General features: G+C 40.3%; 51 protein-coding genes and 1 riboswitch (2 of these 52 running past the window's edge). Of the genes, 41 read left to right on the plus strand and 10 right to left on the minus strand.

Features of this window, described 5'->3' with window-relative positions; all coding sequences use genetic code 11:
- The 4 genes from fliB to UFO1_RS03750 form a co-directional block, all read left to right on the plus strand.
- A protein-coding gene (fliB, locus tag UFO1_RS03735; protein ID WP_038668085.1) for a flagellin lysine-N-methylase crosses the window boundary here: on the plus strand, positions 1-324 show its end. The gene continues 933 nt to the left of window position 1, outside the view; 324 of the gene's 1,257 nt are visible here — the last part of the coding sequence; its start codon lies off the left edge, out of view; its stop codon occupies positions 322-324.
- 235 nt (positions 325-559) lie between these two features.
- On the plus strand, positions 560-928 hold the full coding sequence (locus UFO1_RS03740; RefSeq protein ID WP_038668087.1) for a MerR family transcriptional regulator: 369 nt from the start codon (positions 560-562) through the stop codon (positions 926-928).
- Positions 929-1,073: 145 nt separating this feature from the next.
- Positions 1,074-1,919 carry an aldo/keto reductase gene (locus UFO1_RS03745; RefSeq protein ID WP_038668089.1) on the plus strand — a complete coding sequence of 282 codons (846 nt, stop codon included), beginning with the start codon at positions 1,074-1,076 and terminating at the stop codon, positions 1,917-1,919.
- 252 nt (positions 1,920-2,171) lie between these two features.
- Positions 2,172-3,203, plus strand: a complete 1,032-nt coding sequence (locus UFO1_RS03750; RefSeq protein WP_038668092.1) for a DUF362 domain-containing protein — start codon at positions 2,172-2,174, stop codon at positions 3,201-3,203.
- 193 nt (positions 3,204-3,396) lie between these two features.
- On the opposite strand, the gene UFO1_RS03755 is transcribed toward UFO1_RS03750, so the two are convergent.
- From UFO1_RS03755 to UFO1_RS03770, 4 genes are all read right to left on the minus strand, one after another.
- A complete protein-coding gene (locus UFO1_RS03755; protein ID WP_038668094.1) occupies positions 3,397-4,122 on the minus strand; it encodes a carboxymuconolactone decarboxylase family protein in 726 nt (241 codons plus the stop codon).
- 84 nt (positions 4,123-4,206) lie between these two features.
- Positions 4,207-4,713: a cupin domain-containing protein gene (locus UFO1_RS03760; RefSeq protein WP_084159775.1), complete on the minus strand. Its 507-nt coding sequence runs from the start codon at positions 4,711-4,713 to the stop codon at positions 4,207-4,209.
- A gap of 239 nt (positions 4,714-4,952) precedes the next feature.
- Positions 4,953-5,972: an alpha/beta hydrolase gene (locus UFO1_RS03765; RefSeq protein ID WP_201771050.1), complete on the minus strand. Its 1,020-nt coding sequence runs from the start codon at positions 5,970-5,972 to the stop codon at positions 4,953-4,955.
- A 311-nt stretch (positions 5,973-6,283) separates the two neighbouring features.
- Complete coding sequence (locus UFO1_RS03770; protein WP_038668096.1) at positions 6,284-7,186, minus strand: AraC family transcriptional regulator; 903 nt, start codon at positions 7,184-7,186, stop codon at positions 6,284-6,286.
- Between the two features lie 220 nt (positions 7,187-7,406).
- Between UFO1_RS03770 and UFO1_RS03775 the strand changes: the two genes are divergently transcribed.
- The 9 genes from UFO1_RS03775 (at position 7,407) to UFO1_RS03815 (ending at position 15,628) form a co-directional block, all read left to right on the plus strand.
- Entirely contained in the window at positions 7,407-8,570 is a 1,164-nt protein-coding gene (locus UFO1_RS03775; RefSeq protein WP_038668098.1) for an MFS transporter, read from the plus strand.
- Positions 8,571-8,796: 226 nt separating this feature from the next.
- Complete coding sequence (locus UFO1_RS03780; protein ID WP_038668101.1) at positions 8,797-9,642, plus strand: SDR family oxidoreductase; 846 nt, start codon at positions 8,797-8,799, stop codon at positions 9,640-9,642.
- A gap of 119 nt (positions 9,643-9,761) precedes the next feature.
- Entirely contained in the window at positions 9,762-10,841 is a 1,080-nt protein-coding gene (locus UFO1_RS03785; protein WP_038668104.1) for an alpha/beta fold hydrolase, read from the plus strand.
- A 221-nt stretch (positions 10,842-11,062) separates the two neighbouring features.
- A complete protein-coding gene (locus UFO1_RS03790; RefSeq protein WP_201771051.1) occupies positions 11,063-11,704 on the plus strand; it encodes a flavodoxin in 642 nt (213 codons plus the stop codon).
- Positions 11,701-12,345, plus strand: a complete 645-nt coding sequence (locus UFO1_RS03795; RefSeq protein WP_051788807.1) for a DUF4405 domain-containing protein — start codon at positions 11,701-11,703, stop codon at positions 12,343-12,345. The genes UFO1_RS03790 and UFO1_RS03795 overlap by 4 nt, the downstream gene beginning before the upstream one ends.
- A 32-nt stretch (positions 12,346-12,377) precedes the next feature.
- Positions 12,378-13,040: a flavodoxin gene (locus UFO1_RS03800; RefSeq protein WP_051788808.1), complete on the plus strand. Its 663-nt coding sequence runs from the start codon at positions 12,378-12,380 to the stop codon at positions 13,038-13,040.
- 102 nt (positions 13,041-13,142) lie between these two features.
- Positions 13,143-14,132 carry an aldo/keto reductase gene (locus tag UFO1_RS03805; protein ID WP_038668108.1) on the plus strand — a complete coding sequence of 330 codons (990 nt, stop codon included), beginning with the start codon at positions 13,143-13,145 and terminating at the stop codon, positions 14,130-14,132.
- Positions 14,133-14,210: 78 nt separating this feature from the next.
- Complete coding sequence (locus UFO1_RS03810; RefSeq protein ID WP_038668110.1) at positions 14,211-14,846, plus strand: flavodoxin family protein; 636 nt, start codon at positions 14,211-14,213, stop codon at positions 14,844-14,846.
- A 395-nt stretch (positions 14,847-15,241) separates the two neighbouring features.
- On the plus strand, positions 15,242-15,628 hold the full coding sequence (locus UFO1_RS03815) for a MerR family transcriptional regulator (protein ID WP_038668113.1): 387 nt from the start codon (positions 15,242-15,244) through the stop codon (positions 15,626-15,628).
- A 333-nt stretch (positions 15,629-15,961) separates the two neighbouring features.
- Here UFO1_RS03815 and UFO1_RS03820 read toward each other — a convergent pair whose 3' ends face one another.
- Entirely contained in the window at positions 15,962-17,335 is a 1,374-nt protein-coding gene (locus tag UFO1_RS03820) for a GDSL-type esterase/lipase family protein (RefSeq protein ID WP_051788809.1), read from the minus strand.
- Positions 17,336-17,765: 430 nt separating this feature from the next.
- On the opposite strand from UFO1_RS03820, the gene UFO1_RS03825 reads away from it, so the two are divergent.
- The 5 genes from UFO1_RS03825 to UFO1_RS03845 all read left to right on the plus strand — a co-directional run bounded on the left by UFO1_RS03825 (position 17,766) and on the right by UFO1_RS03845 (position 22,620).
- Complete coding sequence (locus tag UFO1_RS03825) at positions 17,766-18,911, plus strand: aldo/keto reductase (RefSeq protein WP_201771075.1); 1,146 nt, start codon at positions 17,766-17,768, stop codon at positions 18,909-18,911.
- Positions 18,912-19,082: 171 nt separating this feature from the next.
- Positions 19,083-19,937: a nickel pincer cofactor biosynthesis protein LarC gene (larC, locus tag UFO1_RS03830; protein ID WP_051788810.1), complete on the plus strand. Its 855-nt coding sequence runs from the start codon at positions 19,083-19,085 to the stop codon at positions 19,935-19,937.
- A gap of 5 nt (positions 19,938-19,942) precedes the next feature.
- Complete coding sequence (gene larE / locus UFO1_RS03835) at positions 19,943-20,749, plus strand: ATP-dependent sacrificial sulfur transferase LarE (RefSeq protein ID WP_038668118.1); 807 nt, start codon at positions 19,943-19,945, stop codon at positions 20,747-20,749.
- A gap of 33 nt (positions 20,750-20,782) precedes the next feature.
- Positions 20,783-21,532 carry a nickel pincer cofactor biosynthesis protein LarB gene (larB, locus tag UFO1_RS03840; RefSeq protein WP_371256655.1) on the plus strand — a complete coding sequence of 250 codons (750 nt, stop codon included), beginning with the start codon at positions 20,783-20,785 and terminating at the stop codon, positions 21,530-21,532.
- 71 nt (positions 21,533-21,603) lie between these two features.
- Entirely contained in the window at positions 21,604-22,620 is a 1,017-nt protein-coding gene (locus UFO1_RS03845; protein ID WP_038668123.1) for a HoxN/HupN/NixA family nickel/cobalt transporter, read from the plus strand.
- A 221-nt stretch (positions 22,621-22,841) separates the two neighbouring features.
- On the opposite strand, the gene UFO1_RS03850 is transcribed toward UFO1_RS03845, so the two are convergent.
- Complete coding sequence (locus UFO1_RS03850) at positions 22,842-24,260, minus strand: HAMP domain-containing sensor histidine kinase (RefSeq protein WP_038668125.1); 1,419 nt, start codon at positions 24,258-24,260, stop codon at positions 22,842-22,844.
- A complete protein-coding gene (locus UFO1_RS03855; RefSeq protein WP_038668128.1) occupies positions 24,244-24,936 on the minus strand; it encodes a response regulator transcription factor in 693 nt (230 codons plus the stop codon). The genes UFO1_RS03850 and UFO1_RS03855 overlap by 17 nt, the downstream gene beginning before the upstream one ends.
- 199 nt (positions 24,937-25,135) lie before the next feature.
- On the opposite strand from UFO1_RS03855, the gene UFO1_RS03860 reads away from it, so the two are divergent.
- The 4 genes from UFO1_RS03860 (at position 25,136) to UFO1_RS03875 (ending at position 28,922) form a co-directional block, all read left to right on the plus strand.
- Positions 25,136-25,942, plus strand: coding sequence for a membrane protein (locus UFO1_RS03860; protein WP_038668130.1), 807 nt, complete (start codon positions 25,136-25,138; stop codon positions 25,940-25,942).
- 81 nt (positions 25,943-26,023) lie between these two features.
- Positions 26,024-27,064 carry an amidohydrolase family protein gene (locus UFO1_RS03865; protein ID WP_084159777.1) on the plus strand — a complete coding sequence of 347 codons (1,041 nt, stop codon included), beginning with the start codon at positions 26,024-26,026 and terminating at the stop codon, positions 27,062-27,064.
- 195 nt (positions 27,065-27,259) lie between these two features.
- Positions 27,260-27,538: a DUF4405 domain-containing protein gene (locus tag UFO1_RS03870; RefSeq protein ID WP_038668132.1), complete on the plus strand. Its 279-nt coding sequence runs from the start codon at positions 27,260-27,262 to the stop codon at positions 27,536-27,538.
- 145 nt (positions 27,539-27,683) lie between these two features.
- Positions 27,684-28,922: an MFS transporter gene (locus UFO1_RS03875; RefSeq protein ID WP_071841983.1), complete on the plus strand. Its 1,239-nt coding sequence runs from the start codon at positions 27,684-27,686 to the stop codon at positions 28,920-28,922.
- 150 nt (positions 28,923-29,072) lie between these two features.
- Here UFO1_RS03875 and ulaG read toward each other — a convergent pair whose 3' ends face one another.
- Positions 29,073-30,137 (minus strand): L-ascorbate 6-phosphate lactonase, encoded by a 1,065-nt coding sequence (gene ulaG / locus UFO1_RS03880; RefSeq protein WP_038668135.1) that lies wholly within the window; start codon positions 30,135-30,137, stop codon positions 29,073-29,075.
- A 163-nt stretch (positions 30,138-30,300) separates the two neighbouring features.
- Complete coding sequence (locus tag UFO1_RS03885) at positions 30,301-31,329, minus strand: hypothetical protein (protein WP_038668137.1); 1,029 nt, start codon at positions 31,327-31,329, stop codon at positions 30,301-30,303.
- Between the two features lie 260 nt (positions 31,330-31,589).
- Between UFO1_RS03885 and UFO1_RS03890 the strand changes: the two genes are divergently transcribed.
- The 14 genes from UFO1_RS03890 (at position 31,590) to UFO1_RS03950 (ending at position 50,249) form a co-directional block, all read left to right on the plus strand.
- Positions 31,590-33,623 (plus strand): BglG family transcription antiterminator, encoded by a 2,034-nt coding sequence (locus tag UFO1_RS03890; protein ID WP_038668140.1) that lies wholly within the window; start codon positions 31,590-31,592, stop codon positions 33,621-33,623.
- Positions 33,624-33,666: 43 nt separating this feature from the next.
- Complete coding sequence (locus tag UFO1_RS03895; RefSeq protein WP_038668141.1) at positions 33,667-34,104, plus strand: PTS sugar transporter subunit IIA; 438 nt, start codon at positions 33,667-33,669, stop codon at positions 34,102-34,104.
- Positions 34,105-34,233: 129 nt separating this feature from the next.
- Positions 34,234-35,685, plus strand: a complete 1,452-nt coding sequence (locus UFO1_RS03900; RefSeq protein ID WP_051788811.1) for a PTS ascorbate transporter subunit IIC — start codon at positions 34,234-34,236, stop codon at positions 35,683-35,685.
- A complete protein-coding gene (locus UFO1_RS03905; protein WP_038668144.1) occupies positions 35,685-35,969 on the plus strand; it encodes a PTS sugar transporter subunit IIB in 285 nt (94 codons plus the stop codon). Before UFO1_RS03900 ends, UFO1_RS03905 begins: the two co-directional genes overlap by 1 nt.
- A gap of 99 nt (positions 35,970-36,068) precedes the next feature.
- A complete protein-coding gene (locus tag UFO1_RS03910) occupies positions 36,069-36,920 on the plus strand; it encodes an L-ribulose-5-phosphate 3-epimerase (RefSeq protein WP_038668146.1) in 852 nt (283 codons plus the stop codon).
- A gap of 32 nt (positions 36,921-36,952) precedes the next feature.
- Positions 36,953-37,651 (plus strand): L-ribulose-5-phosphate 4-epimerase, encoded by a 699-nt coding sequence (locus tag UFO1_RS03915; protein ID WP_038668149.1) that lies wholly within the window; start codon positions 36,953-36,955, stop codon positions 37,649-37,651.
- Between the two features lie 369 nt (positions 37,652-38,020).
- Positions 38,021-39,166, plus strand: coding sequence for a phosphatase PAP2 family protein (locus UFO1_RS25645; protein WP_038668151.1), 1,146 nt, complete (start codon positions 38,021-38,023; stop codon positions 39,164-39,166).
- Between the two features lie 625 nt (positions 39,167-39,791).
- The gene (kdpF, locus tag UFO1_RS26180; protein ID WP_071841984.1) at positions 39,792-39,878 is read left to right on the plus strand and encodes a K(+)-transporting ATPase subunit F; all 87 of its coding nucleotides are present in this window, start codon (positions 39,792-39,794) and stop codon (positions 39,876-39,878) included.
- Position 39,879: 1 nt separating this feature from the next.
- Positions 39,880-41,586: a potassium-transporting ATPase subunit KdpA gene (gene kdpA, locus UFO1_RS03925; RefSeq protein WP_038668153.1), complete on the plus strand. Its 1,707-nt coding sequence runs from the start codon at positions 39,880-39,882 to the stop codon at positions 41,584-41,586.
- Positions 41,587-41,602: 16 nt separating this feature from the next.
- Positions 41,603-43,633 (plus strand): potassium-transporting ATPase subunit KdpB, encoded by a 2,031-nt coding sequence (kdpB, locus tag UFO1_RS03930; protein ID WP_038668156.1) that lies wholly within the window; start codon positions 41,603-41,605, stop codon positions 43,631-43,633.
- 63 nt (positions 43,634-43,696) lie between these two features.
- Entirely contained in the window at positions 43,697-44,275 is a 579-nt protein-coding gene (kdpC, locus tag UFO1_RS03935; RefSeq protein ID WP_038668159.1) for a potassium-transporting ATPase subunit KdpC, read from the plus strand.
- A gap of 107 nt (positions 44,276-44,382) precedes the next feature.
- Entirely contained in the window at positions 44,383-47,070 is a 2,688-nt protein-coding gene (locus UFO1_RS03940) for a sensor histidine kinase KdpD (RefSeq protein ID WP_038668160.1), read from the plus strand.
- 385 nt (positions 47,071-47,455) lie between these two features.
- Entirely contained in the window at positions 47,456-48,145 is a 690-nt protein-coding gene (locus UFO1_RS03945) for a response regulator (protein ID WP_038668162.1), read from the plus strand.
- Positions 48,146-48,404: 259 nt separating this feature from the next.
- The gene (locus UFO1_RS03950) at positions 48,405-50,249 is read left to right on the plus strand and encodes an APC family permease (RefSeq protein WP_038668165.1); all 1,845 of its coding nucleotides are present in this window, start codon (positions 48,405-48,407) and stop codon (positions 50,247-50,249) included.
- 70 nt (positions 50,250-50,319) lie between these two features.
- Here UFO1_RS03950 and UFO1_RS03955 read toward each other — a convergent pair whose 3' ends face one another.
- Complete coding sequence (locus UFO1_RS03955) at positions 50,320-50,595, minus strand: hypothetical protein (protein ID WP_038668168.1); 276 nt, start codon at positions 50,593-50,595, stop codon at positions 50,320-50,322.
- A 335-nt stretch (positions 50,596-50,930) separates the two neighbouring features.
- Here UFO1_RS03955 and UFO1_RS03960 point away from each other — a divergent pair, with 335 nt between their 5' ends.
- The 5 genes from UFO1_RS03960 to UFO1_RS03980 form a co-directional block, all read left to right on the plus strand.
- On the plus strand, positions 50,931-52,580 hold the full coding sequence (locus UFO1_RS03960) for a spore germination protein (RefSeq protein ID WP_201771052.1): 1,650 nt from the start codon (positions 50,931-50,933) through the stop codon (positions 52,578-52,580).
- Between the two features lie 31 nt (positions 52,581-52,611).
- The gene (locus UFO1_RS03965; RefSeq protein ID WP_038668171.1) at positions 52,612-53,775 is read left to right on the plus strand and encodes a Ger(x)C family spore germination protein; all 1,164 of its coding nucleotides are present in this window, start codon (positions 52,612-52,614) and stop codon (positions 53,773-53,775) included.
- A gap of 14 nt (positions 53,776-53,789) precedes the next feature.
- Positions 53,790-54,905 (plus strand): GerAB/ArcD/ProY family transporter, encoded by a 1,116-nt coding sequence (locus UFO1_RS03970; protein ID WP_051788812.1) that lies wholly within the window; start codon positions 53,790-53,792, stop codon positions 54,903-54,905.
- A gap of 207 nt (positions 54,906-55,112) precedes the next feature.
- A riboswitch (cyclic di-GMP riboswitch) is annotated at positions 55,113-55,199 on the plus strand.
- Positions 55,200-55,323: 124 nt separating this feature from the next.
- Entirely contained in the window at positions 55,324-57,024 is a 1,701-nt protein-coding gene (locus UFO1_RS03975; protein ID WP_038668173.1) for a methyl-accepting chemotaxis protein, read from the plus strand.
- A gap of 38 nt (positions 57,025-57,062) precedes the next feature.
- Positions 57,063-57,671, plus strand: partial view of a chemotaxis protein gene (locus tag UFO1_RS03980; protein WP_038668176.1) — the 5' portion only. Its footprint extends 312 nt past the window's final position; the window shows 609 of its 921 coding nt (coding positions 1-609); the start codon lies at positions 57,063-57,065; its stop codon lies beyond the right edge, outside the window.

Below are 57,671 nucleotides of genomic sequence, written 5' to 3' on the forward strand. Positions count from 1 at the left end.
TATGTCCTAGAAAATTACCTAGTGAATTACGTATTTAAGAACCTGTTTCCCTTTAGGCCACAGAAGAGTATTTATTTTGACCAAAAGAGCATCTATACAGAATACATCCTATTGGTAATCCATTACTCCCTGATTAAAACTTTATTGATTGGCATCGCAGGCTATCATCAGGAGAATTTTAACAGCAAGCATGTGATAACGCTTATCCAAACATTTGCCAAGTCAATTGAACATAACCTGCCCTATCTTAAGCAAGCAGTGCAGTTTATTGAGGCGAGTAATATGAACAATACGAGCGGCATGACGATATTAATCAAGAATTAATGCATTATTCCTTAAAGATGTCAGGCATTGTAAGTCAAGACACTAGGGTGAATCGGTATTGTTGTTAATAATGCGATTAGAGAGTCATGTGTAAGTCCTAGAAAATGCACAGGCTATTTTTTATCCCGTGACGAGAATAGTAAATGGGATGGGATTTGTCATTCATACTTTTAGGAATTTACTGTTGACTTGGAGTTAACTCCAGATGATATGCTGTTTTTGGAGGTGAAATCGTATGACGATTACAGAAGTGAGTAAAAAGTTTGATGTTTCCCAGGATACACTCCGCTATTATGAACGCATCGGACTAATTCCGAGTGTAAACCGTAATAAAAGCGGGATTAGGAATTATACGGAAGAAGATTGCAGATGGGTTGAATTTGTCAAATGTATGCGAAGTGCAGGTCTTCCGATTGAAGTATTAATTGAGTATGTTGGGTTGTTTCAACAGGGAGATGAAACAACTGGGGCAAGAAAAGAACTCTTAATTGAGCAACGTAAACAGCTCTTAATAAAAATGGAAGAGATGCAGAAAACGGTGGAACGCCTGGATTATAAAATTGCAAGATATGGACAGGCAGCAGGCGGAATCGTTTTGTGGTAAAAAAGTATATGACTTGGAGTGAACTCTAAGGTTTACATTGGCAATACAAGATAGTTAGGAGGTTCTCAAATTCAGTTGTGCAAAAATAGTTTTGCTCAACCAGATACGAAGATCAGGAAAAAATTAGAATAAAGGAGAAATTAGTATGGAGTATGTAGAATTGAACAATGGTGTCAAAATGCCAATTTTGGGATATGGAGTATTCCAAATTGCAGATCAGGAAGAATGTGAAAGATGTGTATTGGATGCAATAGATGTAGGTTATCGCTTAATCGATACTGCTCAGGCCTATGGCAATGAAGAAGCGGTAGGAAAAGCTATTAAAAAATGTGGTGTTCCAAGAGAGGAATTATTCATTACTACAAAAGTGTGGATTTCCAATGCTGGATATGAAAAGGCAAAGAAATCTATCGAAGAATCATTGGAAAAACTTCAATTGGATTATTTAGATTTATTATTAATCCATCAGCCTTTTAATGATTATTATGGAATTTATTGTGCAATGGAAGAATTATATAAGGAGGGAAAAATCAAAGCAATCGGTGTAAGTAACTTTTATCCAGACAGATTAATCGACCTCATTAAGTTCAATGAAGTTGTTCCAGCAGTAAATCAGGTTGAAACACATGTGTTTAATCAACAAGTAAAGGCTCAAGAAGTAATGAAAAAATATGGTGTTCAGATTCAAGCTTGGGCACCTTTTGCCGAAGGGAAAAATAACTTATTTAGTAACGAAACATTAAAAACAGTTGGAGATAAATATAACAAATCAATTGCACAAGTTGCTTTAAGATATCTTATTCAAAGAGGAGTATCAGTCCTTCCTAAATCAGTTAGTAAGGAAAGAATGATACAAAATATCGATGTATTTGATTTTGAATTAACAAAAGAGGATATGGATTTGATTTCTGCTTTAGATAAAGCAGAAAGTTTGTTCTTCTCACATTATGATCCACAAACAGTTGAATATTTAACAGGCTTAGTAAGATAGAAGAGAAAAACAATCTAAATGAACGGATGGCTAATTTCTGTATTGATTTAGAGTTAACTCCAAGAAGTATAATTGCTTCATAAAAGCAAATAAAGATATAGCCTAACAATTTTATAATTATTAGAATTGTTAGGTTATAACTACTCTGAGATAAAGTTAATAGGTAAAGGCACAGAAAATAATGAAGAAATATGATACACGCACTGGTGGGAAAGCATAAAATAACTAGCCGGAAAAAGGGGAGAGGTTAAAATGAATGGTATGACGAGACGTAATTTTTTACAACTTGCTGGCGGAGTAGTGATCAGTTTGGCTTCTTATAGCATGACCGGTGTCAGTGCTGGTAAAGTTAAAGATGCTTGGCCGGATGCCGCGAAATCCAATGTATTTTTTACAAATGACATCAGTGTTAACGGGCTGCAGGAGATTTATTCTCGTATCAACAACGGAATAACCGGGAAAGTAGCTATAAAATTACATACGGGTGAGCCACATGGTCCAAACCTTCTGCCGATTGAGCTTATTAAAGGCTTACAACCTAAAATTCCGAACAGCTCGATTGTAGAATGTAATGTAATGTATCCCAGTCCGCGTCGTGAAACGGCTACCCATCGTGAAGTAATAAAAACAAACGGTTTTGATTTTTGTCCAGTAGATATTATGGATGAAGAAGGCGACGTTATGTTGCCAGTACCGGGAATGCAAGAATTTTTGGCGAACGGTCAAGGTTATACTCAAGGTAATCATCTTACCGAAGTAGCTGTTGGCAGTCATCTCTTAAATTATGACTCGCTGTTTGTTTATACCCATTTTAAAGGCCATGCCATGGGCGGTTTCGGCGGATCTTTAAAAAATATCGGTATTGGTATAGCTTCGGGTCATGCGGGAAAAGCGATGGTTCATGGCTTCGATTTTAATCAACCTAACATTAATTTTATGAATTACATCGGTCCGGGTTTTCTTGAAAGAATGGTTGAATCGGGCAAGGCTACTACAGAGCATTTTAAAGGTCATATCACTTATATTAATGTATTGAAAAATATATCGATTGATTGTGACTGCGATGCACATGGCGCTCCGCCCAAATGTCAAGATATCGGTATCCTTGGCTCAACTGATATTGTAGCAATTGACAAGGCCTCCCTTGATCTTGTGACCAATCTGCCAGCTGAACAAAATCACGATCTCCTTGAACGTATCGAATCTCGCAGTGGCCGCCATCAAGTTGAATATATGAAGACACTCGGCATGGGTAATACTGACTATAACCTCATCCAACTATAATGTGATTTCGAAGTATAAAAAATAAGTGTGTAAGTTCGCAAGAACTTACACACTTATTTTTGTATTAAGAAAACCGTTTTAGAACTCTTCACGTTCGCCCATTACAGACATATTGGAATAATGTATATGCACCAATCCCATTCCGGCTCGGTTTTCATAAATACTTGGCTTGTTTAATCTATGGTGAGCGAGGTTAGCGGGCTCTGCTGCTTATAACTTTGTTTAGCACTGCGGTCGCATTATCGGCTTCTTTCTTGCCAACGTTGGCTTCAAGTACGGAGATGAGGCTTCTCATTTGCATCTCGGTCAACCCTACGTTAAACCCGACGTTGAAATGTGACTGAAGCTGGCTGTTGACACCTTCCATACTGGACAGAGCCGAAATGGTTGCAAGCTCTCTACTTTGGAAATCCAGGATGTCGCGTCCGAAAATGTCTCCGAAAAGATGCCCCTTTAAAAACTGATCAATTTGAGGCGCGAAAAAAGTTAATTGTGACTTGTACGGCGCTCCTACCAGTTGAGTCTGGATTTCTGTTCCGCGTTCTATACTGCTTTTTCCGGCAGGCAACGGGTTTGCTTCCCGGCCAAGCTCATCTTTGATGCCTTTACCCTCGCGCTCCTCCATGACAGTCATAAAGGTGCTGATACCGTTAAGGCTGCGGGGGAATCCTGTGTAGGCATACATCTGTACCAAGACTTCTTTTATTTCATTTACGGTCAAACCAGCATCTAGTCCTTCGTTTAGGGCCGTTTTCAATTTTTCTAAATTGCCGTTGGCTGTGAAAGCGGCAATAGTGACAATGCCCTGCTGTTTGGCGCTCAAGTCTTGAATATTTGTCGTCTGCGCCTGTGAAATCGATGTGAAATTAAGTAACGAGAGGAAAATACCCGCCAAAATTACAGCAATTTTATTATTCATGATATTACCGCCTTTGTTTTACAATTTTTAATTTAAGCTTAAAATTCTTGGACAGTAGCATTGACTGTCAAAGGAAAATGTGTGCTAAAACGACTTTACCGGCAAATATTGATCATCGCTGACCTGTTCCAACCATTCAACGCTTTTGCCATCGAGCACTCCTGTGAGTGCGATATGCGTCATGGCAGTTGTTGGTGAAGCTCCATGCCAATGCTTGATCCCAGGTGGAAACCAGATCACATCGCCAGCGTGGACTTCTACAATTGGACCACCCCATTCTTGTATCCAACCAACGCCGGCTGTAACTATCAGACGTTGCCCTGTCGGATGGGTGTGCCAAGCGGTGTGGGCTCCTGCCTCGAACGTGACGTAAGCAGCTGAAAAGTGTGTCGAATCATTTGCAGGGAATAAGGGATCAACACGTGCGTTGCCGATAAAATGTTCAGATGGAGCTTTATAGGAAGGCTGCGAACCGGCTCGAATAATTGTTTGTGAATTTTGGTTTGCTTCGGCAGCTATTGCTTCACCTGAGAAAAGGGTTACTGAAACGAGCAGAGAGAGTGATAGAGCCATTACTGTTAGTCGTCGCATTTTGTCATCCCTTTCAAATTAATTATTTTACTGATGGTGTGAAGTTATATGAGTAAAGTGCTGTTTAGAACAAAGCAAAGACATGAAAAACAGCACAATGAACGGACTATAGAATTTGGCGGCGTCTAAAAAATTGACGCCGCCGTTCTACTGATGACCGACGAAATTTGTTAATAACCCATTATATTTCAATACTGAGCAAAAGAATTTAGAACGAGTATGGCGGCAAATCCGCTTAATTAAAGACTTTTACCGTAAAATTCCGTCAGCTTTGCGACTACTATCGGTACATATTGAGGCTTGTCGTACAAGTCCATATGCGTAGCCCCCGGAATGATGAACAATTCTCTCGGCTCTTTTGCTTTGTTGTACCCATCTTCACTGTAATAAAGCGTATCAGCCTCAGAACCAGCAACAAAAAGAACCGGACGCGGCGAAATCGTGTCGATCTGATCATATGGGAAGAAGTCCATCTGTCTAGCAAGGCTTGTGAATACATAACGAGCTGGAGCATTCGGATGCTGACCTCTCGGCGTACGGTAATATTCATAACCTTCCTTGTAAAGTACTGGTGTCTTATCTGTGAACTGAGCCGGTGAATCAGGTATTGCCGCAGCAAGACGAACTTCTTCACCGCGTGCTTGGCGCGTACGTTGTTTACCGACTTCCTCCAATCTCTTTACGCGTTCTTCATAAGACATCGAATTGTTTAATCCTTCCCTGCGGGCACGGCCTAAATCAAAGGTGCTAACGCCAGCAACGCTTTTGATCCTATAATCTCTCTGAGCAGCTTTGATTGCGTAAACACCACCCGTGCAAATGCCCAGTGCACCAATGCGATTTTCATCTACTTTGGAAAGCGTCGTGAGATAATCCACTGCACTGCTCACATCTTCAATACGCATGTCCGGAATTTCCATCAAACGAGGTGTACCTCCGCTTTCTCCCTGGTAAGAAGCGTCATAAGCCAAAGTAATAAATCCCTGTTCAGCAAGCTTTTGTGCATAATGCCCAGAAGTTTGTTCTTTTACGCCACCAAAGGGGTGAACTACGACTATGGCCGGATACTTTTTACTTTTATCAAAGTTGGCGGGGGTATATAGATTCCCGACCACGGTAATCGCATTGTTTGGGAAAGTTACTTTTTGGACGCTCACGCCCTGATTGGTATCAGCCATATTCTGTGCCATCGAAATATTCATAAGGTTAAACAATGAGAAAATAATCCCCGTCAAAATTAAAGTGATTTTTTTAGCCAATATTACTACCACCTTTCTGTTTTTGTTACAGCTTATTGCTTTCAGCAATCGTCATTTTTACCTTCTTAAGATTAGGACTATCACTTGGAGTAAACTCCAGATCAAATATTCAAGGTGCTTACTCAGTAATATCCAATATCCTCCTTTCTTTATAAAGTTATGGAGCAAGCTTCATAACTTTATTATGCAACAAATGAAAAAACGACCGTTATCCCATTCGTCCCAAATGGTTGCCTAATTCTCTCGCAATCACTTAGAGATATGAGGGGAGTGCAGCTTTAGCTGCACTCCCCTCAAAAAGTATTTATTCTTTATTCATATTGCGCTCTCAGGCGCTTTATATCTTCTCTAGGTGGAAACCCAAACATACGGGAATATTCACGGCTGAATTGCGATGGACTTTCATAGCCTACCCGAAATGCGACATCAGCGGCATCTGTTGACTCGGATAATAAGAGGCGCCGTGCTTTCTGCAATCTCAGTTGTTTTTGGAACTGAATAGGGCTCATAGCGGTTACTTCTTTAAAATGCCTATGAAGTGAAGAAACACTCATATTTGCTGTTTCCGCAAGCTCCTCAATCTGAAAAGATCGATCATAGTTATTCATGATTTGTTTGATAACGCTTCTAATTAGATAAGTATAGCTTCCTTCGATTGCAATTTGCTCCAGTGTAACCCCGTGTTGCCCTTGCAGAACCCTATAGAGAATTTCCTTCACAAATAGTGGAGCAAGTACTGGGATATCCTTAGGAGTGTCTAGCAAACGAGCTAACCTGATTACCGCATCCAACAAAGATAACTCCATCCGACTGACAAACATAGCTCGCTTAGCATTTTCTTTCGGGCCAACTCGAACTTGAAAATCACTTAAAACCTCTAAGACTTGACTTGATGTAAATTCAAGTTTGAGAGACAAATACGGAACGTCGGAAGAGGCTTCCATGACTTGGCCAGTAATCGGCAAGTCAATGGATGCAACAAGGTAATCAGCAGGAGTGTACCTAAAACGCTCCTGTGCCAGCCATATTTCCTTGGCACCCTGAACGATAATACATAAGGAGGGATTGAGAACTCCGTAACTTTGTCCGGTAACATTAGATTGACGATTGAAAAATAAAGACGGAATAGCAGTGGCGTGAACACCGTCCCGGCCGGAATAACGCTCAATGAGTTTGGCAAGCTCATCCTGCTGCTTATATATTTGTTCAGACATAAGATCCTCCTTGTTTCTTCATACTTGATAGTTCTATTATAATGCATATTTGTCTGTTACATAAGTGATTGTGAGAGGATTAGGCAATCATTTGGGACGAATACGATAACGGTCTCTTTCTTATTTGTTGCATAATCATAATAAGGATGCTGAAGCTTGTTCCTTAACTTTATTATGAGCGCAACATTATCAACATAGATAAAGGAGTAGATAGAACATCGTGAATAACACCTGGAAAATTTACATGCTGGCCAGTATCAGTTTTTTGGTTGGTACGTCACAATTCGTCATAGTGGGTATTCTAGATAAAGTCGCTGCTTCTGTTGGTGTATCGGTAGCGACTGCTGGGCAGCTTATTACCGCATTCGCCCTCGCCAACGCAATCGGCACGCCCATTGTTATCGTGGCGACGGCAAAGATGAACCAAAGCAGGCAACTACTGCTGGCCCTCGCCATTCTTTTACTTGGTATCGTTTCAACGCTAACTCTTCCGGGCTTTGGCTTTCTAATGGTGTCTCGTGTCGTACTCGGGATCGGAACGGGTGTCTTTATCGTTACTGCTTATTCTATAGCTGCGAAGTTAGCTTCTCCCGGACATCAGGGGGAAGCGATGTCTAACGTCTCAATGGGCTTTAGTGCATCACTTGTCTTCGGTGTTCCTATCGGACGCGTTATCACGGTAGCATATGGTTGGCAGGCGATATTTTGGATTATAGGGTTTTTCAGCCTGTTGGGAATCTTCGCCGTAGCACGAACCATTCCTGCCACAATAGGCGAAGGTAGTACTCCTCTCGGTAAGCAATTTTCCCTTTTAAAAAAGCCGAATATCATTGTTGCACTCGGAGTAACGTTCTTTGTCTTTATCAGTTATTCGGTAGTTAACACATATATCACTCTGTTCTTGGCTTTTGTCAAACCAATGAGTGAACAGGAAATGAGCAGCATTCTCTTTGCTTTAGGTATTGCAAGCTTGATAGGATCTAAGCTTGGTGGATTCTTAGCGGATCGAATTGGTATTACTTATACGCTCATTGGCAGCATAGTTGTCCAAGCCATTGCTCTCGCATTGCTGCCCATTACTTCTAGTTCGATAATCTTTACCATCGTATTGATTATGTTTTGGGCGACCTCAGCCTGGACTTTTGGACTAACCCAGAGTTTTAATATAGTCTCCCTTGCTCCAGAAGCTTCCGGTATCATGCTGAGCCTGAACAGTTCATTCGTGCAGCTTGGCTTTGCCGCTGGCGCTGGCATTGGGGGAATCGCCGTGGGAAGTTCATCGATAATGGCGATCAGTTGGATTGGTGCCGCCTCGGTCGCGTTCGCGGCCTGCATCGCGTCCGTCTTTTTTGGATTTACCCGCTTGTTATCAATTGCGCGGTAATTAATTTCTAGAAGATGGACCCGGCAGATACTCAGCTTCAAAACAGCAAAGCATACACGAAACCATATCTTAGTAGGAAGTGTTAGTCAGAATAAAAACTACAAGCTTTTTATGCCGATGATCGGGAGCCAGTAGAAATTGAAAATCAACAACAACTCTTTGCCTGCTGATGGGAAAGGGAGAAATAATGACTGCGAAATGAAATTAGGAAAGGGAGAAGAAGAATATGACACAGAAAAATGATCAGGTCTGGTTTATTACAGGAGCGAACAAGGGCTTGGGCGCAGCAATCGCCAAGGAAGCCTTAGACAAAGGATACAAGGTTGTTGCTGCAGCACGTAAAACAGAAGGGATGGAAAAATTTCTTGGTGACTCTCCGAACCTGCTGATCGTCAGGCTAGACATAACCAATGATGAGCAGGTGCAGTCAGCCGTTAACGCCGCTTTGGTTCGGTTTGGGCGCATTGATGTGCTGGTCAACAACGCTGGATACGGGCTGCTCGGGCATTTTGAGGAAATATCTGAAAAGTTGATCCGCCAACAGATAGAAACTAATGTTTTCGGGACGATGAAACTTACCCGCGCCGTGCTCCCGCTCATGCGCAAGCAGGGGTCGGGCTGGATCATTGTTGTCAGCTCAACTTCGGGAATCAGGGCGGTTGGAGGCGGCTCCGTGTACAGTGCCTCTAAATTCGCATTGGAAGGCTGGACTGAAGGCCTGAGCATGGACCTTAAACCTTTCGGCATCCGGTGCATGCTGGTTGAGCCGGGCCCATTCCGCACCGACTTTTTAAATGCAAAGGCCTCCTGCACCTTCTCTGATTTAGAGATTGACGATTACAAGCAGCAACGTGAAATTATGCACAGTAATTACATTTCGGCAGACCAAAATCAACCAGGTGATCCCGCAAAACTTGCCAAGGCGCTGATGACAGCGGTGAACGCATCCAATCCGCCTCTGCGTTTGATCGCGGGCAAGAATGCCGTAGCCTCTATTGACCAGTATCTCAAGGAACGTCGCTCAGAACTTAAAGTCTGGCGTGAAGTCTCAAGCTCCACTGATTTTGACTAAGAGGCCGGTGAATTGTATCGTTGTTTTCGCAGAGGACAGTTGTTTAGTTCAAGAGTTGGTCACATCAGACGGACTAATGATCTTAGAAATTCTTTAATGTAAAGGAGGATTCTACGAGTATGAAATATCAAAAACTATTTGCAGCACTCCTACTAGTAGCCAGCATTATAATGCCAGGGAATGCAATGGCTGCCGAAAGCAGCAGGCCCAAACCGCTGATTATCCAAGAGCAGGGAAGTTTCGCAGTCGGGGGAACAGTAAGCAGCAATCCTGGCACCTTTGATCTAATTAAACGGACTCCTGAGGGACAGACGCTCCACGGTGATCATGCTTCTGTTTTCTATCAGATCCCGGCGAAGGCTCGCAAACTTCCCCTCATGTTCCTGCATGGAGCCGGGCAGTCTGCGAGAACCTGGGAAAGCACGCCGGACGGACGCGAGGGCTTTCAAAATATTTTCCTGCGTCGAGGCTTTGGAGTCTACTTAATAGACCAGCCACGTCGCGGCGAAGCAGGACGCAGCACTCTGCCAACCACAATTACGCCTACGCCCGACGACCAGTTTTGGTACGGTATGTTCCGCGTCGGCAATTGGCCTGACTTCTTTCCAGGCGTACAGTTTCCACGCGACCCAGAATCCTTGAATCAATACTTTCGCCAAATGACGCCCAATACGGGCCCCTACGATGCCGGTTTGATCTCGGAGTCAGTTGCCGAGCTGTTTGACAAAGTTGGACCAGGAATTCTCGTCACTCACTCACAAGGTGGAGGTCCAGGTTGGATGATGGCTATCAAGAACCAAAATGTCCGCGCCGTCGTTGCCTATGAACCTGGCAGCGGATTCATCTTCCCGGAAGGTGAGGTGCCTTCTCCGATGCCTAGCTCCGCTGGCACGCTTGAGGCGTCTAGTGTACCTCTATCAGATTTCATGCAGCTCACGAAGATTCCGATTGTCATCTATTACGGCGACAATATTCCAAATCAGCCTTCGGAAAATCCGAGTCAGGATAATTGGCGCGTACGTCTGGCGATGGCAAGGCTTTGGGCGGATGCCGTGAACCGCCATGGCGGTGATGTCACTGTAGTGCATTTGCCCGAAATTGGAATTCGTGGTAATACACACTTTCCTTTCGCGGATCTGAACAATGTAGAAATCGCAGACCTTCTTTCTAAATTTCTTAAGGAGAAGGGCTTGGATTGAATAAAAAATAAGCTTTATAAGCAGACAAATCTGCCTTAAGAAATTATTATACGAGGGGCGTATTGATAATCGCTTTAGGTTTTTTTGTCGTTGCAATGGATACAGCTTTGAGATATCTCCAAATCGAGCTTGTTGTTATAATAAAAAATTTTTTAAAAAGCTATTGACTTGGAGTGAACTTAAAGTGATAGGATGAAAAATAAAATGAGTGGGGGATAGAAATGAGATTTAAGAAGACAATCATAGGAATTGCACTTTTAGCGGTTGCCGGTTTTGTATTTGCAGGAGTACAGTCCCTGGAGTCGTCAGGATTAGAAAAACTAGCGGCTGAGAAGCCGCCTACTGTAAAGGATGCGGATAAGAAGGAGCAAACAGCTATGGGAAAAGATAAGAAAATCTTGATTGCCTATTTTTCGCATACTCGCAATACGAAAGCATTTGCGGAAGGAATCCAGAAGGAAATAGGCGGTGATTTGTTTGAAATCGAGCCGCAGGATGCTTATCCGCAGGATCACGAGGCAGTAGTGCAGCAGGCAAAAGGGGAAGTCAATTCCGGTTATACACCGAAGCTGAAAAATAAAGCCCTAGATATCAGCTCTTACGATGTAATTTTTATTGGTACGCCGATTTGGTGGTATACCGTTGCGCCGCCGGTAAGAACATTCCTCACGGAATATGATTTGTCTGGCAAGACGATTATTCCATTCAGTACGCATAAAGGTAGCGGTCTTTCCGGCATTGATAAGACCATAAAAGAGCTTCAGCCGAAGGCAAAAGTTTTAGAAGGATTTGCTATCTGGGACGATCGTGCGAAAAATATGCAGCCGGATATTGCTAAATGGCTTCAGAGGCTAACGTTTTGATTAGAAATCTGCTTAATCTGGCAATGGCGGTACTCATCTTGATGGTTGTGGACTACCGCTTTATCGGAAATACCGTCCATGAAATACTAGGATTGTCGGCTGCCTTGCTTATTATCGTCCATAATGTGGTGAATCGCCGCTGGTATCTGACCCTTTTTAAGGGCAAAATGAATCTGCGCCGTTTACTGAATACGGTTGTTAATCTGCTGCTGTTTGCCACGATGATGCTGCTTATCGTAATGGCTGTATTGATTTCGCAGACGATATTCGCTGCGGTTTCGCTTAATGGCGATATCGTGGCGCATCAGCTGCATATGATGGCAGGATACTGGTTCTTTATTCTCGTCTCGATACATTTGGGGCTTCACTGGGAAATGCTTGTTGGAAAGATGTACCGCTGGCTGGAAATCAGCTGTACAAGCCGAGATATCATGGTGAGCCGTATTTTCTCGATTTTCATTATCGGTTATGGGAGCTATGTCTCTTTTTCGAGGCATATAGGCTCGAAATTGCTTGTTCAGCATACTTTCAGCAATTGGGCAACAGCACCATCCATGTCCAGTTTTGTGTTCGACTATTTGGCGATCATGGGTTGCTATATCGGCGTGACATATTATCTTATGAAACTATTAAAAGTATGAATGAAAATGATTTATACAAGAGAGGTATAAAGTTGATTTTAAATAAAAAGTCTGTGGGAATAATACTGGCGGTAGTAGTAGGTCTGTTGTTTACAGGGATACAGTTTCAGCATTTTGGGGAATCACCGTCTCCATCAATGTCTGCTGAAAAAAAAGCATCTGATGCGAAGAATGCTTTGAGTAAGGAAGAACGGGCACAGCCACCTTTAGCCCCAAAGGGGAAAAAGGTTCTGATTGCATACTATACACGTAGTGGCAATGCGCGTGATGTAGCTCAGGAAATCAAGCAGCAATTCGGTGGAGATTTATTTGAAATACAGACGCGCAATGCTTATCCGGAAGCTTATCCAGATGTAGTCCTTCAGGCAAAAAATGAAATCCAACAGGGTATCAAACCTGAACTGAAAAATAAAGTGCAGGATATCAGATCTTATGATGTAATTTTTATTGGCACGCCGGTTTGGTGGGGAACACTTGCACCGCCAGTAAGCTCATTCTTGTCAGCATATGATTTTTCGGGCAAAACAGTCATTCCTTTCTGTACCTATAAGACCACTGGGCTTGGCGGAATTGTCGGTGACGTAAAGACAATCCTGCCGAATGCAAATGTATTGAATGGTATTGCGGTAAAAGACGGGGAAGTAAGCCAATCTAAAGATGCAATCACTGTATGGCTCGAAGGGCTGAAACTCTGAAAAATCTCTTAACTTGGAGTGTCCTCTAGATGATAGGATAAAAGATAAGAAAATGTATTGAAGCTTATGTATTGGGAAAAACAATCAATAGGAGGTCTGAAAATGAAAAAACGTAAATTAGGAAACAGTAACCTGGAAGTTTCAGCTGTTGGGCTAGGATGCATGGGAATGAGTCATGGTTATGGTCCGGCATCAGACAAAAAAGAAATGATTTCGCTGATTCATGCAGCGATTCACCGGGGGGTTACTTTCTTTGATACTGCTGAAGTCTATGGCCCATATGTAAATGAGGAGCTGGTAGGTGAAGCACTTGCTCCATTCAAAGGGAAGTTGATCATTGCTACTAAATTTGGTATTAAAGAGGTAGATGGCAAGCAAATACTTGACAGCAAGCTGGAGCATATTAGGCTATCAGTTGAAGGCTCGCTCAAACGCCTAAAAGTTGATACCATCGATTTGCTTTATCAACATCGTGTTGATCCAAATGTACCGGCCGAAGAAGTAGCCGGAGTAGTACAAGACCTAATCAAAGAAGGCAAGGTCAGGTATTGGGGACTTTCTGAAGCAGGGGTGGAAACGATTCGTCGCGCACACGCAGTTCAGCCGCTCACGGCAATTCAAAGCGAATACTCGATGATGTGGAGGAAGCCTGAAGAAGAACTGCTGCCTGCGCTTGAAGAACTCGGCATCGGTTTCGTTCCGTTCAGTCCGCTGGGTAAGGGATTCCTGACTGGAAGAATTGACAAGAATTCGACCTTCGGCAGTACCGACTTCCGCAGCATCGTTCCCCGCTTCACTCCGGAAAACATTGATGCAAATCAAGTTTTGGTCAATCTGATCAAGAAGGTTGCTGCAGAAAAAAACGTAACGCCGGCTCAAATCGCACTCGCATGGGTGCTTGCACAAAAGCCATGGATTGTTCCGATTCCCGGCACTCGCAAATTGGAGCGCCTGGAAGAAAATCTTGGCGCAGCGGACGTTGAGCTGAAATCCGAGGAGCTGTATGATTTGAATGACGCACTCTCGAAGATCGAGATTTCGGGAGATCGCTATCCCTCAGGTTCAGCATATGCAAAAAGAACGGGCAATTAACAGGAAAAATCGTAATTGCTTCAAAAGTATTCAATGCTGATTACTGAGCTGGCAGAAAATAAATGGAGGCAGATAAGTATGAATGTTTTATTGGTAAATGGTAGCCCTCACGCCAATGGTTGTACCTATACGGCACTTGAAGAAGTGGCAAAGACGCTAAACACCGAGGGTATTGAAACACAGATATTCCAGGTTGGAACAAAACCTCTGGCCGGTTGTATTGCCTGCAAAACTTGCGCAAAAAACGGGCGCTGCGTTTTTTCGGATAGTGTCAACGACTTCCTTGATCTCGTCAAAGATGCCGATGGATTTATTTTTGGTTCCCCTGTGCATTATGCGGCCGCAAGCGGTGCGATTACTTCCTTCATGGATCGCGCATTTTATACGGACTTGCTTGCAGGTAGACAGTCTTTTTACTTAAAACCAGCTGCGGCCATTGTTTCTGCCAGGAGGGCAGGAACAACTGCTACCTTTGACCAGCTTAACAAGTATTTCACCATATCGGAGATGCCTGTGATCTCATCTCGTTATTGGAATATGGTTCACGGTGCCACTCCGGAAGATGTGAAAAAAGATCTGGAAGGACTGCAGACAATGCGCGTACTGGCAAGGAATATGGCATGGTTTCTGAGGTGCAAGGAGGTTGGCATGAAAGCTGGCGTGCAGTTCCCTGTGAAGGAAGAACGCATAAACACTAATTTTATTAGAGAATGATCCAGATTTTTCCATAAATAGGCTCGTATCGAAGATGTGGTAGCGGCTCTTTTAATTAAGTTAACACCTGAAGAAATTGCGTTGCTGGAAGAGTCGTATGTGCCGCATTCAGTGCTTGGTATGATGTAATCGTGGTGCGGATATTCTGATGTCTCCTATATCTTAGTGCAGAACAACATGAGCTGCACTTTTTATTTTAATGCAATCACTTCTACATGACTATGATACAAGAATGCACGATAACTTTGTAAACATTATCGTGCATTCTTTATATATATTGGTGGTGATGGATTGATTCATTATAGTACGGTAGCTGATAACTGATCTATTTAAAAACTCTTGACCTAGAGCTAATTCCAAGTGTTATAATATCAGATATTAGGAGGTGAAACAGCATGGCGATTGCAGAAGTAAGTAAAAAATTTGATATTTCACAGGATACACTCCGCTATTATGAACGCATCGGACTGATTCCCCGTGTGAACCGTAATAAAAGCGGAATCAGGGAATATACGGAAGAAGACTGTAGGTGGGTCGAATTTATCAAATGTATGCGAAGTGCAGGTCTTCCGATTGAAGTATTGATTGAGTATGTTGCGCTGTTTCAACAGGGTGATGAAACAGCTGAGGCAAGAAAAGAACTCCTAATCGAGCAGCGTAGGCAGCTCATAATAAGAATGGAAGATATGAAGAAAACGCTGGAACGCCTGGATGATAAGATTGCAAGATATGAACAGGCAGTAGTTGAAGCAGAAAAAACACTGAGAAGGCCAGAGGACTAGTTTTTTATTATTAAAGAGGTATTTAAGAAATTAAAGAAGAATGGAATTAAAACGGAAGAAAATCAATAATTGGACCTTGTAATCGCGTATATAACAGATGCGACACCCTAGCTCTTTTGGGGGGGGGCGTAATCTTTTCGTAAAATTAGATTTTTGCGTATAGTATTAAATTGTATGGACACATTTAAAAACTCCCAGAAACCTTCAAAATCAAGGTTTCTGGGAGTTTTATCATCTAGTGGGCACACCTATTACTTATCCAGTTACATGCGACTTAGTAAAACTATACACAAGATCAATGGACGCCTTGTCAATAGCTACAATAGCTGTTAATTATTCGATACTGCTCTGCCTGGCTAATTCTGTAATACGAGCCCAGTTCGCATTGACGGCAGCCGCAATTTTCTTCTTCCCATCGATGTCCAAATGCAGTCCGTCAACTGCCAATTTCGAAGGAAGGATTCCATTCGTGTATTTCATTTCACTCGCCACATCGATATGCACCTGAGTCCGGATGAAATTGTTAACTAACCGCATTTGCTCCTGCCAATCCGGGGTCGTAGGCTCATTAAAAACTTTTTTGATATTGTCCGGATTAATCGGCGGCAGCGTCATAAATACAGGCCGGATATTGTTAACGAGACATTTTTCTTTCAACACCTTCAAATCTGCTATAACATTTTCTGCGGTGACTCCTCCCCGTAGACTGTTTGTACCAGCCAAAATTATTAGGTACTGAGGATGAAAAGGCAAAACATCCCGCTCAAACCTTTCTACCATTGTTTCACTTGTATCACCGCTTTTGCCAAGGTTTATACTTGGGAAATCAAGATAATACTGATAGCTGTATTCCCAATCCGCCGGTGAATAGGAAATACTGCCGCCGCCGTGAGTGATACTGTCACCGAATGTAGCCACTGTAACATGTCTATTAGGGTTTATACTGAATTTCCCGGCGTCTGAATACACCCCCACCGGATTTCCATCTTGGTCCAGGCCCCTGACTCTCCAGTAAAAAGCGTTCTTAGAAATTCTAGGATTTTTATCATAATAGTCAAATCCGACAGCTAATGCGGAGTTGATCCTATGGATGGATGGAACAATTCCGTTGGGGTTTTCCGGCAAATCATCTAGTATTTCAACTTCATAATTTTCCGCTCCGGCGATTGGAATCCAAGCATAGACCGGATATAAGAGCGTAGCACCGGTACTCTGATTGAAAATGGAAGTAGGAATAGGTTTTTGAATAACGTTTTGCTGCCGATCAATATATACCTTTTCCGCATCAGAAAAAAGACCTATGGGGTTGCCATCCACATCCAGTCCGCGAACGCGCCAATAAAAGGAGTCTTCATTTAAATACACTGATAGGTCAGCATTAAACCCGTTAACATAGATCTTTTTTGTTGAAAAGAAACAAATTGGATATGTCGCAGATTTGTCGGGAGTTTTTGGGGGTTTAGTTAATAACTCAAGTTCATAGGCTACCGCTCCTTCGACCTTGGTCCAGGTCAACACAGGCTTTATAGAAGCCGGCCCTTCTTGGGAAAAATGAACGGTTGGAACGGGTTTATTTATCCGCGCATGTGCCAAGCATGCAGCCCACGCCGACACCACATTGGTAGTCCCGGAAAATCCTGCCCAAACTAGCATTGCAACACTTAATGAAACAATCAAAAAAGCACTTCTACATAATATCCTTCTCATCGATTGCCTCCCTTAATTACTATGAAGAGTTTTAATTAACGTACTGCATAAGTAAAAGTAGTATTTTCATTTATGTTACAACGTGGAGTGCACTCAAAGTCAATAGGTTTGATAAAAAAAATTAACCCAACAGCCCAACGGCTTAACGCGAAAAGGCCCTCCCAATTATGATGGGAGGGTTGTTTAACTATACGCAAAAAAAACTTGACTTTGAGTTCACTCCAAGTAGTAGACTGATTCCATGGAGTTAAACAGACGATTGCAGAAGTAAGTGAGCAATGCATATTTTACAGCATACACTTCACTATATCAAACGGGATGCTATTGATGCCGTTGTAGGCGTAATTGCGGCACTTTTACTCGAAACAGCATTATCTGTTTAGTTACAATTCCTTCATTAAATTTAGAATAAAAAGGTGGGTTTATTTTGCTGTATAGAAAGTTCGGAAAAACAAATGAGATGGTTTCTGCTTTAGGTTTTGGCTGTATGAGGCTGCCGATTATTGACAATGATCCAACTAAAATCGATGAAGAAAAAGCATTACAGTTGATACGGCATGCTATTGATTCTGGAGTCAACTATATTGATACGGCCTATCCTTATCATGGAACCGGTTTTACTCAGGGGGGAGCAAGTGAGCCTTTTGTTGCTAAAGCTCTGAAAGATGGCTATAGAAACAAAGTCAATATAGCAACAAAGCTTCCAACTTGGCTGATAAAAACGAGAGCAGATATGGATCGATATTTAAATGAACAACTGGAACGGCTTGAGACAGATGTAATTGACTTTTATTTACTCCATAATTTAAATAATAATGTTTGGCCGCAGTTAAAAGAGGCAGGAGTTAAAGAATTTTTGGATCAGGCCATTAAAGATGGGAAAATCAGATATGCCGGGTTTTCCTTCCATGAACAAGGCGGGTTATTTAAAGAAATAGTAGATTACTATGACTGGTCATTTTGTCAAATTCAATATAATATTTTAGACGAAAATTACCAAGCGGGAAAAGAAGGTCTGGAATACGCTGCTAAGAAAGGCTTAGGCGTTGCCATTATGGAACCGTTAAGGGGAGGTAACCTGGCAAGGTTGCCCAAAGATGCAAAAGCTGTTGTTGATCAAGCCGACATCACAAGAACTCCGGCAGAGTGGGCCTTGAGGTGGGTCTGGAATCACCCTGAGGTATCCGTTGTATTAAGTGGCATGAATGAGATGGAGCATGTTATTGAGAATATTAGAGTGGCTGGGGAAGCACAAGCCAATTCTTTAACGGCAAAAGAAGTAGCTATTGTTGAAGCAGTGAAGAAAATCTTTAAAGACAAAATAAAAGTCAATTGTACAGGATGTGCTTACTGCATGCCTTGCCCTATCGGCGTCAATATCCCGATATGCTTCTCTACATATAATGATCATTGGGTTTTTGACGGTGCACCTGAAGCAAAATTTATGTATGGAGCATGGTCGAAAATGGGGGCTCCTGCTTCTAAATGCGTGGAATGTGGTAAATGCGAAAGTCATTGTCCACAAGGGCTTGAAATTCGCAAGCAATTAAAGAACGTCGTAGAAGCGTTTGAATAGTTATTAAGAAAGCTGCAGACATATTAGAATGTTTCTAATATGTCTGCAGCAATGCGGAATTGGATAAGCAATATTTCTTTTGCAGGACATATGTGGAATATGGTGAAAAGATAGAGTGAGTCGTAAGAAATAGATACTGGTGAATAAAAATATGTAATGGAGAGCTATACAATGAAAGTGTTATATTATGATTGTTTTTGCGGCATCAGCGGCGATATGAATCTAGGTGCACTCTTGGATTTGGGGGTAGATGAAGCTTATTTAAGGCAGGAGTTGTCTAAGCTGAATCTAGATGCTGAATATGAGCTGCAGGTAAAAAAGGATAACAAAAAAGGAATAAGCGGAACTAGAGTGGATGTAGTATTAAAGGATGTAATGCATATTCATAAGCACGACCACCACGGCGAACATCATGACCACCATCATCATGAAGCACAGGCCGGTATGGAGTCTGACAATGGTCATACTCACCATGCTCATAGAAACTTAAAGGATATTGAAAATATAATAATAAGCAGCAGTTTAAGTGATAGAGTTAAAAAAATAAGCTTGGATATTTTTATGGAGGTAGCTAAGGCCGAAGCAAAGGTTCATGGAAAGCCTCTATATGAAGTGCACTTCCATGAGGTTGGGGCCGTTGACTCAATTGTTGATATTGTGGGAGCCGCTGTGTGTTTAGATTATTTAAAAGTTGATAAGATTATGGCTTCATCGGTTCAGGTAGGAGGAGGGTTTGTAAAATGTGCTCATGGTATCATTCCCATTCCGGCACCTGCAACAGTAGAAATCTTAAAGAATGTCCCCATAAAATCAGGTATAGTGCCTTTTGAAACAACTACGCCTACTGGGGCTGCGATATTGGCGGCAAATGTGGACGCTTTTACAGATCATATGGATTTTTCAGTAGACAAGATTGGCTATGGGATAGGTCATAGAGATCTTGAGATTCCTAATGTTTTAAGAATATATCTTGGTTACGAAGATATATGCGCTAAAGAAGCAAGTTTACAAAAGGATAGAGGTTAACGATCATGATTAATAATGAAAAGTATATAAATTTGATTCAGTGTTTAAAAGATATGGAGAAAGTTATTTTGGCTTTCTCTGGAGGAGTAGATAGTACTTTTTTACTTAAAGCAGCTAAGGAAGCCTTAGGAGATAACTTTAAAGCAGTGACGATACAATCTCCCTATATTCCTAAATGGGAAATCGAAGAGGCCAAACAATTAGTAGCAGAACTTGGTGTAGCATTTGAAATTTTAGAGGCACCTATTATTGATGAAATTAGAAACAATCCTGAAAATAGATGTTATCTTTGCAAGAAGGCGGTATTTAGTCAGATCAAAGCCATTGCGCAAAGAGAAGGTTATCCTTATGTTATTGATGGCACCAATTTTGATGATATCAGTGACTATAGACCGGGGTTAAAGGCGCTTAGGGAACTGGATATAAAAAGTCCTTTATTAGAGTGTCAGTTAACAAAACAAGAAATTAGAAATTTATCTAAGGAACTTGGGCTTAACACGTGGGATAAACCACCCTATGCCTGTTTGCTTACAAGAATACCCTATGGCAATGCACTGAAAGAAGAAGATTTTATAAAAATAGAAAAAGCGGAAAAGTATATGATGGACAGAGGATTCCGTGCGATTCGAGTGCGATGCCACGATGATCTGGCGAGAATTGAAGTGGATAAAAAGGATAAAGGTAAATTACTTAATGAGGATCTGCTTGATGAAATATCTGATAAGTTTAAGGAATTTGGCTTTAAGTATGTAACCTTAGATTTAGAAGGATATAGGGTCGGAAGTTTTAACGAGGCAATAGGAAATAAATAATAAGGTTTATACCTTTAGATATTCCGGGAGGAAATGATGAATAAGGCGGATATTAGAAAGCTGCTGCAAAGAGTAAAGGACAATGAGATAGAAGTCGAAACAGCAATGGAAGTCATTGAAGATTTACCCTATAAGGAAATGGGGTTTGCTAAGATTGATAATCATCGTGAAATACGGGTAGGATACCCGGAAGTCATCTATTGCGAAGGAAAAACAGTCGAACAAGTGAAAAGTATCATCGAGTTCATGCTGACTAAGGATAATAATATATTAGCAACTCGCGCTAACGAAAAGATGTACGAAGCAGTGAAAACTATCTGTGCAGAAGCCAAATATAATCCTCTGGGAAGGACAATTACCATTCGACAGAGAGAAGAACACCTTACCGACAGTTATATTGCCATTGTTTCAGCTGGAACTTCTGATTTGCCGGTGGTGGAGGAAGCAGCAGAAACAGCAAGCATTCTTGGCAACCGCGTAGAAAAGGTTGTGGATGTGGGAGTTGCAGGCATTCATAGACTTTTCGCCAAGATTGATGTTATCCGGGGGGCAAAAGTAGTTATCGTAGCTGCAGGCATGGAAGGCGCACTCGCCAGCGTTATAGGGGGAATGGTAGATAAGCCTGTTATTGCTGTCCCGACAAGTGTTGGCTATGGGGCAAGCTTTGGCGGTCTTGCTGCTCTATTATCCATGCTGAACAGTTGTGCAAGCGGTGTTAGTGTAGTTAATATCGATAATGGTTTCGGCGCAGCTTATAATGCCAGTATAATTAATAAATTATGAGATACTAATATAACTAGGAAAATAGGATAAGTTTACCTCTGACATTTAAATTAATATCTGGAGAGTGTTGTATGGATAGTAAGAAACATAAGTGGTCCAACTGGATAGGGTTTGGCATGAATGTAGCATTGCTGCATTTGATTGGTATCGCCTGTTTGGTATCTTCAGCATCCGGTCCGACTCTTTTGGGCTTAGGCTTTTTAGCATACACACTAGGACTACGGCATGCTTTTGATGCAGACCATATTGTAGCAATTGATAACACCATACGTAAGTTGGTACAGCAAAAAAAGAATGCTGCAGGTGTTGGCTTTTACTTCTCATTAGGACATTCCACCGTTGTATTCCTTATGACAGTGGCCACTGTTTTCGTAACACAGTGGGCAGAAACCAGTATGCCGGAGTTAAAAGAGATAGGCGGTATTATCGGGACCACCGTTTCAGGGGTGTTCTTGATTTTAATAGGAATATTGAATCTAATTGTTGCCATTGATATTTATAAAGTGTTTATCAATATGCGCCAAAAGTCTTATGATGAAAATAAAATGGAAGAATTGCTGCACAATAGAGGTCTTATAGCTCGTTTTTTGAACCCTCTGTTTAACTTGGTCAGCAAAAGCTCACATGTGTATCCAATCGGCTTTTTATTTGGTTTGGGCTTTGATACAGCAAGTGAAGTTGCTTTGCTGGCCATATCATCAGCAGGAGCAGCTAAAAGTGATGTTGATATTACCGGTATTATAGCTCTTCCTATTTTATTTGCTGCTGGAATGAGCTTACTCGACACCGCGGATGGAGTATTTATGACTACCGCCTATAAATGGGCGTTTAACACACCGCTTCGTAAGGTATATTACAATCTTACAGTCACTAGTTTGTCAGTGATTGCTGCGCTCCTTATCGGGACTATTGAGCTGGCGCAAGTCATAACTTCTAAAATGGGTTTAACATATGGAGTTTGGAAATGGGTACAGAATCTGGATGTTGGAGCGGTAGGCTATATCCTAGTGGTGTTATTTGTGCTTATTTGGATGACTTCCTATGGTATATGGAAGTTTAATAAAGTAGAAGAAAGTTTTATTAAATAATTCGCGATTGTTTCGGGGACTGGCTTGTATTTATGCAAAAGCCCTGTAGCGCGAAATCGAAGCATGTCCATATATCAACTACAACCCGTTTCTCCTGGTTAATTTGATAAATGAGACTTGATTCAGATGGGGTTTTAACCCCATCTGAATCTTAGTCGAATTATCCAGGGACTTAGCCGTTCTTTACTCCCGCCTGCAGAGGACGGGAGTATTAGAACGGGTTAGTCATCGGATAAATTGAGGGGGATGCGAACTGTTATTGTAGTTCCTTCTCCCAATTTACTATCTAAGTGAATTGTACTATTATGCTGCTCAGCAATCAAACTGGCAATGGAAAGCCCGAGTCCAGTGCCGCCGGTAACTTTGGAACGGGACTTATCAACTCGATAGAAACGGTTAAACACATGAGGTTGCTCCTCGTCCGGAATTCCGATTCCCGTGTCTTTAACAGTGACTTCAAAATCGTGTTCCATTTTTCTTGCGCCAATCATGATTTTCCCATCGCTCAGGGTATATTTTATACTATTCTCGATAAAAATTCTCAGCATTTGTTTGATGGATGCGGAGTCGGCACAAATAATGGCGGGATCGTTTTGCGTAAGAATGATCTTGTGGTTTGGCGCAATAATACAAGTTTCTTGAAAAATTTCCTCAATGAGGCGCTCCGTGTTAAGCGGGGCCTTTTTTAGTATTTGACGGTTCTGGTCAGCCCTAGCTAAAAACAGCAATTTTTCAATTAATCCATACATATTGTTTGCTTCAGATTTTATAGCTTCAATTCCTTCCTGTAAGGCGGAAGGATCTTGTTTTCCCCAACGATCCAGCATTTCAGCATAGCCGCTAATAACGGTTATGGGGGTTCTTAGTTCGTGGGATGCGTCTGATACAAATCGTCGTTGTTTTTCAAAACCCAGTTGAATTCGGTTTAGCATATGATTAAAGGTTTTAGCCAATTCATGAAGTTCATCGTTGCTATCGGTCAGCGTAATCCGCTTTTCTAAATTTTTAATTTCTATTTCTTTTGCAGTTTCCGTTATATTGCGAATCGGTCGTAATATCCGATTACTAATGAATATACCAGATATAATTGCAATGATAAGACCTAGCACATTGGTAATAAAAAGGTTTACAATTAAATTTTTTAGAAAATGGTTTTGCTCCAGCATTGGTTTCATAAAGTGTAACTTAAATAAATGCCCATCTAATGAAATTTGCTTTTTATCATAATAGAAATAAGAACGCTCAGTGTCGATTAGCTGCGACACTTCTTCTTTCATTGCCGCAAATTTACGATTGCCAGATTCATGATTATCCCACATAGGGGCATGCATATCCAACGCATGTGCATCGCTATCAATGATCAAGGAATTTTGATCATCGTATATTTTTAGTATTACCCCCGGCTGCAGGAGATTTTCCTCTAATAACCTACTGTCAACTGTATTTGCCTTTTCTAGGTATTGGGTTACGTTGATTACACTTTGCCGTAATTCAGCATGGGCTTGGGTAAAAAGTACATAAAGTAATCCTGTAAAGGTAAGACAGCTTGTAAATAGAAGGATGCATGACAAAATGACTGAGTAAAGCATTGTTAATTTAATCGAAATCGGCATCTGCAGAAGTTTAATCTTTGACCACATAGCCAACTCCTCTGACTGTATGAATATATTTTCGTTTGTAACGTTCATCCAACTTGCTTCGTAAATATCGAATATAGACATCTACTATTTTTGTATCCCCCATAAATTCATACCCCCAAACCTCCTGAAGGATACGCTCGCGATTTAGAACAATATTTCGATTGCGGATTAGGTATTCCAGGAGGTCGTATTCTTTCTTGGTTAGTTCTACCGACTGTTGATCAATGTGTACTTCGTAGCGTTCAGGATACAAAACCAGGTTTTGTACCCTGAATTCATTATTGTTCGCTGAATGCAGCGCCGGCTTATTTTTACGCAGTGCAGCCCGAATACGAGCAATAAGCTCTTGGGTTGCAAATGGTTTTGTTATATAGTCATCTGCACCGGTATCAAGCCCCATAACTTTGTCAATAAGATCGTCTTTGGCAGTCACCATAATGATAGGAACTTCCGATAACTCCCTTGCTCGCTTGCAAATTTCTATTCCGTCCATTTCCGGCAACATTATATCTAAGAGAACTAAGTCAAAGCTTTCCTGCATAATACGGTCCAATGCTATGCGTCCATTTGCCTCAATGGATGTTTTAAAACCCTCATGTTCTAATTCCATTTGAAGAAAACGGGCGATTTTCCGCTCATCCTCCACAATTAATATTTTCTTATAGTCAGCCTGCACGAATCCATTACCTCCTGGTCAATAAATATCTACCAATTATATAAAACCATTTTTTCACACTATTGAAAACTATTATTTATCATTTTTAACCAAATTCTAACTTTGGTCTAATCAGAAGTTAATCTTTAAGGCCTATGCTGTGATTAAGGCAATGTCCTGGGGAGGGAAATTATTGGTTTGGAAATGGAGGTAAATACATATGGATAAAAATTTATCATCGACCATGAAGGGGACATTAAGTAAGGTTCCGGAAATTACGGTTATATTTTGGATTACGAAAATTCTAACCACCGGGATGGGGGAAGTATTCTCTGACTATCTATTCTTTAATCAGTTAGATCATCAAACTGCTATGGTTCTGGCGTTAATTGGGCTGGCTGTTTCGTTGACAATTCAGTTCTCAGTAAAGAGATATGTGCCCTGGATCTATTGGTTAGCTGTCGTCGCGGTCAGTATATTTGGAACGATGTTTGCCGATTTTATACACGATGGTTTGGATCTACCCTTCATCGAATCAACTACCTTCTTTTTGGTGTTTCAAGCCGCCATATTTGTAATTTGGTACATGACGGAGAAAACATTGTCGATAACCAGTATCTACACCCGTCGTCGGGAAGCATTCTACTGGGCTACAGTACTAGGTACTTTCGCACTGGGTACCGCTGCCGGAGATATGACCGCATTTACGATGGACTTAGGAACATTCTCATCGGGGGTGTTATTTGCCATCTTAATTGCAATCCCAGCTTTGTCCTATAAGCTTTTTGGATTAAATGAGATTTTTGCCTTCTGGTTCGCCTATATCATGACGCGGCCGCTAGGCGCCTCATTTTCAGACTGGATGGCTCTGCCTCAGAGTCATAGCGGTCTCGGATGGGGCAGCGGGATGGTTAGTTTTGGCTTAACTGTTATTATCATTGTTCTTGTCGGCTACATGACAATTGCCAAGAAGGATGTTAAGGAAGAACATGTCGCGATTCGGTCAAATGAGCAAACACATTGTTAACAGTGGTGCAAAAAGAACGTTACGTCGTTTTGAGTGTGCAACTTCTTGATTATGTACGATTATTAAAAGGAGGCGTTTCTAGTGATTATTGATTGTAATATGCATTATCTCCCTGAGGATCTTTTTACAAATGAAAAAATACTAAATGGATTTCTTGATTGTGTTCCGAGGACTTTCGGTGAAAATGCCTATCTGGGAGTTGTCCCAGGCACAAGTATTCGCCAAATTATTCTCGAAAAGCCCAAGGGCTACGAAAACTTGAATTACGCTGAAGGCCAATATACTTTGGAAGCCAAATTGCAGGATATGGCTGATGGTGGGGTAGATAAGGCCCTTCTTAGAATACCGGTTTGGCAGGAATGGCTTCCTATCGAAATGTGTAGAATCATTAATGACGGACTAGCGGACATGGTTAAACGTAGCAATGGCAAATTTTTAGCCAATGCTGTCCTTCCGCCGTGGGCAAACAAGGAATGTATCTACGAATTGGAAAGATGTGTAAAAGAACTTGGCATGGTTGGTGTGCAACTTGCCTGCCATTATGGAAAACTATATCTAGATGATGAAATTTTTAAGCCATACTTTAAAATATTAAATGAACTTAAGTTGCCGGTTGTTGTACATCACACTCCGTTACCAGTGGAATATGAATCAATTACCAGCTATACCAACCTACGGCGGTTCTATGGAAGGTGTATCGACCAAGGGACAGCTGTAGGAAGAGAGCTGTTTAGCGGAATGTTCGATGAATTTCCTGATCTTAAATTAATTCACACTATGCTAGGCGGAGCATTCTATTCTTTTGTTAACATCCTCCTGCCAAACGTCTCCAAAACCGGTGAAGTGATGGAACGCTTTAAAACAGATTCGGATAAGCTTATAGGGCATCTGAAAAACAATCTGTATTTTGACATGTCGCATGCTGCACCGTGGGGTAAAGAACAATTAGAATGTGCAATAAGGGTATTTGGTGCTGACCATGTACTTTTCGGTTCTTCCTATCCGGTCAGAAGAGAGTGGCTGATCAAGGGGGTGGAGGTTATTAAATCTTTAGACATTGGTGAAAAAGAAAAAGCTTTGGTTCTTGGTGAAAATGCCCAAAGATTGTTTAATATTAAATAGACTTAATTTTAAATGTTAGTTACATTTTTAGCTGGGAGGCTTAGTATAAGCGAGTTTCCCAGCACTTTGCTATACTAAATTGCTCATAACGTTTTAACATTTAGGGTTTTTATTGAGTGCCCCTGATGGCATCAAAATAAGCCCGAATACAGATTTTTTCTTTTTCTATTAGTAATAAAAAGGTGGAGATGGATTATGAGAAAAATTACATCCATTATATTGACGATTGCATTCATTATTGTATCTGTATCAGGGGTACAGATGGCTGTTGTACCCAAACCCAAAAATGTTCAGCAGCAAATGATAGGTAACCGTGATGGAGATAAATCAATGGCTATGTGCGGAATGGCCTTTTATCCTAAAAAAGCTCATGAATGGGCTGGATATCTCTTTATTGGAGCGGGATTGGTGCATATCGGCCTCAATAGAAGACCAATGTTATCCTATCTCAGGTTTAGAAAAAGTAGCAATTAATGGGCAATTGTATTAAAAAAAGAGAGTTCCTGAAGTTAGTAAAATTTATACGTCAAGGACCATCGCAATGTAAGTCTTTTTTTGAAAACTATTTTTGCTTGTTATTAATTTTGGTTATTTGTTTTTTAAGGAGGAGTTAGTTTTTGTGGAGAACATTATGGAAGTAGAGAAACTTTGGACGAGGGAGTTTATATTCAGTTGCTTGTCAAATCTATTCGTTTTTATGAGTATGTACTTTCTTTTACCAATATTGCCACTGTTTATAACCGAGGTTTTTGCAGGGGATAAGGGACAGGTGGGATACGTGTTTGGTATTTTTGCATTTGCAGGGGTTATTATAAGACCCGTGGCGGGATATTTATTGGATGTGATGGGAAGAAAACCCATAGCTTGGATTTCAATAAGTTGTCTATTTTTAGCCATGTTGTCCTATAATTGGATGACAAGTTTATTGTTACTCCTTATTTTAAGAGGCATTCATGGAGTATGTTGGGGAGTCTCGACTACATCTCTTGCAACTTTGGTAACAGATTCTATTCCCTTAAAACAACGTGGAGAAGGGATTGGGTATTATGGTTTATCCATTTCCGTTGCCATGTTTATTGGTCCTATACTTGGATTAGATATATTGCGGTATTTTGGTTATTCTATCTCGTTTTATCTAGGTACTGGTTTGGTAGCGATTGCCCTATTCTGTTTATTTGCGCTTAAAAGGCAGGAAGTTTATCCAGTGTCAAACGAGAAACATAAGGGAATGTTAGAAAAAAAGGTACTTTCCTATGCATTACTCGTGTTTTTTTTATCTTTGCTATATAGCGGCATTCTCTCTTTCATAGTATTATTTGCTAAGGAAATCAGCATAGAAAACTCAGAGGTGTATTTCCTTGCCAACGCTTTAACCTTGGTTGTCAGTAGACCATATGCGGGAAGAGTTTTAGACAAAAAAGGGCCAATAAAGATTATGTGTATCGGATTTCTAACATTATTTGCTACCTTTATATGCTTGTTTTTTGCTGAAAGCTACTTTCTGTTCATAATGTCCGCTTTGTTATTAGGAATTGGTTTTGGTATTGTCCATTCAACAGCAATTACTTTGGCAATTAACAAAGTCGATGCATCTAGGCGCGGAGTAGTCAACGGAACAATATTAACAGCTTTTGATTTAGGGGTTGGGATTGGTTCTATGTTGCTAGGAGTTTTGTCAAATTATGCGGGGCTGAAAATTATGTATTTGGTAAGTGGGTTTATGGTTCTTATACCGTTTAGTATTTTTTACGTAACACATATGATAAAAAACAAGGAAACAGTGGTAGATGGCAAAATCAAAGTATCTGGTAAGGTGCCTAGCAAAGAAGAAATTAAAACAATGTTGAAGCAGGAATAAATGTAAATAACGTTGTCCTAGAGTGATAGGTCTACTAGTTTGAAATCGGTGAGTCGGGATGAGGGTTCCATGGGCGAAGGAAAAAAGCAGGCTATTTCTTGATTACAAGAAATAGCCTGCTTTTTTAACTGATATAAGAGAGTACTAGGTTTAGAGAAAAGAAGGGAAAGGTAAATCGATATCACCTTCAAAGCAATCATCAAAACCACGAGGATAATGATATTCACGTTTGTCTTTATCGGCTGGGAAAACAAATTTTCCGCCCACCTGCCAAATGAAGGGTTTAAACTTATATTGTAGTCTGTCCTTTTTCATTTCAAATAGGACATTAATCTCTGCAGGATCTGCTTGGAAGTTAGACCATATATCATGGTGGAAAGGAATGACTACTTTAGTATTCAAAGATTCTGCCATTCTGAGTATATCAGAGGCAGTCATTTTATCTGTAATACCACGAGGATTTTCACCAAAAGAGCCTAATGCCACATCAACTTTATGATCGTTGCCGTGCTTGGCGTAATAATTTGAGTAATGAGAATCACCACTATGGTAAAGGCTTCCACCTGTTGTTTTTACAAGATAATTCACAGCTCTTTCATCCATGTTACCAGGCATTTTACCTGTCAAAGTTTCTCCTTTAGGGACGGTAATCAATGCTGTACGGTCAAAGGACTCAAGGACTACAAGCTCAGTATCTTTAATTTTAACCACATCACCTGGCTTGACAACAATGCAACGTTCTGCAGGCACACCCCAGCCAATCCAAAGATCAACGCAAGTTTTTGGTCCAATAAAGGGGACGGATGAATCGCAATTTTTCATGACTGCTGCTGCTACATTTACATCAATGTGATCATTATGATCGTGCGTTGATACTACTGCATCAATTTTATTAATAGCAAAAGGATCTAGAACAAAAGGTGCAACTCTTAGGTTTGGCTGTAACTTTTTGCCACCCGTCATTCTTGCCATTTGATGATGAGAATCCATCAGTGGTTTAGACTTGGTTCTTTTACCACTTCCACACCAAAAATCAATACAAATATTCGCGGAACCCTCAGATTTAATCCAAATGCCTGTACAACCTAGCCACCACATGGCAAATGTACCTGGAGCAACTATTTCTGATTCGATTTCTTCATTAAGCCATGTTCCCCATTCGGGAAAAGTACTTAATACCCAAGAATCGCGTGTAATTTGATCAATTTTACTCATTTTTCACCCTTCTTTTTATGGTTTTTTTTGTTTAATTATCGAAATTTTCTTAAATTATTAGATGGTTTTATCCTGATTTTAAAAGCAGATAAATAATCTTATGCAATAATGTATTGATTCAGCAAGTAGATGCAAGAGTTGGTTGGCAGTATGTTAACTATTTTCACTCAGTTATTTCGTAAATTGCCACCTCGCCAATTTCTCTGTTGGCAGCGAGAATTACGTCTGAGGTCTTCTTATTCAATACAGCTATATTGCTAGGACCTCCTGTATTATCTATGGTGAAATGCTTAATTTTTCCGGAGTCATCGTCCATTTGAAAGCAGTTCAATTCCCTGTTTCCTTTTCGGCCGCCGATAATAAATGAGGGTTTATTCAATATCTTTCCTCCCCAGACAACATGCCCAAATTCATATGCATGTTCGTGGATTGGAATCAATTTGCCATCTATAGATTTATAGATAATACCACGGCTGCCGTGAAATGACTCTATAGTTGCCAGTTCCATATGCCCGTCATTATCAATATCAAATACAGCAATATCGCTAACCTCATGGTTCAATAGTTGTTCTGATTCCCATACTTCACTATCCTTTTCAGGGAGGTAAAGAGCGAAAACGCCTTCTGATCCAGATATGAGATAAACATCTCGGTTGTTCCATTTTCCCCTGCAAAAACCATGATTTTTTGTAATGCCTTCCAGTATTGGTTTTAACGCAAAAGGTTTACATATCTCAGGGGGTATTTCTGCAACATAAACTTTGCCAGGTTTCGACCAGTCTTCCTTAGAGTCTTTATCTTCACACAGAGTTGCACCAATGAGAAAAAGTTTATTATTTAAAACAAATACGTCGAATCTGTGGAGATAAGGAATCGTCATAATAGGACGAATTGTCCATTTTGAGTCACTATCGCATTTGGCATGAACAATTTTTGATTCTTTTGCCTGAAATGTGGGAGTGAAATCTTGTGTTGCAATAAACTCATTTTTTCTACCAGGTATAGGCACAATATTCATAGTCCCCCCCGGTCCGGGCCAGACGTCACTTTCTTTCCAAGTATTTTCATTGAACGCTATGCAAGGGCCATAACCCTCGGTTGCAACTAGGTAGTTTGTCTCCCCGTTGACTTCCATAATTGCAGTTGCATATGCCTTGTCCAGTTTCCTTGAAAATCGTTTAGTTATTATCATGGTAACTCTCTCCTTTTCTCATAATCTAGGTATGAAAATGGTATGGCACATCATTTAAAATTTATTATAGCAGAATTCAGAATTAGTAAATAAGAACAAGTTTTGTACAGCCAATCTCGCAAAAATGTACTTGTGCGACACAATTTTGCATAAATGATTTTTCATTTATTGTTCTTTTTTTTCAGCACAGAACAATTGTATAATCAATTTAGAAAGTTTGAATAATTTAAAAAAAGTAGTGAGGAGGTGCAGCAGGAGACATGATCATTCTTAAAAGTCGGAGTAGAGCGATATTGAATTATATTTTGTCGCGGGATGGATATGTGACATTAGATGAAGTAGCAGAACAAATTCATATTTCTAAACGTGCTGTTTATTATGACCTCCACGAGATTATTGACTGGCTGAAAAGCAAAAATATCTCATTACTAAAAGTTGAAAGGCAGAGGGGCATATTTTTGAGCGCAGAGCAAAAATCACTTGTCCTTCAGCATCTTGGAAAGTCATCAAATACCGCATTTTATACCTTTTCACAGGATGAGCGCCTAGCGGTATTGATTTGCAAAATGTTAACATTGACGGAAGTTTGGCATGCTGACAGGCTAGCTAGTCTATGCAACGTTAGCCGCAATACTGTTTTGAGTGATTTGAAAGCAGCTAAAACTGCATTAATGGAATATAAGTTGAAATTGACTTATGGAATTAAGCAAGGGTATGTGATTTCAGGTGACATCATTCGACTACGAGCAGTTTTTCTGTACTACCTTGCTCAGATAATGCCACTGGCAAAGCGTGGGATTTTGCCATATTTACAAGATGAAGTTGTGAAGAAAAGCTTGGTCTCTTTGACAGCAATAGAACATGAGCTAGATACTGAATATGTGGATGGCACATTAACGCAACTGGCAATTTTGATTGGGATGATGATGCATAATAATGATCGAGTCATCATTGGATTCGAGCGAGAAGAGATTGTAAACAGTAAAGAGTTTCTATTGATCAATCAGTTCTTTCCCGAGCTTCCAAATGAAGAACAAGTTTACCTTGCAATACATCTTTTAGGAGCTCGTGTCCAATTTCCTAAGGAAATTACTGGTGAAGAGAAACATAACTATGCAGATATGTCAAGGATTGCCATGCGAATGATTCATGAATTTGAGCGACTGGCATGTGTTGATTTTAGTGAAAAAGACAATTTACTGCAGAAAATAGTCATTCACTTGGATAGCTCTTTTTATCGTTATCGTTACGGTATTTTAGAAGGAACTCCAGTTGTTGCAGAAATCGAAAAGAAATATCCAGAACTATTTGTCATTACGCAAAAGGTATCAGAGTCGTTAGCAAAAGCCATCGGTTATCCGATTCCTAAAAGTGATATTTCTTATTTGACGCTGCATTTCGGTGCACACCTACGCACGTCAGGACGAAAAAAATGTCTCATCAAGATTCTGATTGTTTGTCAGAATGGTGTAGCTACTGCCCAGATCCTTAGTAGGGAAATAGAGGAATTACTTCCTTTTATTGAAGTGGTTGACATTATATCTGCCCGTGAATTAAATGGATACAGCCAGCCCTATGACCTGATCGTTTCCACCGTGCAATTGTCAGCAAATTATCAGGCTTTAACAGTCAATCCCATACTGACAGTGGAAGACAAGCAGACTATCTTGGCACATGTATTTAGAATGCGAAAGTCCGTGCGAAAGAAAGATGATGCAGAACGGATTTTTGACATAGTAAAGCAATACGTACCAGAAGATATGCATTATAACGTAAAGAGGGAACTTGGCAATTATTTTAACGAAAAACATTCCTTATTTCGTGAAGTTCTCGAACAAGGACAACAGGGGTTGGCTGACCTGATTACACCAGGACGAATTCAATTAATAGAATCTATGGATGATTGGCGTGAAGGAATTAGTCTGGCTGCTGCTCCACTATTAGAAGAAGAGTTAATTAATGATTGTTATGTAAATGCCATGATTGAATGTGTTGAAAATTATGGTCCATATATTTTCATTACGCCTGATGTGGCACTTGCTCACGCTAAGCCTGAAGGTAATGTGAATGGATTGTCTGCATCAATGCTGCTGGCTCATGATGGTATCCTTTTCCCTGACAATAAAGTAGCACGGGTCATCATTGTATTAGCATTGATTGATGATGAACAACATTTGGGCGCAATGAAAGATATTTTAGATTTCTTTGGAGATGAGCACAATACGGCCAGGCTGTCCAATGCTGTTAATGAAGTGGTGGCCTACAGCTTGATCGCTGGTATGCCAACCAATTAGTGGAAGTGGATTAGTAAACCCATAATGAAAGGAAGCTGGTTTTATGTTTAAAGAATTGATCGCAAAACAACGTGTTGTATTTGCGGATGGTTTTGACCACTGGGAGGACGCCATACGGGCAGCAGCTCAACCCTTGCTGCGGGATGGTGCAATTGAAGAATCCTACATCGATGATATGATTGCCAGTGTTAATAAATTCGGGCCCTATATCGTGATTGCTCCTGATGTAGCTATGCCTCATGCCCAAGGCGGAAACGGGGTAAAGGAAACTTCTATTTCTTTTATGAAGGTGAATCGTCCGGTAAGTTTCAGTGCAAGCAGCGAACATGATGCGCGGCTGTTATTTGTCTTAGCTTCCATTGATAGTAATTCACATCTGGACATGCTGCAAGCTTTGGTAGCTGCTATTTCTGATGATAATATTCTCGCTCAACTGCCGAATACTACATGCGTTGCCGATTTGCAAAAAATGTTTGCATGAAGATAAATTTCTTTTTGTTGTTACTTTAAAAAAAGGAGAGTGATAGTGCCTTAGATTGGAATTCGATTTTATGGGCCTGATTTAATTCAATAAAGAGTATCCTATACAATATGAAATGGAGGATGAGAAATGGGAGATTTATATACAACGATTAATACAGCAAGTACAATATTTGCAAATAATATCCTGTCAAAACCGGAATTTTTCATAGGTATATTAGTTTTTATTGGTTATATGTTACTAGGTAAGCCAATTTATGAAGCCTTCGGTGGGTTTATTAAGGCGGCTGTTGGTATGATGATCTGGAATGTGGGGGCTGGCGGCTTGGTTAGCACGTTTAGACCGATATTAGCCGGCCTAAACGATCGTTTCCAGCTTAATGCGGCAGTTATTGATCCATATTTTGGCCTAAATGCTGCTAGTGAAGCGATTAAGATGATTGGTATGTCTCTTTCTTGGACAATGATCTCACTAATGGTTGGGTTTGGCTGGAACATTCTATTAGTTTTATTGCGTAAGTACACTAAGCTTCGTACATTGTTCCTGACGGGTCATATTATGATTCAGCAGGCGACAACGTGTACTTGGATCGTATTCTGTGCCATTCCTGAACTCAGAAATTTCAGTGGTGCTCTCTGGATTGGTCTTTTAGTTGGTACCTATTGGTCAGTTTTCTCTAATCTTACAGTAGAGCCTACAGAGGAACTCACTGAGAATGCTGGCTTTGCTATCGGTCACCAACAAATGTTTTGGGTATGGTTAACGAGTAAGATTGCACATAAATTTGGGAGTCCAGATAGTAGTGTAGAAAACGTCAAAATGCCTAAGTGGCTGACTGTATTTAATGATAATGTAATTGCTACTGGTACATTGATGCTCATTTTCTTTGGCACGATCATGGCAATTCTTGGCGAACCCTATATGCGCAGTATCGATAAGGCTGGTTTTCCAGCAACGTTAGCATTTGCTACCTATATTTTAGCTAAGTCGCTGTCCTTTTCAGTATACTTGTTTATTCTGATCAGTGGCGTCCGAATGTTCGTATCTGAGTTGACAGAGTCTTTCCGCGGTATTTCTGAAAAGATTCTGCCAGGAGCGCTGCCGGCGGTTGACTGTGCTGCAACCTATGGTTTTTCTTCACCGAACACTGTTTTATTCGGATTCATATTTGGCTGTATTGGTCAATTCATAGCCATTGCCGGATTGTTTATCTTCAAGGCTCCAATTATGATTATCACAGGTTTCGTACCTGTATTCTTTGATAATGCGACTGTCGCTGTTTTTGCCAATAAGTTTGGTGGGGCTCGCGCAGCTGCCATATTACCTTTTTGCACAGGTATCACTCAGGTCATGGGGGGAGCCATTGCTGCTTGGTATTTTGAACTTTATAAATACGGCGGATGGCATGGTAATATCGACTGGGATACCTTGTGGCCAGCCATTGGATTTATTATGAAAAATTTATCGATTCCTGGATTGATCCTTGTGATTGTAATGATGCTTCTTATTCCACAGCTTCAATATAGACGCAGTACAAATAAGGAACAGTATTTTAGAGTAACTGATGAAGGAGGATTATAATGATTAAGGTTGTTGCAGCTTGTGGTAATGGGATGGGGTCTAGTCAAATTATTAAGATGAAAATTGCTAAGGTGTTTAAAAAAATGGGGATTGAGGCTACGATAGATCACATGAGTGTCGGCGAAGCTAAATCTGCGGCCGCAGGGTATGATGTGGTATTCTGCTCTGCTTCACTAGTAGATAATTTTAAGGTCAAAAATAATAGAACCAAAATCGTTGGTTTAGTGAATCTACTATCGGAAGCTGAAATTGAGGCAAAGATTATAGAAGAAAATATTAAATAGCAACAAGTAAGGATGCACCAGTCAATCCTTAGGTGCTGCACCTTTGATTGGTTGCTAGGATTTATAATATTTTTAATTTATGAAGTTGTGGTGAGAAAAGTGGAAAATTTATTAGGACTTTATGAAAAGGCTTTGCCGAAAGATATGGATTTGTCTACTAAATTGCAGACAGCTAAAAAACTAGGTTTTGATTTCATCGAAATTTCCATTGATGAGACAGATGAACGACTGTTTAGACTGTATTGGACTAAAGAAGAAAAACGCCAGTTGTTACAAGACATGGCAGAACTAGGAATGCCGATCATGTCTATGTGTTTCAGTGGTCATAGGCGATACCCTTTAGGCAGTCGTAATCAGGAAGTAAGAGAACGGGCATTAGAACTTATGGCCAAGGCCATTGAGTTTGCAGGTGATATAGGAATTCGTGTCATACAAGTTGCCGGATATGATGTGTATTATGAAGAGCATGGTGAGGACACACTCGCCAATTTTATTGAAGGGTTAAAGCAATCTGTGGCCATGGCTGCTAAGCATCAGGTTATACTAGCTATTGAAATTATGGATACGCCCTTTCTCAATTCTATACAAAAATATATGGTATATGAAAATTTAATTAAGTCACCTTGGTTAGCTGTATATCCTGATATCGGAAACCTTAGCGCATGGGGGAATGATGTAGGGTATGAGTTAGAGATTGGTCATTCCCGTATTGTTGCTGTTCATGTGAAAGAAACATTAAACGTCACTGATAGCTTTCCTGGTAAATTCCGTGATACCTCTTTTGGTACAGGGGATGTAGATTTTGTTCCGATATTTAAAAAATTAAAATCACTAGGATATAGCGGACCTTTCCTTATTGAAATGTGGGCAGATACTTTTGAAGATCCACTGATTGAAATAGTCAGATCCAGGGAGTTTGTTCTTGATAAGCTCAAAGAAGGCGGATTTTAATAGTACGGGATTAAATTAGTAAAAGGGAGGAGATTATGGATAAATTAATTCGGGAAGTATTAGAAGCGAATCTTGACCTTCCACGTTATGAAATGGTGACTTTTACCTGGGGAAATGTTAGTGCGATTGACCGCAGCCGCGGATTGATCGTGATAAAACCAAGTGGGGTACCTTATGATGTAATGGCAGAAGAACATATGGTTGTAATTGATCTAGAGAATAATGTTGTGCAGGGTGACTATAGACCATCTAGTGATACTAAGATTCATCTGGAAATCTACAAGGCATTTCCAGAGGTTGGTGGTGTTGTTCATACCCATTCTCGCTGGGCCACTATTTGGGCCCAGGCCAGACGGGGGATACCAGCCTTCGGTACGACTCATGCTGATTACTTTTTTGGTGAAATTCCCTGTACTAGAAATCTCACAGCAGAAGAAATTAACACTGCTTATGAACAGAATACAGGCAAAGTCATCATCGAAACCTTTCGTGAACGTTCCATTGACCCTGTTGCCGTACCTGGTGTATTGGTGAGCGGACATGGGCCTTTTGCCTGGGGGAAAAGTGGTGAAGATGCCGTGCATAATGCTGTTGTTATGGAAGAGGTAGCCATGATGGCCATGAACACATTGCAGTTGAACTCTAGTTGCCAACCTCTTGAACAAGTACTGCTTGATAAACATTATTTCAGAAAGCATGGGAGTAATGCTTATTACGGACAAGAAAAATAGAGTGAAATATTAAACACCTAAAAGAACAAGCAAGCCGAGACGTAATCTCGACTTGCTTGTTCTTTTAGGTGTCGGTTACTTGTTTTCCATTTATGTAATAATGATATAATAAGTGGTGGATTGTGATACTGTATTAAAATGATCGAGATATCAGATGACTCTCCTAAGATCTAGATGATCTGATGTATAATATAACGATGATAAGAGTATGGGTACTATCTCCGAGATGGAGATTGATCTATCGGATTTTACATCTAAATTTGGGAATACTGTAGTTGATTCATGCAGGAGCCTCTTATAATCCTCCTGTTGCTTTGGGTTAATGAGCCCAGGTTAATTAAGGCTAAAAATTTGATACGGGGGATGTTTATGGCTCAATATGCGCGAGTGGTCAAATGGATCGTGTTTACTTTTATGAGTTTACTTATTCTTACGAGTGTTTGTTTCAGTGCTACTAGGAAAGGCGTAGAAGAATTTCCCGATGTCTTTGTGCACGAGAATACTTCTATTGGGGCGGGGCAAGCCATAGGCAAGCTTATGGTGGCTGGAGGCGACGCAAGCGTAGGAGGAACGGTAACGGATGGCATTATTGTTGTGGATGGCAACTTAATAATAAAATCTGGGGCAAGGATAACCGGGCGAGTTGTTGTACTTGGCGGAAGCGCAATGATTGAGCAGGGCGCAAGTGTTGAATATAAGCCATGGACAATCGTGCCACAGGGGCATCCCTTAGTGCCGGTAGTGGTGGGGGGGCTTTTTCTAATTGGGGCGGTAAGCCTCATCATTCTACCGGTACTATTTTGGATCATTGGTCATTTATTTAAAAGGACCAAGTGGTATTCTCCAATCAAAGAAAAATTCTTAGCAATAGAGCGGCGGTGGCCAGCGCTTTATATTGTAGCAAGCTTAGGCATTAGCGCTTTAATGTTAACGGTGTTTGGCATACTTGCTTGGGAAACCTTATTCCACAAAGAAATGGTGTTATTTGATGATAGCTTTGTTTGGCTTATCCGCTATTTCGCGAATCCCACCCTCGATAAAATAATGATTATAATTACCAATATAGGATTTGGCACAAGCTACATTGTAATTGTGGCTATTACTCTTTTACTACTTGCATATCTTAAACGCTGGCGGGAGTTGGGGGCACTGACTATCTGTTTAGCAGGTGGAGGGTTGCTTAGTTTTCTGTTGAAAATTTTGTTTCATCGTACTAGGCCAGACTTGTTTCGGGTTGTGCAGGAGACTGGCTATAGCTTCCCAAGCGGTCATGCCTTGGCAACCATGTGTTTCTATGGGATGGTGGCATTTCTAATTATGCGTACTATAGATTCTTGGCGAGGGCGGCTGACTGTTATGACATTGGCAGTAATTTTGAGTATGTTAATCGGTATAAGCCGTATTTATTTAGGTGTTCACTATCCCACCGATGTGATAGCAGGATATGCCGCTGGTTCAATGTGGCTTGCTTTTTGTATATCACTCTTAATGTGGTGGGAGAGAGCGCGGGTATAGATAATAAATTGAAACACTATTTGCTAATCAAGCAAATAGTGTTTTTTTACGGAATCAGAAAGTATAACACTTTCTTGATTCCAAGTAAGAACGACTAAGGCTTCTGCCTGCGTCCGAGGACTTGGCACAAGCCAAGTCTTTTCTTATCTTTACTTTCTTTTGACACAAAAGAGTTATTTCCTGACGCCATCCTTACGGCAAATCATGCTACTATCAAGGTGAAAATAGTTATGGAGGCGACAACGATGGTGGATTTTACAACTATGTTACAAATCAAACTAGTACTAAGTTTGATAATTATGATAGTAGCATATTTTACCTGCATTTCTTTTGAGAAAGGCATTGAGTTTTTTAAGCACTATAGATAGCATCACTAGCTACATCTTGTTTATCAATTTTAAAAAGAAGGTGAATAGTATGACAGAGGTTTTTCCTCTCTTTACATTTTTTTTAGGATTTTGCATTGGTTTATTATTATGGCCTAAACTTATAGGATTTAAATAAGATCATTCAATATTTACAACTTCTTTACAAGGTAACGCGGCTTCTTTACTGCATCTTTACTTAGAATGGAGCTAATATAAAGGTGTAGTAATTAATTTATCACGAGAAAGAGGGGATACAAATGGCTGACTTATGGTTAGCTGGAGGGATCACGGTTCTTCTACTTTTATACTTAGTTTATGCATTAATGAGACCGGAGGAGTTTTAATATGATTAATGATATAATGATGTTCGCCTTTTACATTGTGGTTTTGCTACTGTTAGCCCTGCCTCTCGGAAAATATATGGCAAAAGTATTTTCGCAAGAAAAAACTATTTTTGATTTTGTGTTAAAACCTATAGAGAAAGTAATCTACCGGATTACCGGAGTAAAAGAAACCGAAGAAATGAATTGGAAGCAGTATGCTGCTACTTTAATTATTTTCAATCTTTTCGGTATGATTTTGGTTTTTATGATCCAAGTATGGCAGGATATTCTGCCATTTAATCCTGAGCAACTGGCTGGGGTTGATCCGTGGCATTTGGCTTTGAATACGGCAGTAAGTTTTATGACGAATACAAATTGGCAGTCTTATTCCCCAGAAGCCACAATGAGTTATTTTACGCAAATGACTGTATTAACAGTACAAAATTTTCTTTCTGCAGCAACTGGCCTTACGGTAGCAGTAGCCCTAATCAGAGGTCTTACTCGTAAAAATGCTAAAACTATAGGAAATTTTTGGGTTGATATGGTACGCAGCATTATGTGGGTGTTACTGCCTCTAGCTATAATTTGTTCTACCATCCTTGTAGAACAAGGTGTGCTGCAAAATTTATCACCTTATGTAACCGTTCAAACGCTGGATGGTGCCGATCAAAAATTGGCTATGGGGCCTGTAGCTTCTCAGGAAGCGATCAAAATGTTGGGGACCAATGGCGGTGGTTTTTTTAACGCCAATTCGGCCCATCCTTTTGAAAATCCGACTCCTGTAAGTAACTTTATCGAGATGCTCAGTATATTCCTGATTCCTGCTGGGTTGGTATTTACTTTTGGACATATGGTGGGCAATAAGCGTCAAGGTTATGCGATTATTGCTTCTATGATTCTGCTGTTCATTATTATGCTTGGTACTCTATATACGAGTGAGTTAAACGGGAACCCCATTTTGAGTTCTATAGGAGTAAGTAGTCCCACATCTATGGAAGGGAAAGAAGTTCGCTTTGGCATAGGGGGATCGGCACTCTTTGCTACGATTACCACAGCTGCTTCCTGTGGTGCGGTTAATAGTATGCATGACAGCTTTACCCCCCTCGGCGGTCTAATTACTATGTTACAAATTAAGCTTGGTGAGGTAATCTTTGGCGGCGTAGGCGCAGGCTTTTATGGCATGATGATGTTTGTTATCATCACCGTCTTCATTGTCGGTTTAATGGTTGGAAGAACCCCTGAATACCTTGGTAAAAAAATTGAAGCATGGGAAACAAAAATGGCAACGATTGCTATCTTGATTCCCTCGGTTATCATTCTCATTGGTTCCGGTATTGCATCAGTCATCGATCAAGGTACATCAGCTCTTACAAACTCTGGACCACACGGTTTGAGTGAAATTCTCTACGCATTTGCCTCTGCTGCAGGGAATAACGGTAGCGCTTTTGCGGGATTGAGTGCTAATACACCTTTTTATAACTTAATGCTGGCATTCAATATGGTTGTAGGGCGCTTCGGGGTGATTATTCCCACTCTTGCGATAGCAGGCAGTATGGCTGCAAAGAAGATTTCGCCGCCAGGACCTGGAACATTCCCTACTACTGGCTGGTTATTTGTTGTTTTGCTAGTGGGCGTAGTTTTAATCGTCGGAGCCCTAACATTCTTACCAGTGCTGTCATTAGGGCCGATTATTGAACATTTGTTAATGCTAAAAGGTACAACGTTCTAAAAGGAGAGTAGAAATTATGAGTACTCGCGAGAGTTTTAATAAGGAAATACTAGGCGTGGCAATCCGTGATGCCTTTCGAAAGCTAAAGCCGGCGACACAATTCAGAAACCCGGTCATGTTTATCGTGTATATTGGTTCGTTTTTAACCACTGGTTTAATGATACGGGATATTGTGGGAGGAAATACAGCCCATGTTGGTTTTTCCTTGCAAATAGCCTTATGGTTATGGTTTACCGTATTATTTGCTAATTTTGCCGAGTCCGTTGCTGAAGGTAGAGGCAAGGCCCAGGCCCAGGCTCTACGAAATGCACGAACCCAAACGAAAGCTAATAAAGTAGTTGATAATACAACGAAACAGGTAGACGCTGCAGATCTGCGTAAAGGTGATCTAGTAATGGTAAAAGCCGGCGAATTTATTCCTGGTGATGGTGAAATTGTTGAAGGAATGGCATCTGTAGATGAAAGCGCGATTACCGGAGAATCTGCTCCCGTAATCCGTGAATCAGGTGGAGATAAATCAGCTGTTACTGGTGGTACACGGGTATTGTCTGATTGGATTAAAGTACGAATTACCGCTAACCCAGGCGAAACATTTCTTGATCGTATGATTGCGCTGGTTGAAGGTGCCAAAAGGCAGAAAACTCCTAATGAAATAGCCCTTACCATTTTACTTGTTGGTTTAACCCTCATTTTTTTGGTTGCTGTAGCCACAATTGAGCCATTTGCGGTTTATTCCGGCACATTAATACCAATTCTAATTTTGATTTCTTTGTTAGTTTGCCTTATTCCCACGACCATCGGCGGACTTTTAAGTTCCATCGGGATTGCTGGTATGGATCGTCTTTTGAAAAGAAACGTATTGGCAATGTCCGGACGTGCTGTTGAAGCTGCGGGTGATGTTAACGTATTGTTATTGGATAAAACAGGCACCATTACACTGGGCAATCGGATGGCAACTGAATTTATTCCTGCACCTGGCGTAGATAAAACTCAGCTTGCTGACAGTGCTCAATTATCCTCCCTTGCAGATGAAACTCCTGAGGGACGTAGTATCGTTGTATTAGCAAAAGAGAAATATAATTTAAGGGAACGTGATTTGCAGGCATTAGGTGCAGAGTTTATTCCCTTTACGGCTCAGACGAGAATGAGCGGAGTGAATATTAAGGGAGAACAAATTCGCAAAGGATCCATGGATGCCATTCAAAGATATATGACTGAACAGGGGGGCATGTTCCCAGAAACGGTAAAAAGCGATTGCGAAAAAATTGCCAAATCAGGTGGTACTCCTCTGGTAGTTGTCCAGGGAACCCAAGTTCTTGGGACAATTTACCTGAAAGATATTGTTAAAGGCGGGATTAAAGAGCGCTTTAAAGATTTGCGGCAAATGGGTATTAAAACGGTCATGATTACAGGGGATAATCCTCTTACCGCAGCTGCGATTGCGGCTGAAGCCGGAGTCGATGACTTCTTGGCTGAAGCTACACCTGAAGCTAAATTGGCATTGATTCGTGAATACCAGGAAAAAGGTATGCTGGTAGCTATGACGGGAGATGGAACCAATGATGCTCCGGCACTAGCCCAAGCGGATGTGGGTGTAGCCATGAACAGTGGTACCCAAGCTGCAAAAGAAGCTGGTAACATGGTTGATCTTGATAGTAATCCGACAAAACTGATTGAGATCGTAGAAATTGGCAAACAACTGCTGATGACTCGGGGAGCGCTGACAACTTTCAGTATTGCCAATGATGTGGCTAAATACTTTGCAATCATTCCAGCTATGTTCCTAGCGGCATATCCGGAAATGAATGTCTTTAATATCATGAATCTGGCTACATCGGAGAGTGCTATTTTAAGTGCGGTAATCTTTAATGCCCTCGTTATTGTAGCTCTTATTCCGTTAGCCTTGCGTGGCGTAAAATACCAACCATTAGGAGCAAGCGTAATTCTTAGAAGAAACCTACTGATTTATGGTCTTGGTGGGCTGATTGTACCGTTTATCGGCATTAAAATCATTGATATGATTATTGTTGCCTTGGGATTGGTATAATGCCTTCATTACCAATCATGTTCTTTTAGAAAGGCTAATTTATTGAGAGGAAGCGAACGAATTATGTTAAGACAAATGTTAAATGCATTTGCCATGTTGCTAGTTTTTACTATCATTACCGGCTTGGCTTATCCTTTAGCCATGACTGGGTTGGCACAAGCTTTATTTCCCTTTCAGGCTAACGGTTCCATCATTGTCCATGATGGTAAGCCCATTGGATCAGCACTAATTGGACAAAACTTTACAAGTGCTAAGTATTTTTATGGTCGTCCCTCAGCGGCAGGAGCAGATGGTTATGATGCTGCCAGTTCTGGTGGCTCTAACCTTGGACCGACTAGTAAAAAACTTGTTGATACAGTCGCAGGCAATGTTGCAAAAGTTCGTAATGAAAATCAGCTTGATGAGCAAAAACTGATTCCATCTGATCTAGTTTTGGCTTCGGGTAGTGGACTGGATCCGGATATTTCTCCAGCAGCAGCCCAAATGCAGATAGGACGGATAGCCAAGGAACGAGGATTATCTGCTGAGGAAGTTCGTAATCTTGTAGATCATCATATAAAAAAACGTCAGTTAGGTATTTTGGGTGAGCCAAGGGTCAATGTGCTTGAACTCAACTTAGCACTTGATGCGCTGAAACACTAAAGATATTTTAAAAATACTACAATTACGAATTATAAAAAAATGTTGTGTACTTTAAACCTTTGTGGTTCAATTGCTTTAGAAACGACTAACATAATGGAGGCAATGACATGCCTGAGGAAAGTAAAGAAAAAAAACGTCCAGATCCTGATGTCTTATTAACGAAGCTAAATAAAGAAAACAGAGGTAAGCTGACGGTGTTTTTAGGTGCAGCTGCCGGTGTTGGTAAAACCTACACCATGCTAGAGATTGCCCATGAGATGTTGGCTTCTGGTGTAGATGTTGTGATTGGTTGGGTAGAGACCCATAAACGTGTGGAAACGGAAAAAATGGTGGAGGGTTTACCTCGTTTGCCGGCAAGGGAAATTGAGCACCGAGGTAGGACTTTGCATGAAATGGATATTGATGCTATTTTGGCGCGTAAACCGAAAGTAGTGTTAGTTGATGAACTGGCCCATACTAATGTGGCCGGTTCTCGCCATGTCCGTAGATTTCAGGATGTAGAAGAAATATTAAATGCTGGCATTGATGTATCTACGACACTAAATATTCAACATATTGAAAGTTTAAATGATATTGTCGCCCAGATTACAGGGGTAACAGTACGGGAAACGGTGCCTGATAGTATTGTGGAGCAGGCTGATCAAGTGCAATTGATTGATATTCCCCCCAATGAACTCATTAAGCGCTTGAAGGAAGGCAAAATATATATGCCTCATCAGGCAGAATTGGCGTTGAATAAGTTTTTCCGCCCCGGGAACATTAATGCCTTGCGGGAACTGTCTCTTCGCTTTACAGCATATCGAGTGGATAAAGAATTAAATGAATACATGCAGGAACATGATATTCCTGGACCTTGGCCAGCAGGCGAGCGGGTGATGGTCTGTGTGAGTTCTAGTCCCTTTTCGGCTCAGCTTATTCGGGCAGCACGGCGGTTGGCTCGTGGTTTACAAGCTGAATTATTGGCTGTACATATTGATACACCAAGACGTCTAGAACTTAGCGAGAAGGAACGGGATCGTATTTTTCGTAATATGCGCCTGGCAGAGGAATTAGGGGCTAAAACCATAAGTGTCGTTGGTAAAGATCTGACTGAAGAAATATTATCAATGACACGGGAGTATAATGTCACTCATCTAGTAGTTGGTAAACCACTACGTGGACGTATATGGGAGTGGTTAAATGGCGGTGCGGTAGTAAATAAACTCATCCGTTATAGTGGTGGTGTTAACATTCATGTTATTCAGGGTAACACAGAGGTAAAGGATGAGCCGAAATTTAAAACCTTAGCAACAAAAGCAACGATTCCTTTATGGAATTATATGGCCGGTGTGCTAATGATTTTCTTAATTACTGCTGGTAATTGGTTGTGGCGTGAATATATTGAGTCTATACATATGATGTTATATTTAGTGCCTGTACTTTTGTCGGCAGTATGGTGGGGGAAGGGACCATCTTATGTGGTGGCATTAGCCAGTGTATTACTTTTTGATTTTTTCTTTATTCCACCTTTTTTTAGTTTTAGCGTAGCAGATCTTCGTTATCTGTGGAGTTTACCACTTTTTCTCTTAGTATCTTTTACTATCGGCGGACAAACTGAAAAACTTCGTCTAGAGGCTATGTTAGCTAGGCAGCGGGAAAAGACTACTCGAGCACTCTATTCTTTCAGTCGTGAGATTGCAGCAGTAGTGGAGGTTAATGCTATTGTAGGTATTTTGGTCGAGCAAGCATGGCAGACTTTGGAACGACCTGTGGCAGTATTTCTACCCCAGGATAATGGTACTTTACTGTTGGCCGCTGAAGCAGGGACCAAGAAAAGTGGCATTGATACAAGTGAGCAGGCGGTGGCTATTTGGGCGTATGAGCATAGCGAAATTGCTGGACGTTGTACAGAAACCCTTCCAGGTGCTAGATACATGTATTTGCCATTAACGACAAGTGATAACACGGTTGGTGTTTTAGGTATTCGGATTCAGGAAAAAATGCTTACTCCCGTGCAGAGGCGATTGATGGAAGCATGGGCAGGATTGGCAGCTATTGCTGTGGAACGAGTTAATTTAGCCGATCAAGCTAGGCGCGCTGCCTTATTAGTAGAATCAGATCAATTACGTACTGCCCTATTTAATTCTATTTCTCATGAGCTTAGGACGCCATTGGCATCGATAATTGGAGCAGTTTCCGGTCTTTTAGACGTGGAAGGTATCTATTCAGGAGAAGATAGAAAAGAATTGTTAGAAACCGTGAAAGAAGGGGCAAATCGTATGGATCGCTTGGTAGCCAATCTTTTGGATACTGCTAGATTAGAAAGTGGTATGATGCAGCTGAAAATCGATTGGTGCGACATTGAAGATATTACAGGTATTGCTCTAAGGCGGGTCGAAGAATCTCTTAACGATAGAGCTTTACTTGTTAGAATACCTGCAGATCTACCGTTGGTGAAAGCTGATTGCGTTCTCGTTGAATTAGTGCTAGTAAATTTACTGGACAATGCTTGTAAGTATTCCGCACCGGGGAGTGAAATTGTAATTACTGCCAGTCAGGACGAAAAGGTAGTAAGAGTATCAGTAGCTGACCGAGGTCCAGGTATTCCATCTGAATATTTAACACGTGTTTTTGATAAATTTTATCGGGTAGAACAGCCTAAGAGCGTTAGCGGTACAGGCCTAGGTTTATCTATATGTAAAGGAATAATTGAAGCTCATGGGGGAACAATTCATGCCGAAAATCGACCAGGTGGTGGTACAGTGATGACCTTTGCCCTTCCCTGTGATGAACAGCCACCTTCAAATATGGTATAATATAGAAAACAATATATGATTTTTATCCGATGACTAAACCGCTCTAAGACTCCCATCTTCATCTCGTTAACAGTCTGTAATACCCTTCCCTCTGGTCAGGATAACAGTCTGTAAACTCGAAGTAAGTTCGCTCTAAGGATTTTCGAATCCAAGGCTCACTTATCTCGTTAACAGTCTGTAATTCCCTGCCCTTGACGGTCAGGGAAACAGGCTGTAAACTCGAAATAAGTTCGCTCTAAGGGTCTCCGGACCCAAGGCTCACTTATACAAGTGGGAGTTAAGAGCGGCTAAGTCCCTGGATAAGTGCGACTAAAATTCAGGTGGAGTTAAAACTCCATCTGAATCAAGTCTTATTTATTTTCTTTGGAGGAGGGTGGTGTAGATAATGGAAAAAGGAGCACGAATTTTAATTGTTGATGATGAACCTCAAATTAGGCGATTGTTAAAAGTCTCATTAACTGCTCATGCCTATGAAATTGATGAATGTCAAAATGGACAGGAAGGAATCAATAGAGTAGCCATATTTAAGCCTGACCTGATTCTTCTGGATTTGGGATTGCCTGATATGGACGGAAAGACAGTAGTGGAGTCAATTCGTGAATGGTCAAAAGTACCTATCATTATTCTGACTGCCCGTGATCAGGAAAATGAAAAAATTGCAGCACTAGATGCTGGGGCAGATGATTATGTTACGAAACCATTTAGTATGGGAGAATTGTTAGCACGCTTGCGGGTAGCTCTAAGGCATACTGTAACGGTGGAAAGTTCTCCAGTGATAACTTGTGGTGAATTGATGATTGATTTAGTTGCTCGTCATGTAACTCGAAATGATAAAGAAATAAAATTGACACCTACAGAATATGAGATATTAAAAATATTAGCCCAGAATATTGGTAGAGTATTGACTCATAAACAGCTATTAAAGGCAGTATGGGGTACCGCTTATAATGAAGATACTCATTATATTAGGGTGTATATTGGTCAGCTCAGACGTAAGGTAGAGGAGAACCCAGCTCAACCTAGATATATTATTACAGAGTCAGGTGTCGGTTATCGGTTAATGACTGGGATTTAGGAGAGACTTAACGGTAGAGATATAAAATCTCTGCCGTTATTTTTATTACTGGTAGAATTAAATATTCTTCATTTGAACATATATAATCTTAGTGTAAAGATTATATAAAGATTGTGCAATCACACTTCCATTTTCAATAAAATATTGTATACTTAATCTCATGCAAAATAACAGTTTATATTCGGTGGCCACCTTGTAAATTGATAGTATAATATTGAATATTTTACCAAAAGATAATACTCGTAGGGGTGGATTAATTATGATGAAATTTGTTCGGCGAATACTGATTGGCAGACCGTTACATAATCAAGAAATGAGCCATGAAAAGCTCCCTAAATGGAAGGCTTTGGCAATATTTTCTTCCGATGCCCTCTCATCTGTGGCTTATGGCCCTGAGGAAGTCATGATCATGCTAACACTTCCGGGAATTATAGCTTATGGCTATTTAGCACCAATCAGCTTGGCGATTTTGGCTTTGCTCGCTATTGTCACTTTTTCCTATGTACAAGTAGCCAAAGTGAACCCCGGCGGCGGTGGTTCCTATTCTGTAGCGATACATAATCTTGGCGAAATGCCAGCACTAGTAGCTGCAGCTGCCTTATTTGCTGATTACACACTTACTGTGGCCGTAAGTGTTTGTGCTGGTACAGCTGCTCTTGCATCAGCTTTTCCTGCATTGGCGGCACACCAAGTAGGGATTGATTTAGCCGTTTTATTTTGCATTTTAATGTTAGTGAATCTAAGAGGAGTCAAGGAAGCCTCTACTGCCTTTGTTTACCCAACCTATGCATTTATTTTCGGTATTATCGCTTTGATTTTTACGGGAATATACCAAGCTTTGACTGGGCAGCAGCCCATTATTCCGCCAGAATCCTTGGCTAAGCAATTTGATTGGACAATGTTGGTACTACTTTTACGTGCCTTCGCTAATGGCTGTAGCTCTATGACTGGGGTAGAAGCCCTTTCTAATGGTGTACCTATGTTCCGCTCTCCTGAAGTACGTAATGTAACAATAACGACATATTGGATGTCAGGTATTCTAGGCTTTATGCTTATGGGTATTTCCTTCCTAATTATGCACTTTCATATTTTACAGATAGAAGGCGTAACCACCTTGTCGCAAATTGTTGAAATGACCTTTGGACGAGGTTGGGGATATTATTATATCCAAATCACCACCATGATCGTATTATATTTAGCGGCCAATACCTCGTTTAATGGTCTACCTTCTCTTTTATCCCTTCTGGCTAAAGACGGCTATATGCCACGCTATCTAGGAATCAGGGGTGAACGTTTGAGTTTCTCCAATGGCATTGTCCTACTCAGTGCGATAGCTGGTCTGTTAATTTTTATTTATGATGGGAGTACTGAGCATCTAATTTCCCTATATGCTATCGGTGTTTTCCTCTCATTTACCATCGCCCAAACAGGTATGGTTGTCCATTGGCGTCGGGAAAGAACCCCTGGTTGGATTATGAATGCTACTATAAATACAATTGGTGCCATCGTCACTGGAATCGTCGTGCTTATTATCGGTATTACCAAATTTTCCCACGGAGCCTGGGCTGTTATTGTGTTTATTCCGTTTATGATTTTTATTTTCAAGAAAATTCGTTCTCACTATATTGATATGTCTGAACAACTACACTTACCAATGGAAGACTTTGACCCTGCGATTGCTACTACTTTTAAAGTAGGTAGAAATATGGTCATTGTACCTGTTGCTACTCCCACCAATATCGTAGCGCAAACCCTCACATATGCGAAAAGCATTAGTAAAGATATTGTTGCCTTACATATTGCTACTGATGAAGTAGATGCTCAAAAGGTAGCAAAAAAATGGCATGACTGGAATCCGGGTGTTGAGTTAGTAACAGTTTATTCTCCCTACCGCTTAGTAATTCAACCACTACTTGATTACATCATCCAACTAGAGCGCCAAAAAGAACCAGAAGATTATATTACAATTCTAATCCCTGAGTTCCAAACAAAAAAATGGTGGCACCGTCTGCTTCACAACCAGACAGGTTGGGTGCTCCGTACTTTACTAATTCTAAAGGAAAATGTGATTGTGACTAGCGTTCCCTTCCACTTGAAAAAATAGAATGAAATTTGCTAAAGGAGCAGCTTCAAAATAGAGGCTGCTCCTTTATTTATGGTACGTTCAGGTGGCGCTAATTATTAGGTCTGACTTTAAAATTAAGTTGATGAATAAAATGAGGATGGGGACTAAATAAGTGCTTAAGTTCATCTATACTGACAACTTCCGTTGAAACGATAGTGAATTCTCCCAGAAAAGTATGGAGTGCACCACAAAAAATCAAATCCGTATTTGTAATGCTTACTTCAGTTACCTTACTACCTAGAATCTTTTCATTCATCCAATCCACTACTGTGGAAATTTTAACATCTTTGTCAATCTCAAATGTCACCATCATTTCTTGTGTCATGATAGATTCTCCTTACTGCTTCTCTTTTCCTATTTCATCTTGATGATAACATGATCTCATCTCAAGAAGGCGTAAAGAAACAAAGGATTTATATCAAGAAAAAGTAAAGGTAGCTTCGTAGGGAAAGGGGATTAACAATGAAGAGGAATACCTTCTCCCTTTTTGGCATTTATTTATTGTTGGTTTTTAAAGTGAAAATTAACTTATAATAAGCGGAATCTATTTGCCTAATTGATAAAGAATGACATAGTAATAACATAATACGGTTAACAATTTGTTTATGAGGGAAATACTATTAAAAGTATATATAAGGCTTTTCAAGGGAGGGGAGAGGTATGAAAAAGAAGGTACTTTCTCATAATAAAAAAACGTCAACTAGTGAGTCGTTAGCTTCATGCCCTGAAAATAACTCTGCGTTAGAGTCATTACAAATGATGATTGAAGGCAGTAAGTACATTACTCAAGATATGTCTTCTATAATTAGGCAATTGCGTCAGTCAGGAATTGAAGTACAGCAGGTATCTTCTAAGATAAAAGATAATGAGCAATATATAAAAAATATCTTTGATAAATGCTCTGATATAGTGATACGGGAAATTAAAATCACCAATAATCCTAAATATAGCGCCCTCCTTGTATATATTGATGGTATGGTAAAACAAGAACTCATTGAAGACGCCGTTGTAAAAAAAATGGTCAGTCAACCTGCAGATTCTACCTACCTTCCTGCCAGTAAGGAATATGTACAGTATTTAATCGGGATACGACCTGAGGATATCTATGAAGAAATGAGTCAGGTCATAGAAGCGATATTAAGTAGTAAAATTATTGTATTTGTAGATGGGGTAAATAGTGCACTGACAATCGATTTTAAAAATCCTCCTACCAGAAATGTGGAGCAGCCGGAAGCGGAAAGTTCTCTGCGTGGACCGAAAGAGGGGTTTACAGAATCCATAAGGACGAGTACAGGCTTACTTAGAAAAAAAATCAAAAATATAAATTTGAAGATGGAATCTTATAAGATTGGCAGAGAGACCAAGACAGATATTGTTGTTTGTTATCTCGCAGGCATTGCCAATGATAAAATTGTAAATGAAGTGAGAGAGAGATTACATAAGATTGATATAGATTCTGTATTGGGCAGTAGCTATATTGAAGCATATATAGAGGACAGTCCTTTTTTTATCTTTCCTACGATATTCCGCACGGAAAAACCAGATGTAGTGGCAGGCAAACTATTAGAAGGTCATATTGCCATTATCGTTGACGGAACTCCCGTTGCTATAACCGTTCCCTGTCTTTTTGTAGACTTTATTAAGACGGCTGATGACTATTACTTGAAATTTATTCCTGCCACATTAAGCCGATGGATTCGGTTTGGAGCATTTTTTATAAATCTTACCCTTACAGGCTTTTATGTGGCATTATTAACATTTCATCAAGAACTGATTCCTGATTCTTTAGTTCCTAGCCTGATAAAATCTCGAGCCGGAGTGCCCCTTCCTGTAATGTGGGAGTCCTTTGCCTTGTTATTTACCTATGAGGTATTGAGAGAAGCGGGTATTCGAATGCCAAGAGTAGTAGGACCGGCTGTAAGTATCGTTGGCGCACTGGTATTAGGTCAGTCCGCTGTAGATGCAGGATTAGTAAGTACACTGACGGTTGTTGTAATCGGTTTTACCGCCATAGCCGCCTTGACAGTACCTTATCCGGAGATGAGTATGTCACTCATTTATCCTCGATTTATCTTTCTGTTCTTAGGTGGAACCTTGGGTATGCTAGGACTTACAGGCGGTATCATGATGTTGTTCATGAACATGATATCGGCACGATCCTTTGGCGTGCCATATATGGGACCTCTGGCACCTCTTGTTAAAAATGAACTGTCAGATGTAGTGATCAGAGCACCGTTGTGGTCTATGCTTAAACGATCAAAACTCATTACGTGGAAGCAATCCATACGAAAAAAAACAAAGGTACGCTAAGCGGATAGGAAAAGAAGAAAGGGAGTCGTCCATGAAAAAAGGTATTGCATTTTTCATGATTTATATCATTATGTTTCTTACGGTAGGCTGTATGGCGAAAACTGAAATTGAAAAACTGGCTATAGTAGTAACCTTTGGTGTTGACATTACAACAGATGGGAAATACATGATCTCTACCCAGATATTAAAAACACAGAAACAGTCACCTGGAGGCATGGGGGGATCAAAAGGCGAGAAGCAGCCTACGGAGGTCATGGCATTAATCAGTACAGGGGATACTATACCTGATGCATTAGATCATTTGTCGAAAGAACTAGGCAAAAAGGTAGCGTTATCCCATGTGAAGTTTATTGTCATCGGTGAAGATGCCGCAAAAGCAGGAATCGCTGAACTGATGGATTTTTCGGCAAGAGGATACCAGCTTCGCCCTAATGTTGTTTTCCTTGTTACAAGTGGTAAGGCTTCTGAAATACTAAGAACATCAACACCAGAAGATTCTATTCCTGCTAACGCCATTGCAGCCATATTGAATTTACAAGCAAACTATGGATACGTACCTGTCACTACTACTATGGAATTTGCTAATTCCCTAGCCAGCAAGACGGCAGCACCAATGGCAGGGGTCATTAGCCTGCATGGAGATGAACAAGTGGGTAGAGTATTCAAAATGATAGGAATTGCTGTATTTAAAAAGGATAAGCTCATTGGATATATGATGGGGGAAGAGGAAGTGCGGGGTGTCCAGTGGATACGGGATAAAGTTAAAGCAGGAAATATTGTAATGCCGTCACCTAATAAAGGTAGCATAACAATAGAAATTATTTCTGCAAGTAGTGAGATAAAGTCTATCGTAAAAGATAATAAACCCATCATACATATAACCATAAATAAGAAAGGAAATATAAGGGGAATGGTGGGAGATCTAGATGCTATGAAAAATCCTGAAATATTAACAGAGTTTGAGCAATTAGAGAATGAGGTCATAAAGAAAGAAGTTGAGAAAGCGTTATATGCAGCGCAAAAGACATTCAAGGCAGATATATTTGATTTTGGCGAAACAATACACAGGGACTATCCTGATGAGTGGAAAAATATAGAAGAAAGTTGGAGTGAGATTTTTCCTGACCTTGAGGTAGAGGTAGAAGTACATTCTAGTATACAAAGAATAGGTGTAATATCTAAACCTCTATATTAATCGGAGGCTATATTGTGGAAACAAAAATATCGGCGTACCAATTGTTTGCTATCATGGTGTTATTGTTATTTGGCAGCGCTATACTCTTTTTTTTAACTCCTGAAGCAAAACAGGATGCATGGTTGGCATTACTCATTTATATACCGGTAGGCATTATAGAATCACTTCTGTATACAAATCTATATTACAAATATCCGAATGATACTATAGTTACATATTTGCCTAAAATTTTCGGCAAATTTATAGGATATATACTGAGTGTTGTATACATTCTATATTTTACTTATTTATCAGCGAGAATAGTGAGAGATTTTTCAGAACTTATACTGATTGTCTCATTGCCTGAATTACCTTCACTTATCGTTTCCATCACAATTATGGTGATATTTGCTTATGGAGCGTTCGCGGGGATCGAAAATATTTCACGAGCTGCACAATTAACACTACCAATATTGATGTTTTTCGTTATCCTAGTATTCATATTGTTGTATGCAACACCAGATGTGGTGAAAATGCAAAACCTAAAACCAGTCCTTGAAAATGGCATATCATCTGTCATAAAACATGGATGGCTGCTCATTACCTTCCCTTATGGTGAGACTATCTTCTTCACTATGATCTACTCATCTGTCAATGAAGCAGCCAATGTAAGAAAAGTATCGCTGCTTGCTGTCCTGTTTGTTGGAATAATCCTTTCCCTAAATACGATTATGTTCATAGTTTCATTAGGAGTAGCAGGTGCATCTGCTTCCCTCTTTCCCCTTTTTTCAACCATGCGTCTTATAAAACTAGGATTCTTGGAAAGATTAGATGTATTTGTTATCGTTATCATGATAATAGGAGGTTTCTTCAAGGTAAGTATTATTACCTACGCGGCCATGCTTGGTACATCCCAGCTTATCAAATTAAAGGATCCCAAGTATTTGGCTATACCCTTCGGTTTAGTAATTGTAATATTTTCAATATTCATCGCTAAAAACTATCCAGAGCACATTGTGATAGGTCTGAAGTGGACACCATTATATATTCATATACCATTACAAATTATAGTGCCATTGACTGCACTAATGATACATTATATAAAAAGAGGTAAGAAAAAAAGTCCCTATGACTGTCAAAATAAAGGGTGAGCCCAGTATATGTTAATTAAATAAAATTTATGAAATTGTGAACATAAAATTTTATAGCCTACTACTAATTTATAAATTAGCAGTAGGCTATACTAATTTTTGACGAATTTCCACAAAAATTTTAATTCTATACCTTTTGGCGGAGGCATGAATGTTCCAAATGTTTTATTATAGGATTCATAGAGCTCTATTTTGTAAATTGAATGTGTTAGATTTCGGCAAACTTATCGAAAGGTAAGGACGCAAAGCTATGGGTCTAAGAATCTTAGGATTTAAGGCTGCCAGGTTGCCATTGACTAACGTCAATGTTGCCATGGCAGTTTTTAATATTTTAAGAAAGAAGGTAATCGATTTAGAAGATTGTTCTTAGCAATAGTTGAAATCAAAAAACTTACAATAACAGGAGTGTGTTCTATTTATGAATAGTAAAAAAAGATTGCCTATTATTTTACAGTTAACAAGTATGTTTGCTATCGCTGCAATGCTATTATTATCAGCCCTTGGTTATACAATTTATAATTATCTTTCACTAGGCGACGAGTCAAATAAGCTGGTATCATATACTGCAGTTAGGACAATGTCTATTAAGGAAGCTCATACAGATTATGTTAGAGCCCTTCTTAATTTCCGTGGATTCTTGCTGTATCCTGATGGAGCAGCTTATGAGCAAGGATATCAGGAAGATATGAAAAAAGCGATTAAAACAGTGAAAGAATTTAATTCTAGTTCCGCGAATCAAGATTCAACTGTAGAAGGTGCTAAACTTGAAAAGTTACTAAATGAATATTTAGGCCTTGTTGAAAAAATGATAATTGCCAAGAAAACCAATGATCCAACACTGAATCAACTGACTACAGAGGGGCGCAAACATACAAAGGATATTGAAGATCAATTTACAAAACTGGCTGAGATACAACAAAAATCTATGACAGATAAAAGTAATCTTATGATTACACATGCCCAAAATAGCAGTAGAAATATTATTTTACTGAGTACCTTAATTTTTATAATGGCCTGTATTGTGGTAATTTGGTATAGTCGCAATTTGGCAATGCGTTTTAGATATTTAACGAAATCAATGACTATGATTGGGCAACTAGACCTTACAGAAAAGGATATTGAAATTCGTCGAAATGATGAAATTGGGGATATGGGGAACATCCTTAATTCTATGCGTAATTCCCTAAAAGAAATTGTTGCATTGCTTCACACCAGTTCTCGAACATTGGCCGCATCCAGTGAAGAGTTGAGTGCATCAGTCGAAGGACACCTAGAAACCGTAGATATTGTGGCTAATAGTACGGGAGAGATTGCTGCGGGTGCTTCTAAAAATTCGGATAGTATTATCAATATCTCAGGAGCAGTTGAAAAAATTTCAGCTGGTGCAGAAGAAATTAACGCTAATGCAACAGAGGTAAATGCCAATACACAAAATGCTGTTGCGGAAGTAGATCGTGGTATGTCCATGTTACAAGCCGTTGTAGAACAAAATGAAAATGTTGCCTCTTCTATGGCTGAGATTACAATAGTAACAGAAAAATTGGCGCAAGGATCGCAGGAAATTAAAGGAATTGTAGATGTAATCACCAATCTTGCTGGACAAACAAATCTTCTAGCCCTAAATGCAGCAATTGAAGCTGCCAGAGCAGGGGAAGCAGGTCGAGGATTTGCTGTCGTAGCAGAAGAAGTTCGTAAGCTAGCTGAACAAAGCGAAAAATCTACAAAAGAAATCACAGAGATCATTTCCAATATGGGAAGTGAGATTGCAGTGTCAGTAAATGCAGTGGAACGAGCGAACGGAGAGGTTGTGAAATGTAAAACCTCAGCTCTCGATACACAAAAAGGCTTTCAACTCATTGCGAAAAGGCTAATTACTGTAAAAGATGGTATTGAGCAAATTGCTTCTGCAATTGGTGAAACTGCTTTGGGGACACAGTCTATGGTAACTAGCGTAGAAACCATACGGCTTGTAGCAGATACTACCTCGGAAGGTATTCAGACCGTTGCAGCTTCCACAGAAGAGCAATCTGCCAGTATGCATGAAATTGGTGATAACGCTGATTCACTTGCTAAGCTGGCAACGGAACTGAATGCAGTAGTTCAAAAGTTTAAAGTATAAGTGAAACCGTTATTATTAAAATTCGGTGGAGGCATTTTATGAGTGAAATTGCAAATGATAAAAAGGGGATCTTATTAGAGACGGGTACAAATGAGTTTGAAATTATTGAGTTTATAGTTGGCAAAGTGCATTATGGAATTAATGTTGCGAAAGTAAGAGAAGTGATTACTCCGGTTCCTGTTACGCCAATGCCAAATTCACATCCTAATGTGGATGGAATTTTTACCTTGCGTGGACGGGTGATGCCACTAGTTAATTTGCTGACATGCTTAGGAGTTAAAGACCAAGAAGCAGCTAGCAAAAATATTATTATAAGTGAGTTAAACACTTTTTTTGTAGGTTTTTTAGTAAATCAAGTTTCGCGGATACATAGGGTATCATGGTCTGCGATGGAACCAGTCCCTGATACTGCTGCTGATTCTGATATGGCTGTTGGTATTATCAAGCTAGAGGAAAAGATGATTATTCTATTGGATTTTGAAAGAATTATTGCTGAAATTAATCCTCAAATTAATGCTAAAATGGTAGATGTTTCTCAAGGGAGTGTTGAATTGCAGGCAGTCAGGAAGACGAAGAAAATCATGATTGCTGAAGACTCCAAAATGTTGAGAGAACTTTTGATAGAGTCACTTCACAAAGCTGGGTAT

This window comes from Pelosinus sp. UFO1, assembly GCF_000725345.1.
GTDB lineage: Bacteria > Bacillota > Negativicutes > DSM-13327 > DSM-13327 > Pelosinus.

Coding starts and splice junctions, on each gene's coding strand:
- UFO1_RS25645 (WP_038668151.1), top strand. CDS start 38,021: ATGGCTCAATATGCGCGAGTGGTCAAATGGATCGTGTTTACTTTTATG.
- UFO1_RS03975 (WP_038668173.1), top strand. CDS start 55,324: ATGAATAGTAAAAAAAGATTGCCTATTATTTTACAGTTAACAAGTATG.
- UFO1_RS03860 (WP_038668130.1), top strand. CDS start 25,136: ATGGATAAAAATTTATCATCGACCATGAAGGGGACATTAAGTAAGGTT.
- UFO1_RS03740 (WP_038668087.1), top strand. CDS start 560: ATGACGATTACAGAAGTGAGTAAAAAGTTTGATGTTTCCCAGGATACA.
- UFO1_RS03805 (WP_038668108.1), top strand. CDS start 13,143: ATGAAAAAACGTAAATTAGGAAACAGTAACCTGGAAGTTTCAGCTGTT.
- kdpF (WP_071841984.1), top strand. CDS start 39,792: ATGGCTGACTTATGGTTAGCTGGAGGGATCACGGTTCTTCTACTTTTA.
- UFO1_RS03820 (WP_051788809.1), bottom strand. CDS start 17,335: ATGAGAAGGATATTATGTAGAAGTGCTTTTTTGATTGTTTCATTAAGT.
- UFO1_RS03755 (WP_038668094.1), bottom strand. CDS start 4,122: ATGAATAATAAAATTGCTGTAATTTTGGCGGGTATTTTCCTCTCGTTA.
- UFO1_RS03810 (WP_038668110.1), top strand. CDS start 14,211: ATGAATGTTTTATTGGTAAATGGTAGCCCTCACGCCAATGGTTGTACC.
- UFO1_RS03965 (WP_038668171.1), top strand. CDS start 52,612: ATGAAAAAAGGTATTGCATTTTTCATGATTTATATCATTATGTTTCTT.
- UFO1_RS03785 (WP_038668104.1), top strand. CDS start 9,762: ATGAAATATCAAAAACTATTTGCAGCACTCCTACTAGTAGCCAGCATT.
- larE (WP_038668118.1), top strand. CDS start 19,943: ATGATTAATAATGAAAAGTATATAAATTTGATTCAGTGTTTAAAAGAT.
- kdpC (WP_038668159.1), top strand. CDS start 43,697: ATGTTAAGACAAATGTTAAATGCATTTGCCATGTTGCTAGTTTTTACT.
- UFO1_RS03950 (WP_038668165.1), top strand. CDS start 48,405: ATGATGAAATTTGTTCGGCGAATACTGATTGGCAGACCGTTACATAAT.
- UFO1_RS03815 (WP_038668113.1), top strand. CDS start 15,242: ATGGCGATTGCAGAAGTAAGTAAAAAATTTGATATTTCACAGGATACA.
- UFO1_RS03890 (WP_038668140.1), top strand. CDS start 31,590: ATGATCATTCTTAAAAGTCGGAGTAGAGCGATATTGAATTATATTTTG.
- UFO1_RS03895 (WP_038668141.1), top strand. CDS start 33,667: ATGTTTAAAGAATTGATCGCAAAACAACGTGTTGTATTTGCGGATGGT.
- UFO1_RS03745 (WP_038668089.1), top strand. CDS start 1,074: ATGGAGTATGTAGAATTGAACAATGGTGTCAAAATGCCAATTTTGGGA.
- UFO1_RS03870 (WP_038668132.1), top strand. CDS start 27,260: ATGAGAAAAATTACATCCATTATATTGACGATTGCATTCATTATTGTA.
- UFO1_RS03960 (WP_201771052.1), top strand. CDS start 50,931: ATGAAAAAGAAGGTACTTTCTCATAATAAAAAAACGTCAACTAGTGAG.
- UFO1_RS03955 (WP_038668168.1), bottom strand. CDS start 50,595: ATGACACAAGAAATGATGGTGACATTTGAGATTGACAAAGATGTTAAA.
- UFO1_RS03900 (WP_051788811.1), top strand. CDS start 34,234: ATGGGAGATTTATATACAACGATTAATACAGCAAGTACAATATTTGCA.
- larB (WP_371256655.1), top strand. CDS start 20,783: ATGATGAATAAGGCGGATATTAGAAAGCTGCTGCAAAGAGTAAAGGAC.
- UFO1_RS03770 (WP_038668096.1), bottom strand. CDS start 7,186: ATGTCTGAACAAATATATAAGCAGCAGGATGAGCTTGCCAAACTCATT.
- UFO1_RS03905 (WP_038668144.1), top strand. CDS start 35,685: ATGATTAAGGTTGTTGCAGCTTGTGGTAATGGGATGGGGTCTAGTCAA.
- UFO1_RS03850 (WP_038668125.1), bottom strand. CDS start 24,260: ATGTGGTCAAAGATTAAACTTCTGCAGATGCCGATTTCGATTAAATTA.
- larC (WP_051788810.1), top strand. CDS start 19,083: ATGAAAGTGTTATATTATGATTGTTTTTGCGGCATCAGCGGCGATATG.
- kdpA (WP_038668153.1), top strand. CDS start 39,880: ATGATTAATGATATAATGATGTTCGCCTTTTACATTGTGGTTTTGCTA.
- UFO1_RS03790 (WP_201771051.1), top strand. CDS start 11,063: ATGAGATTTAAGAAGACAATCATAGGAATTGCACTTTTAGCGGTTGCC.
- UFO1_RS03845 (WP_038668123.1), top strand. CDS start 21,604: ATGGATAGTAAGAAACATAAGTGGTCCAACTGGATAGGGTTTGGCATG.
- UFO1_RS03750 (WP_038668092.1), top strand. CDS start 2,172: ATGAATGGTATGACGAGACGTAATTTTTTACAACTTGCTGGCGGAGTA.
- UFO1_RS03780 (WP_038668101.1), top strand. CDS start 8,797: ATGACACAGAAAAATGATCAGGTCTGGTTTATTACAGGAGCGAACAAG.
- UFO1_RS03885 (WP_038668137.1), bottom strand. CDS start 31,329: ATGATAATAACTAAACGATTTTCAAGGAAACTGGACAAGGCATATGCA.
- kdpB (WP_038668156.1), top strand. CDS start 41,603: ATGAGTACTCGCGAGAGTTTTAATAAGGAAATACTAGGCGTGGCAATC.
- UFO1_RS03940 (WP_038668160.1), top strand. CDS start 44,383: ATGCCTGAGGAAAGTAAAGAAAAAAAACGTCCAGATCCTGATGTCTTA.
- UFO1_RS03945 (WP_038668162.1), top strand. CDS start 47,456: ATGGAAAAAGGAGCACGAATTTTAATTGTTGATGATGAACCTCAAATT.
- ulaG (WP_038668135.1), bottom strand. CDS start 30,137: ATGAGTAAAATTGATCAAATTACACGCGATTCTTGGGTATTAAGTACT.
- UFO1_RS03760 (WP_084159775.1), bottom strand. CDS start 4,713: ATGCGACGACTAACAGTAATGGCTCTATCACTCTCTCTGCTCGTTTCA.